56 protein-coding genes and 2 pseudogenes are annotated in these 55,915 nt (G+C 71.9%); 35 read left to right on the top strand and 23 right to left on the bottom strand.

The window, feature by feature from the left end; genetic code table 11:
- The first annotated feature begins 73 nt into the window (after window positions 1-73).
- The 5 genes from BFF77_RS15125 (at window position 74) to amaP (ending at window position 2,489) form a co-directional block, all read left to right on the top strand.
- The gene (locus tag BFF77_RS15125) at window positions 74-565 is read left to right on the top strand and encodes an Asp23/Gls24 family envelope stress response protein (protein ID WP_066949182.1); all 492 of its coding nucleotides are present in this window, start codon (window positions 74-76) and stop codon (window positions 563-565) included.
- Window positions 566-632: 67 nt separating this feature from the next.
- A complete protein-coding gene (locus BFF77_RS15120; RefSeq protein ID WP_066949179.1) occupies window positions 633-824 on the top strand; it encodes a hypothetical protein in 192 nt (63 codons plus the stop codon).
- 6 nt (window positions 825-830) lie between these two features.
- Complete coding sequence (locus BFF77_RS15115; RefSeq protein WP_066949176.1) at window positions 831-1,181, top strand: Asp23/Gls24 family envelope stress response protein; 351 nt, start codon at window positions 831-833, stop codon at window positions 1,179-1,181.
- Complete coding sequence (locus BFF77_RS15110; protein WP_066949173.1) at window positions 1,178-1,906, top strand: DUF6286 domain-containing protein; 729 nt, start codon at window positions 1,178-1,180, stop codon at window positions 1,904-1,906. Before BFF77_RS15115 ends, BFF77_RS15110 begins: the two co-directional genes overlap by 4 nt.
- A 4-nt stretch (window positions 1,907-1,910) precedes the next feature.
- Window positions 1,911-2,489 carry an alkaline shock response membrane anchor protein AmaP gene (gene amaP / locus BFF77_RS15105; protein WP_066949170.1) on the top strand — a complete coding sequence of 193 codons (579 nt, stop codon included), beginning with the start codon at window positions 1,911-1,913 and terminating at the stop codon, window positions 2,487-2,489.
- A 56-nt stretch (window positions 2,490-2,545) separates the two neighbouring features.
- Here amaP and BFF77_RS15100 read toward each other — a convergent pair whose 3' ends face one another.
- The 5 genes from BFF77_RS15100 to BFF77_RS15080 all read right to left on the bottom strand — a co-directional run bounded on the left by BFF77_RS15100 (window position 2,546) and on the right by BFF77_RS15080 (window position 9,215).
- Entirely contained in the window at window positions 2,546-3,301 is a 756-nt protein-coding gene (locus BFF77_RS15100; protein WP_066949167.1) for an SDR family oxidoreductase, read from the bottom strand.
- A gap of 4 nt (window positions 3,302-3,305) precedes the next feature.
- Window positions 3,306-5,087: a glycoside hydrolase family 15 protein gene (locus tag BFF77_RS15095; RefSeq protein ID WP_066949165.1), complete on the bottom strand. Its 1,782-nt coding sequence runs from the start codon at window positions 5,085-5,087 to the stop codon at window positions 3,306-3,308.
- A gap of 194 nt (window positions 5,088-5,281) precedes the next feature.
- The gene (locus tag BFF77_RS15090; RefSeq protein WP_066949161.1) at window positions 5,282-6,082 is read right to left on the bottom strand and encodes an SURF1 family cytochrome oxidase biogenesis protein; all 801 of its coding nucleotides are present in this window, start codon (window positions 6,080-6,082) and stop codon (window positions 5,282-5,284) included.
- Window positions 6,083-6,236: 154 nt separating this feature from the next.
- Window positions 6,237-7,277, bottom strand: coding sequence for a DEDDh family exonuclease (locus tag BFF77_RS15085; RefSeq protein WP_066949159.1), 1,041 nt, complete (start codon window positions 7,275-7,277; stop codon window positions 6,237-6,239).
- A gap of 372 nt (window positions 7,278-7,649) precedes the next feature.
- Window positions 7,650-9,215 carry a S8 family peptidase gene (locus tag BFF77_RS15080; protein WP_066949153.1) on the bottom strand — a complete coding sequence of 522 codons (1,566 nt, stop codon included), beginning with the start codon at window positions 9,213-9,215 and terminating at the stop codon, window positions 7,650-7,652.
- Window positions 9,216-9,460: 245 nt separating this feature from the next.
- Here BFF77_RS15080 and BFF77_RS15075 point away from each other — a divergent pair, with 245 nt between their 5' ends.
- From BFF77_RS15075 to moaA, 3 genes are all read left to right on the top strand, one after another.
- Complete coding sequence (locus tag BFF77_RS15075) at window positions 9,461-9,856, top strand: DUF485 domain-containing protein (RefSeq protein WP_066949150.1); 396 nt, start codon at window positions 9,461-9,463, stop codon at window positions 9,854-9,856.
- The gene (locus BFF77_RS15070) at window positions 9,853-11,505 is read left to right on the top strand and encodes a solute symporter family protein (protein ID WP_425424375.1); all 1,653 of its coding nucleotides are present in this window, start codon (window positions 9,853-9,855) and stop codon (window positions 11,503-11,505) included. Before BFF77_RS15075 ends, BFF77_RS15070 begins: the two co-directional genes overlap by 4 nt.
- A gap of 216 nt (window positions 11,506-11,721) precedes the next feature.
- Window positions 11,722-12,711, top strand: a complete 990-nt coding sequence (gene moaA / locus BFF77_RS15065) for a GTP 3',8-cyclase MoaA (RefSeq protein WP_066949147.1) — start codon at window positions 11,722-11,724, stop codon at window positions 12,709-12,711.
- A 19-nt stretch (window positions 12,712-12,730) separates the two neighbouring features.
- Here the strand turns inward: moaA and BFF77_RS15060 are convergent, their stop codons facing one another.
- Complete coding sequence (locus BFF77_RS15060; protein ID WP_066949144.1) at window positions 12,731-12,982, bottom strand: hypothetical protein; 252 nt, start codon at window positions 12,980-12,982, stop codon at window positions 12,731-12,733.
- Between the two features lie 229 nt (window positions 12,983-13,211).
- Window positions 13,212-13,571, bottom strand: a complete 360-nt coding sequence (locus BFF77_RS15055; protein ID WP_066949141.1) for a DUF3099 domain-containing protein — start codon at window positions 13,569-13,571, stop codon at window positions 13,212-13,214.
- Window positions 13,572-13,784: 213 nt separating this feature from the next.
- Here BFF77_RS15055 and BFF77_RS15050 point away from each other — a divergent pair, with 213 nt between their 5' ends.
- Entirely contained in the window at window positions 13,785-14,075 is a 291-nt protein-coding gene (locus BFF77_RS15050; RefSeq protein WP_066949211.1) for a GlsB/YeaQ/YmgE family stress response membrane protein, read from the top strand.
- A 136-nt stretch (window positions 14,076-14,211) separates the two neighbouring features.
- Here the strand turns inward: BFF77_RS15050 and tyrS are convergent, their stop codons facing one another.
- The 3 genes from tyrS to BFF77_RS15035 form a co-directional block, all read right to left on the bottom strand.
- Window positions 14,212-15,480: a tyrosine--tRNA ligase gene (tyrS, locus tag BFF77_RS15045; protein ID WP_066949138.1), complete on the bottom strand. Its 1,269-nt coding sequence runs from the start codon at window positions 15,478-15,480 to the stop codon at window positions 14,212-14,214.
- Window positions 15,481-15,565: 85 nt separating this feature from the next.
- Window positions 15,566-16,972 (bottom strand): metallopeptidase TldD-related protein, encoded by a 1,407-nt coding sequence (locus BFF77_RS15040; RefSeq protein ID WP_066949136.1) that lies wholly within the window; start codon window positions 16,970-16,972, stop codon window positions 15,566-15,568.
- 82 nt (window positions 16,973-17,054) lie between these two features.
- Window positions 17,055-18,578: a TldD/PmbA family protein gene (locus BFF77_RS15035; protein ID WP_066949134.1), complete on the bottom strand. Its 1,524-nt coding sequence runs from the start codon at window positions 18,576-18,578 to the stop codon at window positions 17,055-17,057.
- Window positions 18,579-18,792: 214 nt separating this feature from the next.
- Between BFF77_RS15035 and BFF77_RS15030 the strand changes: the two are divergent.
- The 4 genes and pseudogenes from BFF77_RS15030 to BFF77_RS15015 all read left to right on the top strand — a co-directional run bounded on the left by BFF77_RS15030 (window position 18,793) and on the right by BFF77_RS15015 (window position 22,847).
- Window positions 18,793-20,527: pseudogene (locus BFF77_RS15030) on the top strand (GTP-binding protein).
- Between the two features lie 147 nt (window positions 20,528-20,674).
- On the top strand, window positions 20,675-21,394 hold the full coding sequence (gene fabG / locus BFF77_RS15025; protein WP_066949132.1) for a 3-oxoacyl-[acyl-carrier-protein] reductase: 720 nt from the start codon (window positions 20,675-20,677) through the stop codon (window positions 21,392-21,394).
- A 4-nt stretch (window positions 21,395-21,398) separates the two neighbouring features.
- Entirely contained in the window at window positions 21,399-22,172 is a 774-nt protein-coding gene (fabI, locus tag BFF77_RS15020) for an enoyl-ACP reductase FabI (RefSeq protein ID WP_066949125.1), read from the top strand.
- Between the two features lie 273 nt (window positions 22,173-22,445).
- A complete protein-coding gene (locus tag BFF77_RS15015) occupies window positions 22,446-22,847 on the top strand; it encodes a hypothetical protein (protein WP_107422163.1) in 402 nt (133 codons plus the stop codon).
- 136 nt (window positions 22,848-22,983) lie between these two features.
- On the opposite strand, the gene BFF77_RS15010 is transcribed toward BFF77_RS15015, so the two are convergent.
- Window positions 22,984-23,658 carry a FadR/GntR family transcriptional regulator gene (locus BFF77_RS15010; protein ID WP_066949123.1) on the bottom strand — a complete coding sequence of 225 codons (675 nt, stop codon included), beginning with the start codon at window positions 23,656-23,658 and terminating at the stop codon, window positions 22,984-22,986.
- Window positions 23,659-23,715: 57 nt separating this feature from the next.
- On the opposite strand from BFF77_RS15010, the gene BFF77_RS15005 reads away from it, so the two are divergent.
- Window positions 23,716-25,071, top strand: coding sequence for a CynX/NimT family MFS transporter (locus BFF77_RS15005; protein WP_066949121.1), 1,356 nt, complete (start codon window positions 23,716-23,718; stop codon window positions 25,069-25,071).
- A gap of 4 nt (window positions 25,072-25,075) precedes the next feature.
- Complete coding sequence (locus BFF77_RS37765; protein ID WP_281196470.1) at window positions 25,076-25,192, top strand: SGM_5486 family transporter-associated protein; 117 nt, start codon at window positions 25,076-25,078, stop codon at window positions 25,190-25,192.
- A 541-nt stretch (window positions 25,193-25,733) separates the two neighbouring features.
- Here BFF77_RS37765 and ybaK read toward each other — a convergent pair.
- From ybaK to BFF77_RS14985, 4 genes are all read right to left on the bottom strand, one after another.
- Window positions 25,734-26,243, bottom strand: a complete 510-nt coding sequence (gene ybaK / locus BFF77_RS15000; protein WP_066949205.1) for a Cys-tRNA(Pro) deacylase — start codon at window positions 26,241-26,243, stop codon at window positions 25,734-25,736.
- 17 nt (window positions 26,244-26,260) lie between these two features.
- The gene (locus BFF77_RS14995; RefSeq protein ID WP_066949119.1) at window positions 26,261-27,001 is read right to left on the bottom strand and encodes an LON peptidase substrate-binding domain-containing protein; all 741 of its coding nucleotides are present in this window, start codon (window positions 26,999-27,001) and stop codon (window positions 26,261-26,263) included.
- 5 nt (window positions 27,002-27,006) lie between these two features.
- Window positions 27,007-28,035 (bottom strand): hypothetical protein, encoded by a 1,029-nt coding sequence (locus BFF77_RS14990; protein ID WP_066949116.1) that lies wholly within the window; start codon window positions 28,033-28,035, stop codon window positions 27,007-27,009.
- 350 nt (window positions 28,036-28,385) lie between these two features.
- Entirely contained in the window at window positions 28,386-29,987 is a 1,602-nt protein-coding gene (locus tag BFF77_RS14985) for an oxidoreductase (protein ID WP_066949113.1), read from the bottom strand.
- Window positions 29,988-30,172: 185 nt separating this feature from the next.
- On the opposite strand from BFF77_RS14985, the gene hisD reads away from it, so the two are divergent.
- The 9 genes from hisD to BFF77_RS14945 all read left to right on the top strand — a co-directional run bounded on the left by hisD (window position 30,173) and on the right by BFF77_RS14945 (window position 37,105).
- On the top strand, window positions 30,173-31,504 hold the full coding sequence (gene hisD / locus BFF77_RS14980; protein ID WP_066949110.1) for a histidinol dehydrogenase: 1,332 nt from the start codon (window positions 30,173-30,175) through the stop codon (window positions 31,502-31,504).
- Complete coding sequence (locus tag BFF77_RS14975; RefSeq protein ID WP_245703500.1) at window positions 31,501-32,619, top strand: histidinol-phosphate transaminase; 1,119 nt, start codon at window positions 31,501-31,503, stop codon at window positions 32,617-32,619. Before hisD ends, BFF77_RS14975 begins: the two co-directional genes overlap by 4 nt.
- A complete protein-coding gene (gene hisB, locus BFF77_RS14970; RefSeq protein ID WP_066949103.1) occupies window positions 32,616-33,209 on the top strand; it encodes an imidazoleglycerol-phosphate dehydratase HisB in 594 nt (197 codons plus the stop codon). The genes BFF77_RS14975 and hisB overlap by 4 nt, the downstream gene beginning before the upstream one ends.
- The gene (locus BFF77_RS35630; RefSeq protein WP_169922667.1) at window positions 33,206-33,373 is read left to right on the top strand and encodes a hypothetical protein; all 168 of its coding nucleotides are present in this window, start codon (window positions 33,206-33,208) and stop codon (window positions 33,371-33,373) included. The genes hisB and BFF77_RS35630 overlap by 4 nt, the downstream gene beginning before the upstream one ends.
- Window positions 33,370-34,005, top strand: coding sequence for an imidazole glycerol phosphate synthase subunit HisH (hisH, locus tag BFF77_RS14965; RefSeq protein ID WP_066949100.1), 636 nt, complete (start codon window positions 33,370-33,372; stop codon window positions 34,003-34,005). The genes BFF77_RS35630 and hisH overlap by 4 nt, the downstream gene beginning before the upstream one ends.
- Window positions 34,006-34,023: 18 nt before the next feature.
- On the top strand, window positions 34,024-34,749 hold the full coding sequence (gene priA / locus BFF77_RS14960; protein ID WP_066949202.1) for a bifunctional 1-(5-phosphoribosyl)-5-((5-phosphoribosylamino)methylideneamino)imidazole-4-carboxamide isomerase/phosphoribosylanthranilate isomerase PriA: 726 nt from the start codon (window positions 34,024-34,026) through the stop codon (window positions 34,747-34,749).
- Window positions 34,746-35,150, top strand: a complete 405-nt coding sequence (locus BFF77_RS14955) for a RidA family protein (protein ID WP_066949096.1) — start codon at window positions 34,746-34,748, stop codon at window positions 35,148-35,150. Before priA ends, BFF77_RS14955 begins: the two co-directional genes overlap by 4 nt.
- Window positions 35,147-35,902, top strand: coding sequence for an imidazole glycerol phosphate synthase subunit HisF (gene hisF / locus BFF77_RS14950; RefSeq protein WP_066949094.1), 756 nt, complete (start codon window positions 35,147-35,149; stop codon window positions 35,900-35,902). The genes BFF77_RS14955 and hisF overlap by 4 nt, the downstream gene beginning before the upstream one ends.
- A 240-nt stretch (window positions 35,903-36,142) precedes the next feature.
- The gene (locus BFF77_RS14945; RefSeq protein ID WP_066949092.1) at window positions 36,143-37,105 is read left to right on the top strand and encodes a poly(ethylene terephthalate) hydrolase family protein; all 963 of its coding nucleotides are present in this window, start codon (window positions 36,143-36,145) and stop codon (window positions 37,103-37,105) included.
- 60 nt (window positions 37,106-37,165) lie between these two features.
- Here the strand turns inward: BFF77_RS14945 and BFF77_RS14940 are convergent, their stop codons facing one another.
- The gene (locus BFF77_RS14940; RefSeq protein WP_066949082.1) at window positions 37,166-37,798 is read right to left on the bottom strand and encodes a TIGR03085 family metal-binding protein; all 633 of its coding nucleotides are present in this window, start codon (window positions 37,796-37,798) and stop codon (window positions 37,166-37,168) included.
- Between the two features lie 85 nt (window positions 37,799-37,883).
- Here BFF77_RS14940 and hisI point away from each other — a divergent pair, with 85 nt between their 5' ends.
- From hisI to lgt, 11 genes and pseudogenes are all read left to right on the top strand, one after another.
- Window positions 37,884-38,303 (top strand): phosphoribosyl-AMP cyclohydrolase, encoded by a 420-nt coding sequence (hisI, locus tag BFF77_RS14935; RefSeq protein WP_066949079.1) that lies wholly within the window; start codon window positions 37,884-37,886, stop codon window positions 38,301-38,303.
- Window positions 38,304-38,340: 37 nt separating this feature from the next.
- The gene (locus BFF77_RS14930) at window positions 38,341-39,843 is read left to right on the top strand and encodes an anthranilate synthase component I (RefSeq protein WP_066949076.1); all 1,503 of its coding nucleotides are present in this window, start codon (window positions 38,341-38,343) and stop codon (window positions 39,841-39,843) included.
- 14 nt (window positions 39,844-39,857) lie between these two features.
- The gene (locus tag BFF77_RS14925) at window positions 39,858-40,565 is read left to right on the top strand and encodes a TIGR02234 family membrane protein (RefSeq protein WP_066949073.1); all 708 of its coding nucleotides are present in this window, start codon (window positions 39,858-39,860) and stop codon (window positions 40,563-40,565) included.
- A gap of 143 nt (window positions 40,566-40,708) precedes the next feature.
- Window positions 40,709-40,957: pseudogene (locus BFF77_RS14920) on the top strand (HGxxPAAW family protein); the annotation flags it as partial.
- 178 nt (window positions 40,958-41,135) lie between these two features.
- A complete protein-coding gene (locus BFF77_RS14915; RefSeq protein ID WP_079125171.1) occupies window positions 41,136-41,621 on the top strand; it encodes a DUF2752 domain-containing protein in 486 nt (161 codons plus the stop codon).
- Window positions 41,622-41,757: 136 nt separating this feature from the next.
- The gene (gene trpC / locus BFF77_RS14910) at window positions 41,758-42,567 is read left to right on the top strand and encodes an indole-3-glycerol phosphate synthase TrpC (protein WP_066949070.1); all 810 of its coding nucleotides are present in this window, start codon (window positions 41,758-41,760) and stop codon (window positions 42,565-42,567) included.
- 193 nt (window positions 42,568-42,760) lie between these two features.
- Complete coding sequence (gene trpM / locus BFF77_RS33295) at window positions 42,761-42,937, top strand: tryptophan biosynthesis modulator TrpM (protein ID WP_079125170.1); 177 nt, start codon at window positions 42,761-42,763, stop codon at window positions 42,935-42,937.
- A gap of 117 nt (window positions 42,938-43,054) precedes the next feature.
- Complete coding sequence (trpB, locus tag BFF77_RS14905) at window positions 43,055-44,293, top strand: tryptophan synthase subunit beta (RefSeq protein WP_066949068.1); 1,239 nt, start codon at window positions 43,055-43,057, stop codon at window positions 44,291-44,293.
- The gene (trpA, locus tag BFF77_RS14900) at window positions 44,290-45,111 is read left to right on the top strand and encodes a tryptophan synthase subunit alpha (protein ID WP_066949067.1); all 822 of its coding nucleotides are present in this window, start codon (window positions 44,290-44,292) and stop codon (window positions 45,109-45,111) included. Before trpB ends, trpA begins: the two co-directional genes overlap by 4 nt.
- A gap of 76 nt (window positions 45,112-45,187) precedes the next feature.
- Window positions 45,188-46,186 (top strand): DsbA family protein, encoded by a 999-nt coding sequence (locus tag BFF77_RS14895; protein ID WP_079125177.1) that lies wholly within the window; start codon window positions 45,188-45,190, stop codon window positions 46,184-46,186.
- Between the two features lie 69 nt (window positions 46,187-46,255).
- Complete coding sequence (gene lgt, locus BFF77_RS14890; RefSeq protein WP_066949064.1) at window positions 46,256-47,149, top strand: prolipoprotein diacylglyceryl transferase; 894 nt, start codon at window positions 46,256-46,258, stop codon at window positions 47,147-47,149.
- A gap of 272 nt (window positions 47,150-47,421) precedes the next feature.
- On the opposite strand, the gene BFF77_RS14885 is transcribed toward lgt, so the two are convergent.
- The 7 genes from BFF77_RS14885 to BFF77_RS14855 are packed head-to-tail and all read right to left on the bottom strand — an operon-like array spanning window position 47,422 to window position 55,797.
- Complete coding sequence (locus BFF77_RS14885) at window positions 47,422-48,231, bottom strand: HpcH/HpaI aldolase/citrate lyase family protein (RefSeq protein ID WP_079125169.1); 810 nt, start codon at window positions 48,229-48,231, stop codon at window positions 47,422-47,424.
- Window positions 48,228-49,454, bottom strand: a complete 1,227-nt coding sequence (locus BFF77_RS14880) for a CaiB/BaiF CoA transferase family protein (protein ID WP_066949196.1) — start codon at window positions 49,452-49,454, stop codon at window positions 48,228-48,230. Before BFF77_RS14880 ends, BFF77_RS14885 begins: the two co-directional genes overlap by 4 nt.
- Before the next feature lie 6 nt (window positions 49,455-49,460).
- A complete protein-coding gene (gene rbsK / locus BFF77_RS14875; protein ID WP_066949063.1) occupies window positions 49,461-50,342 on the bottom strand; it encodes a ribokinase in 882 nt (293 codons plus the stop codon).
- Window positions 50,339-51,883, bottom strand: a complete 1,545-nt coding sequence (locus BFF77_RS14870) for an ADP-ribosylglycohydrolase family protein (protein ID WP_066949062.1) — start codon at window positions 51,881-51,883, stop codon at window positions 50,339-50,341. Before BFF77_RS14870 ends, rbsK begins: the two co-directional genes overlap by 4 nt.
- Window positions 51,880-53,091 carry an ADP-ribosylglycohydrolase family protein gene (locus BFF77_RS14865; protein WP_245703502.1) on the bottom strand — a complete coding sequence of 404 codons (1,212 nt, stop codon included), beginning with the start codon at window positions 53,089-53,091 and terminating at the stop codon, window positions 51,880-51,882. Before BFF77_RS14865 ends, BFF77_RS14870 begins: the two co-directional genes overlap by 4 nt.
- Window positions 53,072-54,640 carry an ADP-ribosylglycohydrolase family protein gene (locus BFF77_RS14860; RefSeq protein ID WP_245703492.1) on the bottom strand — a complete coding sequence of 523 codons (1,569 nt, stop codon included), beginning with the start codon at window positions 54,638-54,640 and terminating at the stop codon, window positions 53,072-53,074. The genes BFF77_RS14865 and BFF77_RS14860 overlap by 20 nt, the downstream gene beginning before the upstream one ends.
- On the bottom strand, window positions 54,637-55,797 hold the full coding sequence (locus BFF77_RS14855) for an ADP-ribosylglycohydrolase family protein (protein ID WP_245703491.1): 1,161 nt from the start codon (window positions 55,795-55,797) through the stop codon (window positions 54,637-54,639). Before BFF77_RS14855 ends, BFF77_RS14860 begins: the two co-directional genes overlap by 4 nt.
- Window positions 55,798-55,915 lie beyond the last annotated feature (118 nt).

Here is a 55,915-nt window from a genome sequence, read left to right as displayed (position 1 = left end):
GGAAAGCGGACCTAGTCTGAGGAGCGGAGTCTCCTGCCGCCTGGACCCCACCGCCCGGAAAGGACGAACGGCGATGTCGGACAGCACACCGCGCAACCAGTCAGGGCCTTCCGCCACAGATCTCTCGGGCGAGGAGGGCAGGAAGCCGTCCGTCACCAAGCGCGGCGGCGGCCCGCCCGCCACCCGTGGACGTACCACCATCGCCGACGGCGTGGTGGAGAAGATCGCCGGGCTCGCGGCCCGTGACGTGCTCGGTGTGCACGCCCTGGGCAGCGGAATGGCCCGTACCTTCGGCGCGGTCCGCGAGCGGGTCCCCGGCACCACCAGATCCGTCAGCCGCGGAGTGAAGGCGGAGGTGGGGGAGGTGCAGACGGCGCTCGATCTGGAGATCGTCGTCGACTACGGCGTCTCCATCACCGAGGTCGCCGCCGCCGTACGGGAGAACGTCATCGCCGCGGTCGAGCGGATGACGGGCCTGGAGGTGGTCGAGGTCAACATCGCGGTCAGTGACGTCAAGCTGCCCGACGAGGAAGATGAAGAGGACCAGGACAGCCGGGTCCAGTAGGTCCCAGTAGACCGCGGCCGGCCCGAGGGCGCGGGAGCGGCGGCAGATCAGCGGAAGGGTGCGAACGATGAGCATGGCGGTGGTCGGCCTGTTGGCCGGTATGGCGCTCGGTTTCGCCGGATACTTCGGTGGCTTCGGTGCCTTTCTGCTGGTGGCCGCGTTGGGTGCGATCGGCTTCGTGGCAGGGCGGTTCGTCGACGGCGATCTCGAACCCGGCGACTTCTTCCGCACCCGCGACCGCGACGACCGGCGGCGGTGATCGCGCGTGGCCGGTGACGGGGTGGTGGTGGCCGCCGGGCGCGGGGCGACCACGATCGCCGACCGGGTCGTCGCGAAGATCGCCGCGCAGGCGGCGCGCGAGGCGCTGCCCGGCGTGCCGGAAGGCGGCTCGGCGCCGCACGCCACGGTCACGGTGCACCGTGACATCGCACGGGTACGGGTCGGCGTGGAGCTGGGCTATCCCTCCGACATCGGTACGCAGTGCGGCGCGGTACGGCTCCGGGTCGCCCAGCGGGTCAGGGCCTTGGCGGGCATCGAGGTGCCCGAGGTGGTGGTGCGCGTCGAGCGGCTGCACTCCGTCCGGTCGTGTCCGACAGCACAGGGGAGGGTCCGGTGAGCGATCCGGCGAAGGAGCCGGCCGAGGGTTCCGCGAACGGTCCCGCGGATGGGGGACCGGCCGAGGGAGCGGGAAGGGAAGCGGCACCGGGCGACGGGCCGGGCGGCCTGCCCGGCCTCGACCAGTCGGCCTCCGCCACCCGGTACGAGCCACGGCCGACACTCACCGGCGAGGCGGACCACAGGGCCGGGCGCTTCTGGTCCACGCGGCGGGTCCCGGCCGCGCTGACCGCCCTGGTCGTCCTCGGCGCCACCGGACTGCTGCTGTACGACGTCGCGGCGGTACGGGCCGGCCACCGCGCGATGGCGTGGCGCCGCGAGCTCGCCGGTGAACTCGCCCGGCAGCCGCTGGACGAGACCTGGATGCTGGTCGCCGCCTGTGTCGCGATGGCGCTCGGGCTGTGGCTGATCGCGCTCGCCCTCACTCCGGGGCTGCGGCGCGTGCTCGCGATGCGACGGGACGTCGCGGACGTACGGGCCGGGCTCGACCGGGAGGCCGCCGCGCTGGTGCTGCGCGACCGGGCCATGGAGGTCTCCGGGGTGCGGTCCGCGCGGGTACGGGTCGGCCGCTCCCGGGTGACGGCGCGCGCCCTCTCCCACTTCCGTGAACTCGACGCGGTACGGGCCGATCTGGACGAGGTGCTCGCCACCGGCATCGGCGAACTGGGCCTCGCGAGGCCGCCCTCGCTGACGGTCCGCGTGCGCAGGCCGGTGAAGAAGAGGTGACGGGATGATCCGGGTGGTCAACCGGGTGCTGCTGGCGCTGATCGGCCTGGCGTTGCTGTGTGCGGGAGGTCTGGTGCTGGCCCGGGGACTGGGCTGGTCGGTGCCGTCCTGGTGGCCCTACACCGGGCCGCACGATGTCCTGCTCAGCCGTGCGAACCGGGAGCGCCACCGCTCCGACGGCTGGTGGTGGCCGGCCGTCATCGCGGGGCTCGCGGTCGTGGCGCTCCTGGCGCTGTGGTGGCTGCTGGCCCAACTGCGCCGCGCGCGCCTGGCGGAGGTGCTGGTCGACAGCGGCGACGGACAGGGCGCGCTGCTGCGCGGGCGCGCGCTGGAGCGTGTACTGGCGGACGACGCGGAGTCCCTCGACGGTGTGGCGCGCGCCAACGTCCGTCTCCGGGGCCGCCGCTCGGGCCCGTCGGCCCGGATCCGGCTGCTCCTGGAACCGCACGCGTCGCCGCGCCGGTCGGTGAACCGCCTCACGGACGAGGCACTGGCGCATGCCCGCGACTCGACGGGCCTGGCCGCGCTCCCGGCGGAGGTCCGCCTGCGCGCGGCCAGGCACGGCGCGGAACGAGTCATCTGATCCGTGCCGTCCGGCCCTGTCCGTACCCGACCCGGGGCCGAGACCGTGGCGCGCGCTCAGAAGCCGTGGCGCGCGCCGCCGTCCACCGGGAGCATGACGCCCGTCAGATACGACGCCGCCGGCGAGAGCAGGAACGCGGCCGTCCTGCCGAACTCCTCCGGAGTGCCGTAGCGCCGCAGTGGTATGCGGGACTCGTTGGCCGCCTTCCGTGCCTCCGCGTCGCCCGACAGCGCGTCCAGCTCGCGGAGACGGTCCGTGTCGATACGCGACGGCAGCAGCCCCAGCACCCGGATCCCGCGCGGACCGAGTTCGTGCGCCAGGGACTTCGCGAAGCCCGCGAGGCCGGGACGGAGGCCGTTCGAGATCGCCAGGCCCGGGATCGGCTCATGGACCGAGGCCGACAGGACGAAGCCGATGACACCCCCCTCACCCAGCTCCGCCGCCGCCTCGCGCGCCAGCCGTACCGCGCCGAGGAAGACCGACTCGAACGACGACCGCCACTGTTCGTCCGTATGGTCCGTGGGCGATCCCGGCGGCGGGCCGCCGACACTGATCAGAATGCCGTCGAAACCGCCGAACTCCCTGCGCGCCGCCCCGATCAGCCGCTCCGCCACGGCCGGATCCGCGTTGTCCCCGGCCATCCCGTACGCGCTCCGGCCGATCGCCGTCGCGGTCGCGGTGACCCTCTTCTCGTCCCGTCCGGAGAGGACGACCTTCGCACCGTCCGCCGCCAGCGCCTCCGCGGCGGCCCGGCCCAGCCCACGTGAGGCACCCGTCACCACATAGACACGGTCTTTCAGCCCAAGATCCATGGCCCTATCCTGCCGTGTGCTCCCCGGCGAGCGTCAGGGCGGTCACCACCAGACCGATATGACTGAATGCCTGCGGAAAGTTGCCGAGCTGACGCCGTGCCACCGGGTCGTACTCCTCCGAGAGCAGCCCGACGTCGTTGCGGAGCGAGAGCAGCCGCTCGAACAGCTCCTTCGCCTCCTCCGTACGGCCTGTCAGATGCAGCGCGTCGGCCAGCCAGAACGAGCAGACCAGGAACGCTCCTTCCTCGCCCGGCAGCCCGTCCACGCCCGGCCCCGCGCTGTAGCGGCGCAGCAGACCGTCCTGGCCCAGCTCCGCCCGTACCGCCTCGATCGTGCCGATCACCCGCGGATCGTCCGCCGGCAGGAACCCGACACGCGGGATGAGCAGCGTCGCCGCGTCCAGCTCGGTGGAGCCGTACGACTGCGTGAAGGTGTTCCGCTCCGGGTCGTACCCCCGCTCGCACACGTCCCGGTGCACCTCGTCCCGCATCGCCCGCCAGCGGTCCGCCTTCCCGCCGAGGCGCGGATCGCGCTCCAGCGTCCGTACGGCCCGGTCGGCGGCGACCCACGCCATCACCTTGGAGTGGACGAAGTGCCGGCGCGGCCCCCGTACCTCCCACAGCCCCTCGTCCGGTTCACGCCACTTCGACTCCAGGAAGGCGAGCAGGGTCATCTCCACACTCCAGGCGTGCGGCTTCGGCGGCAGTCCCGAGGTCCGGGCCACATGGAAGGAGTCGATGACCTCCCCGTACACGTCGAGCTGGAGCTGATCGACCGCGCTGTTGCCCGTACGCACCGGCGAGGAGCCCGCGTATCCGCGCAGCCAGAGCAACTCGCTCTCCGGCAGCCGCCGCTCACCGGCCAGGCCGTACATGATCTGAAGATCGGCCGGATCGCCCGCCACCGCGCGCAGCAGCCAGTCCCGCCAGGCCGCCGCCTCCTCCAGATAGCCGACCGACAGCAGCGCGCCCAGCGTCAGGGTCGAGTCGCGCAGCCAGCAGTAGCGGTAGTCCCAGTTGCGCACGCCGCCCAGATCCTCCGGCAGAGAGGTGGTCGGCGCGGCGACGATGCCACCCGTCGGGCCGTACGTCAGCGCCTTGAGCGTGATCAGCGAGCGCATGACGGCGGCGCGGTTCGCGCCCCGGTAACGGCAGCGCGCCGACCAGATCGCCCAGTCCTCCAGACACTGCGCCAGCGCCTCGAACGGATCGGTGAGCGGCGGGCGCTCCTCGTGCGAGGGATGCCAGGTGAGGACGAACGCCACGCGCTCGCCCGCGCCGACGGTGAACGACGAGCGGGTGCTGTAGTGCTGTCCCCAGGTCCTGACGGCGGGCTCGCTGCGCAGCCAGACGGAGTCGGGGCCCGCGATGCCGAGCCGGTGGCCCTCTTCGCGCCGCATCCAGGGCACGACGGAACCGAAGTCGAAGCGCAGCCGGAGTGTGGCGTCCATCTCCACCGAGCCGCTGACGCCCTCGACGATCCGCACGATGTCGGGCGCCACATCGCGCTGCGGCATGAAGTCGATGACCTTGACCGTGCCGGCGGGCGTCTCCCAGACGGATTCAAGCACCAGCGTCTCACCCAGATAGCCACGCCGGGTGCAGTCGCCCGCGCCCGCGGGAGCGATCCGCCAGTGGCCGTTCTCCTCGTCGCCGAGCAGCGCGGCGAAGCAGGCCGCCGAGTCGAAGCGAGGAAGGCACAGCCAGTCGATGGAGCCGTTCCTGCCGACCAGGGCGGCGGTCTGGAGATCGCCGATGAGTGCGTAGTCCTCGATGCGTTGGGTCACGCAAAGGGCTGTTCCCGGAGCGCGGAAGGGCTAAGCAGGCTCGCTGGCCGTACGGCGGGCCGGCGTGCGGGAGGGCCGTGGCGGATGCGCGGGGGCGTACGGGAGGGGCGAGCGGGCGGACCGTACGGCCGCGCAGGGCGCCGGTGGCGTGGGCCCCGGGGCGGCACCGGGGTGTCGGCCCCGGCGCCGTACGGTCAGGCCGTCGCGGGCGCGCGCTCCGGCTCCGGCCGCGCCGCCGCCCGCCCGGCCGCCGCCGCGCGGTCACGCAGCTCACGGCGGACGAGAATCACCCAGCCGACGGGTACGGCGGCGGCGAACAGCCACCACTGGACCGCGTACGCCATGTGCGGCCCGATCGAACTGTCGTCCGGCGTCGGGATCTGCTCGGGAGAGCCACCGGCCGGCACGGGCGCGGTCTGCTCGATGTAGCCGCCGAGGACGGTGCGTCCGAGGGCCTTCTGCTGCCGCTCGCTGTTGATCAGCATGACCTGGCGGGGCGGCAGGTCCTGTACGTCCCTGATCCCGGTGACCGCCGCCGTCTCGTCGGCCTTCAGCCGGCCGGTGACGGTGACCTCGCCCTTCGGCGGGGCCGGGATGTCGGGGAAGGCCCGCTGGTCACCGGGGGACGGGACCCAGCCCCGATTGACGATGACGGCCCGGCCGTCGCCCAGGAGGAGGGGGGTGAGGACGTGGTAGCCGACCTGGTCGTCGGCGGAGGTCCTGCGGCGTACGACGACCTCGTCGGCGGTGTCGAAGCGGCCGGTGGCGGTGACCGTGCGCCAGTAGTCGGCGCGCGGGACGGTGTGCCCCGGCGAGGTCAGCTCCTCGACCGGGACGGGCCTCGCCTTGAGGTTGTCCGAGATCAGTGCGTTCTGGGCGACCCGGTGCTCATGCCGGTGGAGCTGCCAGAAACCCAGCTCGACCATCGCGGGGATGAGGGCGAGGGCGAGCAGGGTGAGGATCACCCACTGCCGGGACAACAGGAAGCGGTACACACCATCGACCGTACCCGCCGGCCGGCCGATGCCGGACGGCGGGTGGGCGGCGGGCGGGCCCGCGCGCGCGTTCGCGCGTTTCCGTGTGCGGGATTCCGTCCCGGTCCGGGCGCGGGGCGCGGGCGGACCCGTCCGCGGCTCACCCGTCCGCGGCTCACCCGTCCGCGGCGACGGGATCCGCGACGGACTCGGCGGCGGAACCGGTGGCGGGCGCGGGGACGGAACCGCGCGCCGGTGCCACGTCCCGGAGGAGCTGGGTGAAGGCCGCCTCGTCGATCACCGGCGTGCCGTACGACGCCGCCTTGACGGTCTTGGACGTGGAGGACTCCGGGTCGTTGGTCACCAGCAGACTCGTCAGCCGGGACACGCTCGTCGCCACATGCAGCCCCGCCTCCACGGCCCGGTCCTCCAGCAGCTCGCGGTCGACCGAGGTGTCGCCCGAGAACGCCACCCGCATCCCCTGCACCAGCGCGCCGCCCGGCTCGTACCGCCCGGGGTTCGGATACGGACAGGCGGGCCGTCTGCGCGAGGGCCGCCAGCTCGTCTGCCGATAGGCGGGCTGATATCCGACCCGGGGCCGCGCCGGCGCGTCCGACCACTCGGTGAGCGGCAGGCACTCCAGCAGCGGCAGCCGTACGCCTCCGTGCGCGGCGGCGTGCAGACTCGGACGGAACGCCTCGGCCAGTACGCGCGCGTCGTCGAGCGCGTGGTGCGCGCGCTGCTGCACGACCCCGAAGTGCGCGGCGAGCGACTCCAGTTTGTGGTTGGGCAGCGGCAGGCCCAGCTCCTTGGAGAGCGCGATGGTGCACAGCCGCTGCCGGGTGGGCGCGGTCCGCGCCGCGCGCGCGTACTCCCGGGCGATCATCGACCAGTCGAAGATCGCGTTGTGCGCCACGAGCACCCGGCCGTCGAGCCGCTCGGCCAGCTCACCGGCGACCTCGGGGAAGAGCGGGGCGTCGTCGAGCACCTCGCTCGTCAGACCGTGGATCCACACCGGCCCCGGGTCGCGCTCCGGGTTGACCAGCGTGTACCAGTGGTCCTCGACATCGCCCCGCGCGTCCAGGCGGTAGACGGCAGCGGACACTATCCGGTCGTCGCGTGCGAGTCCGGTGGTCTCCACGTCGACGACCGCGTACCCGTCGGGGTAGGCGGCCGGCCACATCGCTGAAGTCGTATGGTCGTCGAGCATGGTCACAGAGAATACGGGCCGGGACCGACAGACCTGACGCCCGGTCGACCGGTTTCCGCCTCACCGGGCGACGGCCCGCCGGACCGTCAAGGGCCTTGATGAGGACGGCTGCTGTATGAACGCCAGGCGTACGCGGCTGCCCGTGAGACCCGTGAGACCTCCGCGCGAGGGGTTACGCGGGGGACCTGGCGACCGCGCCCAGGACCGTACCCGCGAGAGGCGGCACCACAACTTCCGGGCTCACCGGGGTCGTTCCCTCCCGGCGGACATGAGGACGGCGCGACGGACAGGATCCCGTGGCGCGGCTCGCGAACTGTCCGCCGACGACGAACGCGGGCCGCCCCGGAGGGCGGCCCGCGCGGTGATGCTCGGCGGTGGTTACTTGCGCACCGCGTCCAGGGCGTCGACCAGACCGGCGCCGTAGAAGCCGTTGTAGCGCTCGCCGCCCTCACAGACGGCGTCGATCTCTCCGTCGCCGTCGATGTCGTACGCCGGCGGGCAGGCCACATCGTCGGCCTGCGCCGTCAGGAGCGCCTTGATGGCGTTCGCCGAGGCGCGCGGGTGCGTCGACTTCAGCAGCGCCGCGACACCGGCGACATGCGGGGAGGCCATCGACGTACCGGCCATGTAGGACCAGTTGCCGCCCGGCACCGGGCCGAGGATCAGACCGCTGGTGGCCGGCGGAGCCGGCGTCTGGAAGCGGGTGGAGTCGCCGCCCGGAGCCGCGATGTCGATGATGCCGAGACCGTGGTTGGAGAACGAGGACTTCAGGCCCTTGGCGCCGGTGGAGGCGACGGTGACGACGCCCGGCAGCTGGGTCGGGATGTCCAGGCACACCGACGGGTCGATGACACGGTCGACGGGGGTGCCGTCGTCCGGGCTGGTCGGGTCGGTGATCGAGTCGGACGAGAGGTCGTAGTTCTCGTTGCCCGCCGCGGCCACATTGACCGTGCCCTTGCTCTCGGCGTACCGCGTGGCGCGGGTGATCGCCTCGACCAGGGCCTTCTGGTCCGGGTCGGTCTTGCAGTTGAAGTACCACGGGTCGGTGTAGTAGCTGTTGTTCGTCACATCGACGCCGTGCTCGGCGGCCCAGATGAAGCCGCAGACGACGGCCTCGGTGTAGAAGAGCCCGGCCGGCGTGGAGACCTTGATGCCGGCCACCTTCACACCCGGCGCGACACCCGTGATGCCCACACCGTTCTTGGCTCCCGCTATCTCGCCCGCGACATGCGTGCCGTGCGGGCTCTCCCCGGCGTTCGGACGCCAGGCGCCGTCCGCCGTGTCGGGCTTGCCGGTCACACAGTTGACCGACGCCGCGCGGTCGAAGTTGGGCGCGATGTCCGGGTGCGTGTCATCGACACCGGTGTCGATGACGGCGACAGTGACGTTCCTGCTGCCGAGGTTCTTCTCGTGTGCCTTGTCCGCCTTGATGGCGGGCAGGTCCCACTGCAACGGCTCCAGCGGGTCCTGGGGGAGGGCGGTGCCGCCGCCCTTCGACGCGTTGGACTTCTTCGTCGCCGCCGTCGCGACGGCGACCTCCTCGGCGGTCAGCGCGCGAGGCGTACCGATGTCCGTTGTCGACTGCGCGGGCAGCGGCGCGGTGCGGGTGGCACCGGCCGACTCGACGCCCCTGACCTTGCGTACGGTCTGGGCGAAGGCCGGGTTCTGCGAGGTGACGACGATGACACCTATCTGGTCATAGCTGGTGACCACAGTGCCGCCGGCCCGGTCGATCGCCTTCTTGACCGACTTGACGGTGGAGTGTCCACCGCGGGTGTTGACGACGTACGACAGCTTCGGGCCGTCCGTGGCGACCGCTTCGGTGCCGCCGCCCGCCGGTACGGCCGTAGCCGTGGCGGCAGGCAGGAAACCGAGCGAGACGGTGAGCGCCAGACCTACGGGCAGCGCGAGTGCGCGCTGCCGTCTGGATCCCAGATGAGCCATGGGTTCTCCACATCATCCGTGAGACCGCTCCTGCGCAGGCTGCGCGTGAACGGGTACATGACGAGCGAAGTTATCGCTGATCAACGCTGTTCTTCAATCGTTCCTGAAGCATTTCCGGAAGAAAAAGACCGGTGTTGAACCGCTTCGCCACGCCTCCCGTGCCGTTGTCAGGGGGACGAGCAACATTCCGTCCCCGAGAGGTCCCCATGACCAACCACACCGCACCCGCGTCACGAGGAGATTCCGTGGCTACCGACGCACCGCCGCCCGAGGGCGGTACGGACACCAGCCCAGCCCCGTCCACACCGGACCGGTCCACGACGGCCCAGCCCACGACGGCGCAGTTCGTCGAGGTGCAGGAGAGCGCGGAATTCGGCGAACTGCGCCGTACCTACCGCTCCTTCGCCTTCCCGCTGACCGTCGCCTTCATCGCCTGGTACCTGCTGTACGTCCTGCTGTCCAACTACGCGGGCGGTCTCATGGGCACCAAGCTCTTCGGCAACATCAATGTCGCACTCGTCCTCGGTCTGGCGCAGTTCGCCACCACGTTCCTCATCGCCTGGTACTACGCCCGGCACGCCGCCCGCAAGCTCGACCCGAAGGCGGACGTCATCAAGTCCCGTATGGAGGCGGACGCGTGAGCCACTCGATCCAGCTCGTCGGCCCGCAGTCGCCGCTCCAGCTCGCCGCCGCCTCCGACGCCGGCGAGCACCGGCCGCTGATCATCACACTCTTCGGACTCTTCGTCGTCGCGACCCTGGTGATCACCGTCTGGGCCGGCCGGCAGACCAAGAGCGCGTCCGACTTCTACGCGGGCGGACGGCAGTTCTCCGGCTTCCAGAACGGACTCGCCGTCTCCGGCGACTACATGTCCGCCGCGTCCTTCCTCGGGATCGCCGGCGCCATCGCCCTCTTCGGCTACGACGGCTTCCTGTACTCCATCGGATTCCTGGTCGCCTGGCTGGTGGCGCTGCTGCTCGTGGCCGAACCGCTGCGCAACTCGGGCCGTTACACCATGGGTGACGTCCTCGCGTACCGGATGCGTCAGCGCCCGGTCCGTACCGCGGCGGGCACCTCCACCATCGTCGTCTCGATCTTCTACCTCCTCGCGCAGATGGCCGGCGCCGGTGTGCTGGTCTCGCTGCTCCTCGGCATCACCACCGACGCCGGGAAGATCGCCATCGTCGCGCTGGTCGGCCTGCTGATGATCGTGTACGTGACCATCGGCGGAATGAAGGGCACCACCTGGGTGCAGATGGTCAAGGCCGTGCTCCTGATCGCGGGCACCCTGCTCATCACCTTCCTCATCCTGCTGAAGTTCAACTTCAACCTCTCCGACCTGCTGGGCGCGGCGGCGAGCAACAGCGGCAAGGGAGCGTCCTTCCTGGAGCCCGGCCTCAAGTACGGGGCCACCGCGACCTCGAAGCTGGACTTCATCTCGCTCGGGATCGCGCTGGTGCTCGGTACGGCGGGACTGCCGCACATCCTCATCCGCTTCTACACCGTGCCCACCGCCAAGGCCGCCCGCAAGTCGGTGATCTGGGCCATCGGGATCATCGGCGCGTTCTATCTGATGACGATCGTGCTCGGTTTCGGCGCAGCCGCGCTGCTCAAGCCCGACGACATCACCACCTCCAACAAGGCGGGCAACACGGCGGCTCCGCTGGCCGCCCTGGAAATCGGCGGCGGCGCCGGTTCCACCGGAGGAGCGATCCTGCTCGCCGTGATCTCGGCCGTCGCCTTCGCCACCATTCTCGCGGTGGTCGCCGGGCTGACGCTCGCGTCGTCGTCGTCGTTCGCCCACGACATCTACGCCAATGTCATCCGCAGGGGTGAGGCGACCGAGAAGGAGGAGGTCCGCGCGGCCCGCTGGGCGACCGTCGCCATCGGTGTCGTCTCCATCGCGCTCGGGGCGCTCGCCCGCGATCTGAATGTGGCCGGCCTGGTCGCGCTCGCCTTCGCCGTCGCCGCCTCGGCCAATCTGCCGACCATCCTCTACAGCCTGTTCTGGAAGCGGTTCACCACCCAGGGCGCCCTGTGGTCGATCTACGGCGGACTGGCCTCGTCGGTGCTGCTGGTGCTGTTCTCACCGGTCGTCTCCGGGAAGCCCACCTCGATGTTCCCCGGCGCCGACTTCCACTTCTTCCCGCTGGAGAACCCGGGCCTGATCTCCATCCCGCTGGGCTTCCTGCTCGGCTGGCTGGGCACCGTGCTGTCCAAGGACCAGCCGGACCAGGGCAAGTACGCCGAGCTCGAGGTCAAGTCCCTGACGGGCACCGGAGCCCACTGAGCCACCGGACCACCGGACCACCGCGTCACCGAACCGCCGCGTCACCGAATCACCGGGTCACCGAATCACCGGGTGACCGATCCGCCGTCCGTGGCCGCGTCGTGGAGACCCGCGACGCGGCCACGCCGCCGCCTGCCGCAAATGTCCCTCTGGCGTTGTCAGTGGTCTGACGTAGTCTCGACGGTGTCGGATCCGATCACAGGGAGGGGGCCCGCGGTGCTCATCGACACTTACGGCCGTGTGGCCACTGACCTGCGCGTTTCGCTCACGGACCGGTGCAATCTGCGGTGCACGTACTGCATGCCGGAAGAAGGGCTCCAGTGGCTCGGCAGGTCGGATCTGCTCAGCGACGACGAAATCGTCCGGCTGGTCCGTGTCGCCGTCACCCGGCTGGGGATCACCGAGGTCCGCTTCACCGGCGGAGAGCCGCTGATCAGGCCCGGTCTCGTCGGGATCGTCGAGCGGTGCGCCGCGCTGGAGCCGCGTCCCAGGATGTCGGTGACCACCAACGGCCTCGGGCTCGCGCGCATCGCCACCGCGCTCGGGGCCGCGGGCCTCGACCGGGTCAATGTCTCGCTGGACACGCTGCGGCCCGAGGTCTTCCGGGCCCTCACCCGGCGTGACCGGCACGCGGATGTGATCAGCGGGCTGCGCGCCGCGCATGAGGCCGGACTCAGCCCCGTCAAGATCAACGCGGTGCTGATGCCGGGCCTCAACGAGGACGAGGCCCCCGAGCTGCTCGCCTGGGCCATCCAGCGGGGCTACGAGCTGCGCTTCATCGAACAGATGCCGCTGGACGCCCAGCACGGCTGGAAGCGGGACGGCATGATCACGGCCGGTGAGATCCTGGACTCGCTGGGTACGCGCTTCCGGCTGGCACCCGAGGGCGAGAGGGTCCGCGGCTCGGCGCCCGCCGAGCGCTGGATCGTGGACGGCGGACCGCACCGCGTGGGTGTGATCGCCTCCGTCACGCGCCCGTTCTGCCATGCCTGCGACCGCACCCGGCTCACCGCCGACGGACAGGTGCGCACCTGTCTGTTCGCCCGGGAGGAGACGGATCTGCGGGGCGCCCTGCGCTCCGGCGCGTCCGACGAGGAGATCGCCACGATGTGGAAGCTGGCGATGTGGGGCAAGAGGGCCGGTTCCGGGCTGGACGATCCGTCGTTCCTCCAGCCGGACCGCCCGATGTCGGCGATCGGCGGCTGACGCCGCCGAGGCCGCCCGGTCAGTGATCGCCGGCCGACCGGCGCTCCCACTCCGCCAGTTCGACCACATCCTTGAGGAAGCCGCGCACATCGAGGAACGAGGAGAGATGCTCACGGTGCTCGCCGCACGCCAGCCAGGTCTTGCGCCGCTCGGGCGTGTGCAGCTTGGGATTGTTCCAGGCGAGGACCCAGACGGCGGGCTTGCGGCAGCCCTTCGCGGAGCAGATCGGCGCGGCGTCGGAAGCGGAATCGGAGGTGTCGGGGGAGTTCACCCGACGACCCTAGAACAAACCCGCCGAGCCCGGGGACAGGCGCCGGGAGACATCCGGTGACCCGAAAAGGCGACGCCGAGCAGCCACGGGGGGAGCTGCCCGGCGTCGGTCTGTCGCTCCGACGGGGGATGCGGAGCGCCTACAAAGTATGTCACGGGCAGTGGGGTGCCCGGCACCGGAACTTCACGATTGATCTGAGCTTTCCTTGAGCTTTGCGGACCGTCCGGGGTCAGCCCTCCCGCGCCTCGCGGCCCGCCGTCCCGGCTCCGGATTCCGTCGTCGGCGCGCCCGGGGGCGGCGCGATCATCGGGGGCGTCGGCGCGGTCACAAAGGTCGTGGGCAGCGAAGGAGCGTTCTCCCGGCCCGCGTTGGCGATCACCACGGCGACGTACGGCAGCAGCGTACCGATGACGAGAGTCACGATCGCCACCGGCCGTTCCACGTTCCACAGGGCCACGGTGGCGACCACCGCGAGGGTCCGTACGGACATCGAGATCACATAGCGGCGCTGCCGGCCGCGCACATCCTCGGCGAGCCCCTGCCGCGCTCCCGTGATCCGGAAGACCTCGGTCCCGCTCCGCTTCCGCATCACGTTCCACCACCCGTTTCTGTGCCGGACTCGCCCGGACCGGACCGCCAACCACGGTACGCCGGAGCTCCCGCCGCCACGAGTGCGGGTCACCGTCCATCCTGACCGATGGTTCTGGTCGCGCCACGTACGGAGCCGTCCGACATGCGCCGTATGGGCGACCGGCACAGACTGGGCCCACACGCGCGGACCGCGCCGCTCCGGGAGGCGACGATGAACTGGTTGTGGGCGATCATTGTGGGGCTGGTGCTGGGTCTGATCGCCAGAGCGGTCATCCCGGGCAAACAGCACATCCCCATCTGGCTGACCGCTCTGTGCGGCATCCTCGGCGGCATGCTGGGCAACGGGGCCGCGGGCTGGCTGGGCGTCGCCGACACCAGAGGCATCGACTGGACGCGCCATGTGCTCCAGCTGATCGGGGCGGTTCTGGTGGTCCTCGTGGCCGACCGGGTCTGGAACACGATGCGGGGCAGACGCGCCAGGAGCGCCAGACAGCGCATGTGAGGCGGGTGAGGCAGGCGAACGGGCCGGCCCGGGGCACCCGCGACGACTCGCGTGCCCCGGACCGGCCCGTTCCCGTACGTACCCCGGACCGGCCGTTCCCGTACGCGCCCCGGACCGGCCCACTCGGGCCGGCCGGTCAGCCGGCCGTGACCTCGACCGCGGCCAGGTTCTTCTTGCCCCGGCGCAGCACCAGCCAGCGGCCGTGCAGCAGCTCCTCACGGCCCGGTACGGACTCCGCGTCGGTGACCTTGACGTTGTTCACATACGCTCCGCCCTCCTTGACCGTGCGCCGCGCCGCCGACTTGCTCGGCGCGAGACCGGTCCCGGCGAGGAGATCCGCCACCGGTCCCAGCTCGGCGACCTCGGCGCGCGGCACCTCGGAGAGCGCCGCGCTCAGGGTGGCCTCGTCCAGCTCCGCCAGCTCGCCCTGGCCGAACAGCGCCCGGGAGGCCGCGACGACCGCCGCGCACTGCTCCTCGCCGTGCACGAGCGTCGTCAGCTCCTCCGCCAGCGCCCGCTGCGCCGCACGGGCCTGCGGGCGCTCCTCGGTGCCGCGCTCCAGCTCCGTCAGCTCCTCGCGGCTCCGGAAACTGAGGATGCGGCTGTACGAGGAGATGTCACGGTCGTCCACATTCAGCCAGAACTGGTAGAACGCGTACGGCGTGGTCATCTCCGGGTCGAGCCAGACCGCGCCGCTCTCCGACTTGCCGAACTTGGTCCCGTCCGCCTTGGTCATCAGCGGCGTGGCCAGCGCGTGCACGGTGGCCCCCGGCTCCAGCCGGTGGATCAGATCGAGACCGGCGGTGAGATTGCCCCACTGGTCGCTGCCGCCCTGCTGGAGGACACAGCCGTACCGCCGGTACAGCTCGAGGAAGTCCATGCTCTGGAGGAGCTGGTAGCTGAACTCGGTGTAGCTGATGCCCTCGTCCGACTCCAGCCTGCGGGCGATGGATTCCTTGGTGAGCATCTTGTTGACCCGGAAGTGCTTGCCGACGTCCCGCAGGAACTCGATCGCGGACAGGCCCGCGGTCCAGTCCAGATTGTTGACCACGGTCGCCGCGTTCGGGCCCTCGAAGGAGAGGAATGGCTCGATCTGGGCCCGCAGCCGCCGCACCCAGCCCGCGACCGTCTCCGGGTCGTTCAGCGTCCGCTCGGCCGTGGGCCGCGGGTCGCCGATCTGGCCGGTGGCCCCGCCCACCAGCGCCAGCGGCCGGTGTCCGGCCCGCTGGAGCCGGCGTACGGTCAGCACCTGCACGAGATGTCCCACGTGCAGACTGGGCGCGGTGGGATCGAAGCCGCAATAGAACGTCACGGGACCGTCCGCGAGCGCCTTGCGCAAAGCGTTCTCGTCGGTGGACAGGGCGAACAGCCCGCGCCACTTCAGCTCGTCGACGATATCCGTCACGGTCGTGTCTCTCCTCGGTGGTCAACTGGTTGGCCACCAGTCTATGGGCGTCGTCCAGGCGTCCCGCGCGCGTGCCGGGCGCCGGCTACACGCCCCGGCTGACCGAGCTCATGTTGAAGTCGGGCACGCGCAGCGCGGGCATCGCCGCCCGGGTGAACCAGTCGCCCCACTCGCGCGGCAGCGTCTTCTCCGTACGTCCGGCCTCGGCGGCGCGCGAGAGCAGATCGACGGGCGACTCGTTGAACCGGAAGTTGTTCACCTCGCCGACGACCTCGCCGTTCTCCACCAGATAGACCCCGTCCCTGGTCAGCCCGGTGAGCAGCAGCGTCGCCGGATCGACCTCACGGATGTACCAGAGGCAGGTCAGCAGCAGCCCGCGCGCGGTGGCGGAGACCATGTCCTCCAGCGACCGGTCGCCGCCGCCCTCCAGCATCAGATTGCCGGTGCCCGGCGCGACCGGGAGCCCGGTCAGGGCGGCGCTGTGCCGGGTGGTGATCAGATGGGCCAGCTCGCCCTCCCGAACCCAGTCCGTGGCGGTCAGCGGCAGACCGTTGTCGAACACGGAGGCGTCGTCGCCGGAGGAGTGCGCGATCACGAACGGCGCGGACTCCAGACCCGGCTCGTTCGGGTCGGTACGGAGCGTCAGCGGCAGCTCCGAGAGCCGCTCGCCGATACGGGTGCCGCCGCCGGGGCGGGAGAAGACCGTACGCCCCTCCGCCGTGTCCCGGGCGGTCGAGGACCAGAGCTGGTAGATCAGCAGATCGGCCACCGCGGTCGGCGGCAGCAGCGTCTCGTACCGTCCCGCGGGCAGATCGATCTTGCGCTCGGCCCAGGCCAGCCGCTGGGCCAGCTCGGCGTCGAGGACCGCCGGGTCCACGTCCTTGAAGTCGCGGGTGGCACGGCCCGCCCAGGCCGAGCGGGTGCGGTCGGGGGACTTGGCGTTCAGCTCCAGCGTGCCGTTGGGCTGGTCGTGGCGGAGCCGTACACCCGTGGACGTACCGAGATACGTCGAGGTCAGCTCGTGGTTGGCGAAACCGTACAGCTCACGGCCGCCGGCCCGGGCACGGGCGAAGGACTCGCCCAGCGCGGGCGCGAAGTCCGCGTAGACGGCGGAGGTCGTCTCGGCGGGCGCGTCCGTGAAGTCCCCCGACGCCGGACCCGCCTGGTCCCGGCCGACCAGCGGCTGCGCGTCCTCGGCGGGACCGGCGCCGCGCGCGGCGGCCTCGGCGGCCCGTACCAGCGGCTCCAGGTCCTCGGCGGTGACGGCGGAGCGCGAGACCACACCGGACGCGGTGCCCCGCGCCCCGTCGACGGTGGCGATGACGGTCAGGGTCCTGCCGCGGGTGACACCGTTGGTGGTGAGCGCGTTGCCGGCCCAGCGCAGATTGGCGGAGGAGTGTTCGTCGGCGATGACCACGCAGCCGTCGGCGGCGGACATCTCCAGCGCGCGCTCGACGATCTCGTGCGGCTTGCTGATGCGGCTGGTGCTCATCGTCCGGCCTCCTGCGTCGTGTTGGGACTGTGCTTTTCCGGGGGGCAACCCCCGGACCCCCGGCCGTGGATGGCGGGCCCGTTCATCGTCCGGCCTCCTGCGTCGTGTTCAGGATGTTGACGCCGCGGAACAGGGCGGAGGGGCAGCCGTGGGAGACCGCCGCCACCTGGCCCGGCTGGGCCTTGCCGCAGTTGAAGGCGCCGCCCAGGACATACGTCTGCGGTCCGCCGACCGCCTCCATCGAGCCCCAGAAGTCCGTCGTCGTCGCCTGGTAGGCGACATCACGGAGCTGGCCCGTCAGTTCGCCGTTCTCGATCCGGAAGAACCGCTGCCCGGTGAACTGGAAGTTGTAGCGCTGCATGTCGATCGACCACGACCGGTCGCCGACCACGTAGATCCCGCGCTCCACCCCGCCGATCAGGTCCTCCGTGCTCAGCCCGCCGGGATCCGGCCGCAGCGACACGTTCGCCATCCGCTGTACGGGCACATGCCCCGGCGAGTCCGCGTAGGCGCAGCCGTTGGAGCGGCCGAGGCCGGTGAGCTTCGCGATCCGGCGGTCGAGCTGGTAGCCGACGAGCGTGCCGTCCCTGACCAGGTCCCACGACTGCGCCTCGACGCCCTCGTCGTCGTAACCGATGGTCGCCAGGCCGTGTTCGGCGGTCCTGTCGCCCGTCACATTCATCACCGAGGAGCCGTACGCCAACTTCCCGAGCTGGTCGAACGTCGCGAACGACGTTCCCGCGTAGGCGGCCTCGTACCCGAGCGCCCGGTCGAGTTCCGTGGCATGGCCGATCGACTCGTGGATGGTCAGCCAGAGATTGGACGGATCGACGACCAGGTCGTACGTGCCCGCCTCGACGCCCGGCGCCCGCATCTTCTCGGCGAGCAGGCCCGGGATGCGCTCCAGCTCCGCGTCCCAGTCCCAGCCGGTCCCCGTGAGGTACTCCCAGCCGCGCCCGGCCGGCGGCGCGATCGTGCGCATCGAGTCGAACTCACCGCTCTCACCGTCGACGGCGGTGGCGGTGAGCTGCGGATGCAGCCTGATCCGCTGCTGGGTGGTGACCGTACCGGCGGTGTCCGCGTAGAACTTGTTCTCGTGCACGGTGAGCAGCGACGCGTCCACATGCGCGACGCCCTCCGCGCGCAGCAGCCGCCCGCTCCACTCCGCGAGCAGCCCGCTCTTGTCCTCGTCGGGCACGTCGAACGGATCGATCTCGTACGACGACACCCAGGTCTTCTCCGCGTGCACCGGCTCCTCGGCCAGCTCGACCCGCTCGTCCGAGCCGGCGGCCGAGATCACCTTCGCGGAGAGCCTCGCCATCGCCACCGCCTGTCCCGCCACCCGCGCCGCGGCGTCCATGGACAGATCGACGCCGGACGCGAAGCCCCAGGCACCGCCGTGCACCACCCGGACCGCGTACCCGAGATCCGTGGTGTCCGACGACCCGGCCGGCTTCCCGTCCCGCAGCCGCCACGACGCGCCGCGCACCCGCTCGAACCGGAAATCCGCGTGTTCCGCGCCGAGCGCCCGCGCCCGCGCGAGCGCGGCGTCGGCGAGCGCCCGCAGCGGCAGTGCCAGGAACGACTGATCTACCTCATGGGGCACGTCGGCCTCCCCTTCTCACACCTGTGTGTCATGTGTCCGCAGTGAATCATGCGGGCGCCGGGCGCCGCCTCGTGCCGGACAAATCGGTTGCGACCGGTTCGGCGCTCCGCTGTACTCGCCCCCGACATCGGATCGATCAAGGAGTTCGTCGTGCGAGGAACGTCTGTGTCCTGCCGGCGGGAAATCGCCGTCCACACAGAGGACCTGACACTTCGTGCGAACGCTGAACCTTGGAATCCTGGCGCATGTCGACGCCGGTAGGACGAGCCTGACCGAGCGGCTGCTGTACGCGGCCGGAGTCATCGACCGGATCGGCCGGGTCGATGACGGAAGTACCCGGACCGATTCCCTGGCGCTGGAGCGGCAGCGCGGGATCACGATCAAGTCGGCCGTCGTGTCGTTCCTGATCGACGACATCACCGTGAATCTGATCGATACGCCGGGACACCAGGATTTCATCGCCGAGGTCGAGCGTTCCCTGAACCTGCTCGACGGCGCCGTCCTGGTGATCTCCGCCGTCGAAGGCGTGCAGGCGCGGACACGTGTACTGATGCGGACGTTGCGGCGGCTCCGTATTCCCACGCTCCTTTTCGTGAACAAGATCGACCGCCGTGGCGCGCACGACGGGCGTGTGCTCCGGGCGGTGGCCGAGCGGCTGAGCCGCGCGGTCGTTCCGATGGGCGCGGCATACGGTCTCGGCACGCCCCGCGCCGGTTTCACGCCGTATCGACCGCGGTCCGGCGGGTGAGAAGGCGGCGTATGTCCGCATGCTCTCGGGGACCGTACGGACGCGGGACCGGCTGCCGTTCGGCCGGGACGGCGCGGGGAAGGTCACCGCGATCAGCGTGTTCGACCAGGGATCGGCCGTTCCGCGCGAGTCGGCCGGGGCCGGGCGGATCGCCGTCCTGGGCGGGCTCGCCGGTGTCCGGATCAAAGACACGGTCGGCGACCCCGGCGCCATCGCGTCCACGGCCGGCTCCCTTTCCCCGGACCGGCACTTCGCGCCGCCGTCGCTGAAGAGCGTCGTGGTCCCCCGCCGCTCGGCGGACCGCGGCGCGCTGCACGCGGCACTCGCCCGACTCGCCGAACAGGACCCGCTGATCAACCTCCGGCAGGACGAACTCCGCCAGGAGATTTCCGTATCGCTCCACGGAGAGGTGCAGAAAGAGGTCATCCGGGCGACGCCGGTGAATGACCTCGGAGTCGAGGCCGGCTTCCGGGAGACGACCACCATCTGTGTGGAACGGCTGACCGGATCCGGCTCGGCCGTCGAGATCATGGGAAAGGATCCCAATCCCTTTCCGGCCACACTCGGACTGCGTGTCGATCCGGCGCCGGTCGATTCCGGTGCGGAATTCCGGCTGGAGGTCGAACTCCGTTCCATGCCCCTCGCGTTCATGAAAGCCGTCGAGGACACCGTGCGGGAGACACTGCTCCAGGGCATTCACGGATGGCGGATCCCCGACTGCGCGGTCACCCTCACCCACTCCGGTTACGCGGCACGGCAGAGCCATTCCCGCGGCGTCTTCGACAAGAGCATGTCGAGCACCGGCGGCGATTTCCGCCATCTCACCCCGCTGGTCCTGATGAGCGCGATCGAGCAGGCCGGCACCACGGTCCACGAGCCGGTGCACCGCTTCCGTCTGGAACTCCCGGCGGATGTGTACGGATCGCTCCTGCCCGTTCCGGCCCGATTGCGCGCCGTACCGCGAACACCGTCCACACAGGGTGACTCATAAGTTCTGGAGGGTGAGATCCCGGCCGCGCAGGCGCATGAACTCCAACAGCGGCTGCCGACGCCGACGCGCGGCGAGGGCGTACTGGAATCCGCCTTCGACCACTACCGCCCGGTCACCGGCACCGTCCCGTCCCGGCCCCGCACGGACCACGGTCCACTCCACCGAAAGGAGTACCTGCTGCGTGTCGTACGAAGGACCGCCGGAGGTTAGTCCGACCGCTTCCCGCCCGCCCGTTCGCGGGTATCTGTAGGAATCCAACAGGGACCGTACCGAGGCGCTGTCAGGGGTCGATTCTCCGTCGGCGGGACCGTACCGATAGGTTTTCGGTGTACCAGACCGCTACGAAAGGCTGATCCGTTGAGCCGCTCGGTTCTCGTCACCGGAGGAAACCGGGGCATCGGCCTCGCCATCGCCCGGATCTTCGCCGAAGCCGGCGACAAGGTCGCCATCACCTACCGCTCCGGCGAGCCGCCGGCGGCGCTGCTGGAGCTGGGCTGCCTGGCGGTCCGCTGCGACATCACCGACACCGAGCAGGTGGAGCAGGCCTACAAGGAGATCGAGGAGAAGCACGGTCCCGTGGAGGTGCTGGTGGCCAACGCCGGTGTCACCAAGGACCAGTTGCTGATGCGGATGTCCGAGGACGACTTCACCTCCGTCCTCGACACCAACCTGACCGGCACCTTCCGTGTCGTCAAGCGCGCCAACCGCGCGATGCTGCGGGCCAAGAAGGGCCGGGTCGTCCTGATCTCCTCGGTGGTCGGGCTGCTCGGCTCGGCGGGACAGGCGAACTACGCCGCGTCCAAGGCCGGTCTCGTCGGCTTCGCGCGCTCCCTCGCCCGTGAACTGGGCTCGCGGAACATCACCTTCAACGTCGTCGCACCGGGCTTCGTCGACACCGACATGACCAAGGTGCTCACGGACGAGCAGCGCGCGGGCATCGTCTCGCAGGTGCCGCTCGGCCGCTACGCGCAGCCGGAGGAGATCGCCGCCGCGGTGCGGTTCCTCGCCTCCGACGACGCCTCGTACATCACTGGAGCCGTCATTCCCGTTGACGGCGGATTGGGCATGGGTCACTGATCACATGAGTGGAATCCTCGCCGGCAAGCGCGTTCTCGTGACAGGTGTCCTCACCGAGGGCTCCATCGCCTTCCATGCCGCCAAGGTGGCGCAGGAGGAGGGCGCCGATGTCATCCTCACCGGCTTCGGCCGGCTCACGCTGGTCGAGCGCATCGCCAAGCGGCTGCCCAAGCCCGCCCCGGTCATCGAGCTGGATGTCACCGACCAGGAGCATCTGGACCGGCTCGCCGGCCGGATCCGGGAGCTCCAGGGCGACGCCGGTGCCGGACTCGACGGTGTCGTGCACTCGATCGCCTTCGGCCCGCAGGGCGCGTTCAACTTCCTGGAGGGAAGCTGGGACGACGTCTCGACCGCCGTGCATGTCTCCGCGTACTCGCTGAAGTCCCTCACGACGGCCTGTCTGCCGCTGATGGAGCGCGGCGGCTCGGTGGTCGGTCTCACCTTCGACGCACAGGTCGCCTGGCCCAAGTACGACTGGATGGGCGTGGCCAAGGCGGCGCTGGAGTCCACCAACCGCTATCTCGCCCGTGACCTGGGCGCGCGGAACATCCGCTGCAATCTGGTCTCGGCCGGTCCGATCAAGTCCATGGCCGCCAAGTCCATCCCGGGCTTCGAGGAACTGGCGGACGTGTGGAACCACCGCGCGCCCATCGGCTGGGACCTGTCCGACCCGGACCCGGCCGGCCGGGGCGTCGTCGGTCTGCTGTCGGACTTCTTCCCGAAGACCACCGGCGAGATCGTGCATGTCGACGGCGGCGTGCACATGATGGGCGCCTGACCTCTCCCGCTCACCACCCCGCGCACGCCGGTTTCCGGAAGCCGCGCACCGTCCAGGCCGACGGTGCGCGGCTTCCGTTCGTCGTGGCGTCCTGCCGCGGCGTCGGCGGGGGCGGTGTCAGGGCGGTGCCGGGGCGCTGTCGGGGCGCGAAGGCCCGGTGATCGGGCGGAGTGACGGACCGTGTCCCTTCGATTCGAAAAGAGGGACAAGTGGCCCCACACTGAGCGCATCGGGGCATTCCGGTCGCCGTGCATGGGGGGAGGAGGTGCGGTCATGCGTCCGTCGCACCGCCGTACGGCCGCCGCTCTCGTCACGGCCCTGCTGATCGCGACCGGTTTCGCCGTCTCCTCGGAGCTGCGGGACGTACCCGTACCCGCCGCCGCCGATCTGTCAGTACCGGCGAGCGGCGCGGGCAGGGAGGAACGCGGCCGTCCCGACCGCTTCGGAGCCACCTGCCGTACGAAGATCGAGGGCTCCCGCGCCACCGCCTCCTGTCACAATCCGTACCCGGAGACCGACCGGGTGCGACTGCATGTCGAGTGCGAGCGCTGGTGGGACATCGACGCCGACAGCGCCGCGGTGGAGCTGGCCGCTGCCGGGTACGCGGAGCTCGCCGAGCGGTGCTGGATGGAGATCCGCCAGGTGTGGATCAGCCATGAGCGCGTGGCCTCCTGAGCGCCGCCCCACGGTCCGGGCGCTCCTTTGCGGACCGGGCGCGGCGGGACGGCCGGGCCGCGAGAGGGTTCGGGCGCGGCGGAACGGCCGGGTGCTCCCCGTGACGTGCCGCCGCTCCTGACCGTACGCCGTTCGCTCAGACCCGTTCGCCCGGGCAGTGGCGGGTGTAACCGGCAGCCTCCGTGCCCGCCGTCTCCACATCGCCCGCCCGGATCGCGGCCACCAGCCGCGCGTGGTCCATGTGGTTCTCGGGGCGCAGCTCCTGTCCCACGTCGTCACGGAGCCAGTCGCGCAGCAGGTGGTTGAGGTCCGCGTAGAGCGCGGTCAGGACATCATTGTGCGAGGCCGAGACGACCGCCATGTGCAAGGTGGCGTCCGCCGCGACGAACAGGTCCCGGTCGCCCGCGGCCCAGGCCTCCTCACGGTGGGCGAGCAGCCGGTCCAACTGCCGCAGATCCCGCTCCGTGCGCCGCTCGGCGGCCATCCTGGCGGCCGAGGACTCCAGCGTGGAGCGCACCTCCGCGATGTCGCGCGGGTCGGCGCCGGCGAAGCGCCGGTGCATCACACCGGCCAGCTCGCTGGTCGCCACGACATACGTTCCCGAGCCCTGCCGGATGTCCAGAAGCCCGTTGTGCGCGAGCGCGCGGACCGCCTCACGGACGGTGTTACGGGCCACTCCGAGCTGCGCCACCAGCTCGGGCTCGGTCGGGATACGGGATCCCACCGGCCATTCGCCCGAGGTGATCTGGCTCCGCAGCTCGGTGATCACCTGATCCGAGAGCGCGGAACGCCGGGGAGAGGTCAGCGCCATGGTGCTCCAAGTCGTGTGGCTGGACAGTCAATCATCCCATGATTCTATGATGGCACCATGCATGACGAGCCGCAGTCCCAGATACCCACGGAGACCCCGACCCGGATCCTGAACCGGCCGACCACGTCCACCACCACGTCCGGCGATTCCCCTGTACCGGCCGTGCCGGCCGCGGCGGGACCGGCCGGGACGGTCTGGTTCACCCGGCTTCTTGTCGTCGGGCTCGTTCTCGCCGCGCTCAATCTCCGCCCTGCCATCACCAGCCTCGGCGCGCTGCTCGAAGAGGTACGGGACGGGCTGCACATGAGCGGCACCGTCGCCGGTGTCCTCACCTCCGTACCGCCGCTCTGCTTCGCGGTCTTCGGCTTCACCGCGCCGCGCCTGGCCCGGCGGTACGGTCCGGGCGCCATCGTCTGCGCGGGCATGGTGGCCATCACGGCGGGACTGCTGATCCGACCGTTCGTGAGTGGTACGGCCGCCTTCCTCGCGGCGAGCGCGTTCGCGCTCATGGGTATCGCGGTCAGCAACGTACTGATGCCGGTGATCGTCAAGCGGTACTTCCCCGGCCGTGTCGGCACCATGACCGGGCTGTACTCGATGGCCCTGGCGCTCGGCACGGCCGTGGCCGCCGCCGCGACCGTTCCCATGACCGAGGCGCTCGGCGGTGGTTGGCGTACGGGGCTCGGTGTCTGGGCGGTGCTCGCCGCGGTGGCGGTACTGCCCTGGCTCGGCCTGGCACGTGACCGCGGCGCGGCGTCACACGCCGTGGCCGGGCCGACGGCCGGGCCGGCCGGACCTGCCACGGCGGCCCCCGTCCCCGGGCTCCGGCTCGGGCGCAGCCGTACCGCCTGGGCGCTGGCCTGCTTCTTCGGCCTCCAGGCCACCGGCGCTTACATCACCATGGGCTGGATGCCCCAGGTCTTCCGCGACGCGGGGGTTCCCGCCGGCACGGCGGGGCTGCTGCTCGCCGTGACCATGGTGATGGGGGTGCCACTTGCCTTTGTGATCCCGGGCCTGGCGGCGCGGATGAGGAACCAGGGCCCGATCGTGGTCGGTCTGGGCGTCTGCGGACTGACCGCCTACTCGGGCCTGTACTTCGCACCTGCCGAGGGCGCCTGGGTCTGGGTGGTCCTGCTGGGCATCTCGAACTGCTCGTTCCCGCTCGCCCTCACCATGATCGGCATGCGGTCGAGGTCCGGCGCGGGAGTCGTACGGCTCTCCGCGTTCGCCCAGAGCACCGGCTATCTGATCTCGATCCCCGGCCCGCTGCTGGTGGGCGTGCTGTACCAGCACACGGGCGGCTGGGGGCTGCCGATCGCGCTGATGGCGGGGTTCCTGGTGCCGCAGATGGTGGCGGGGGTGATCGCGGGGCGGGACCGGACGATCGAGGACGAGGCGCGGATGCGAGACTGAGGGCATGCCAGTCCTTGACCCGAATCCCCAGAACGGCCAGCAGAAGCTGCTCCTCGTGTTCGGCACGATCGTCGGCATCCTGGTGCTGATCGGCATCATCGCGTCGATCGCGTCGCCCTGACGGTGCGGTGCGCCTCCCGGCGGGGGGCCGTGGGTGCGGTGCGCGGTGCGCCTGGCGGGGCGGTTCGCGCCTGCGGCGGTGCGGTGTGCGCCCGCGGCGGTGCGCCTCCCGGCGCGGGCGCGGTGTGTAGGTGGTGCGGGGGGCGGGGCACTCCGGAGGTGCATGTCCGGACGGCATGATTTTTGCCGCGTGCGGGTTTCGTTGGTGGGTGCGGGTTGGTGTGCGGCACAAATCACGCTTTAGTGTCCGGACACGCACCTCCTGCGACCCCGCCCCCCTCCCGTCGGATCCCGGCTGCGGCTCGCCTGGGATGTCCGTTGGTGTGCCGGTTCCGCTCGGCCGCCTCGGGGTGTGGAGTGGTTCCGGCCGCGCACGGCCGCCGGCGAGTGAGCCGAAGGGCGCGCCGCTGTCGAAAGGGAGAGCGCGCGGAGGCCCTGAGGAACGAGGGGTCGAGCACGGTCGACCGTCGACAGGGGCATGGAGCGCCCGGAGGCGAACCGAGCCCCAAAAAGAAGGGGCGCCCGGAGGCGAACCGAGCCTCTTAAGAAGATGGGCCTCGGGCGATGGGGGCCAGGGTGGCGGCCGTGAGGGTTGCCAGGTCCTTGGGGGAGAGTTCCACCTCCAGGCCGCGGCGGCCCGCCGAGACGCAGATGGTGGTGTGGGACTCCGCCGAGGCGTCAAGCACCGTGCGGAGGCGTTTGCGCTGGCCCAGGGGGGAGATCCCGCCGCGTACATAGCCCGTCGTGCGTTCCGCCGCCGCCGGGTCCGCCATCGCCGCGCGTTTGCCGCCGACCGCCGCCGCGAGGGCCTTGAGGTCCAGTGAACCGGCGACCGGGACGACGGCCACGGTCAGTTCGCCGTCGACGTCCGCGACCAGGGTCTTGAAGACACGGTCCGGGGAGACGCCCAGCGCCTCGGCCGCCTCCTCACCGTAGGAGGCGGACGCCGGGTCGTGCTCGTACGCGTGCAGGGTGTACGCCGTGCCCGCCGCGGTCAGGGCGACCGTGGCCGGAGTGCCGCCGGACTGCTGCTTCTTGGACTTCTTCGCCAAGGTGTCCATTCCTCAGGTCAGTTGGGGCTGGGCGGAGTGTGCGTCAGCGTCACCCCGGGCAGGGAGGGCAGATGGCGGATCACCGCCGTCTCCGAGCGCAGCAGCTTCAGTTCCTCGCGCAGCCGTGCCGCGGTGTCCGGTGCCTCCAGCAGCCGCTGCTTCGCCGGGGTGTCGAGTACGGCCGCCGCGGCGACCAGATAGGACACCACCGAGGGCTCGTCGGGGAGTTCGTCGCTGGTGGACAGTGAGCGCTCGCGCGCGCCCGCCAGCCGTTTCTGGTAGCCGCGGAACGCCCGCAGCACACCTTCGGCGAGCGCGCGTGCGCCGTCGCCCGCCTCTTCGGTGAGCTCCTCCAGTTCGGCCGTCAGGAACGGGCCGCTCGCGTCGACCGAGAGCAGCCGGACCCGGGTGGTGCCGGTGGCCACCACCTCGAAGCTGCCGTCGGGGCGTTCACGGATCGTCGCCGCGTCCGCGACGCATCCCACCGGGTGGAAGGCGTCGAGCGGTTCGGGGCCGAAATCGGCGGCCGGGCCGCGCTGGGGCGCCGACGTCGCGTCCGGCATGCCCTGCGCGGTCGGTGCGACCTGGTGCCCGTCGCGGATGGCGACCACGGCGAAGCGGCGCGGCTCGGACTCGTCGGTCTTGAGCAGCTCACGCATCATCGCGCGATAGCGCTCCTCGAAGACGTTCAGGGGCAGGACGAGGCCCGGGAACAGCACCGCGTTCAGCGGGAAGAGAGGGAGGCGTGCGGTGGTCACAACGGTCAAGCGTAATGGCCGCGGGGCGGTCTCCGTTCTGCCCTGTTCCGCAAAGGCGTCGCCGAGGCCACCTGGATCCGGGCGCGGTCACGCGTTTCCAGGAACTGGCCCAGCGGATCGTCGGTGAAACAGGTCCACGGGAAGGACGTCGCGTACGGTCCGATCAGCCGGAACTGCTCCAGCGCCGCGGCCCAGCGGCCCCGCTCCATCAGCACGTACACCAGCAGATTGCGTACCTCGGCCGGCCAGGGATCGCATGCCGCGTACTCGGCGGAGACCGTGATCGCGAGATCCGCGGCGGCGTCGACACGGTCCGCCTGTACGGAGGTGAGCTGTCCGTCGAGCAGTTGTGTGAAGGCGGCCCGTACCGGCAGCGCGCGCACCAGCGAACCGGGCAGCGCGTCGTACGCCGCCTGCTCGGCGAAGTCGAAGCACTCGCGGTGCGAGCCGTACCACTGGGCCGAGAGGTACTGGAGCGCCGCGACATGGCAGCCGTAGTGGTGCGAGGAGCGGCGTACGGCCTGCGCCCACAGCGTCTCGAAGGCCGAGTGCGTGGCGTGGGTGCCGCGGGCGTGGTCCAGCGCGACGCGCCAGGGCACCGGATCGCGCGGATCGCCGTCGGCCGCGGCGTCGATCAGCGGGCCCGTCTCACGCAGCCGTTCGGCGCGGGCCGGTGACTCCCAGGCTCTGCGGATGGCGAGTTCGGCCTTGACGAGCAGGGCGTCGGGATCGCGGGGCGCGGCGCGCAGCCAGTCGGTGAGCCAGGCGTCGCGGCCGTGGGCGAAGGCCGCCAGCCGCATCACATAGCGGTCGCGGTTCTCCCACTCGGCCGACTCCCGTGTGGTCGCCAGCAGTTTCGCGGCCGGTTCGTACTCGCCGAGCGCGGCGGAGACCAGCGCGGGGCCGAGCCGGTCGTCCGGTGCGTCGAGCAGCACCGCGTCGTCCGGCGGCAGCCCGGCGCTGAGCTGCGGGGTGTGCCGGACCGTACGCGCGGTGCTGATCAGGGCGCGAAGCAATGACATGGTGCGGACCATTGAAAACCGCAGGTGGCGGCGGCGCCAGGGGGCGGCTGTGAAGCTTTGGTGGCGGGTGGAAGGTTGTCCTGTCGGCGGTCAAGGGACGGCAAAGAATCGCCTCAGGTGGTGCGCCTGGTGGCGGTGCGGTGCGCGCCTGCGGCCCGTGCCAGGTACGCACGGACGCCGATTTGTGAGGGGTGGTGAAGGGAGTGTGTCCGGGACGGTGGAGCGTGATCCTGCGAACCGCTCTGGGCGCCGTAAATCATGCTGTCCCGGACATGCCCCCGGAACGGCCCCCGGCGACAACCCGCGCACAACCACCGGCGCGAGCTCGCAACGCAGCTCGAACCACGGCCCCCGCCGGGAGGCTAAAGGCGGCGGAGGAGTCGTGACGCGCCCGTTGCCACCGTCGTGGCCAGGATCCAGCCCAGTATCACCAGCGTCGCCGCCGCCCATTGCCAGCCGCCCGTCAGCAGCCAGTAGCCGTCCTGGCCCAGGTTGATCACCGGGACCAGCAGGTCCAGCGCGTACAGCGCCGGGTTCCACTCCGGGTGTTCCGTGGCCTTGATCGACGGCGGCGCGTGGTGTGCGAAGCCGAGCGTGCCCGCGCCCCACAGCACTGCCATCCAGAGGGCCGCGCGGCCCGGGCGGTAGCCGTAGGCGACCGTCCAGTCCTGGAGGTAGCCCCAGAGCTTCCCGGCGAGCGGCAGCGTCTCGCGGCGGCGGCGCTGCTTGGCGAGCAGCACTTCGCGCGCGTCCTGGTCCTCGCCGCTGCCGCGCAGCACCTGGGCCAGTCGCTCGTACGGCTCGGGGGAGTACTCGGGTGTCGCCGCCGCCACCCACTCCAGCCGCCGCGGCAGCGGGAAGTGGCCGAACGGGACGAGGTTCTCGTAGACGAAGCCGGCCATCGCCAGACCGCCGGGCCCCGGCCAGCTCGTCGACATGTCGACCAGTGTGACGATCTTCGCGCCGCTCAGGACGACACGGCCCTCCTCCGGGCGCTCGCACTTGAACCGCAGCTCCGGCGTGACGATCCTGCGCAGCGAGAACTCGTCCGTGGCCGCCAGGAAGAAGCGCGCCTGGTCCACGTCGACCGCGTCGCCGAACCGCCCGTCGTCCAGCCGTACTCCGCCCCGGCATTCGAACGGCTGCAACCGTGTGCCGTGCAGCGGTGTGGAGACGCGTCCGACGCCGTGCGGCGGAGTGGCGCCGGGTGCGCCGGTCTCCTCGCTCACCCACGCGCCGGTCATGTACAGCGACCGCTCCACCGTGAGCTGCGGCGCGTTGAGCGCGCGCCGTTCCGCCGCCGCGCGCAGCCGGCTGCCCCGCAGGCTCAGGGACACACCGACCTTCGCGCCCCGCAGACTGACCTCGCCATATGTCTCGATCTGATCGGCCTGGAGGTCCTGGGCGACGGACATCCCGTCGGCCGTGATCGCCCGGCCGTGCCGGTCGGGCCGTACATCGATCTGGCTGATCAGCAGATCCGTACCGATCTGCGCGTCGGTCAGCCGTATGCCCCGGTCGACCCGGCAGCGCGGCAGATGCAGATCGCCCTCCGTGCGCAGCCGGGCCGCCTCCAGCCGCGGAATCGCACAGCCCACCATCCGCAGTGTGGTGAAGTGCGACTCGGGCAGCACCACCTCGTTCTCGAAGCGGCAGTGGTTCAGCTCGACGTACGGCGCGATCGTGCCGCCCGCGAGATTCAGCGTGCCGGTGATCTGGACCCCGCGCAGCTTCAGCGCCGCGACCCTGCCGGGGAGCGCCGCCGGGCCGCTGAGCAGCAGCAGGGCGATGACACGGGCGCGCACACTGCGCTCGGTGCCCCAGGGGAGCGGTGAGAAGGGATCGTTCAGCAGCGGGTCCGAGGTGCTCAGGTCGTAGGTGCTGCCGTTGCGGAACGACTGCCACATGCCCAGTTCCGCCGCGCTGAGCCAGTCGGGAGATTCGTCGTCCTGCGGCTCGGTCACTGCCGCCTCCGCTTCCCCTGATGATGTACGGATGGTCACGGACGGTGTATTTGGCTGGTCCGTACAACGGTTGTGCCCGCTGAGTGACCCGCTGAACGCTAGTGGTGAGGCGTGGCGTCCGGGACATGTATCAGCCAGTGATACGCGCGTCCGGCGGCCTGATCCGGTCTGCGAGAATTGACCCCGTGATCTCACGAATCGATCTGCGTGGCGAGGCCCTTCCCGAGGGTGGAGCCCTGCGCGACCTGCTGCCCCGAGCCGAGTTCGATGTGGAAGCCGCCCTGGAGAAGGTGCGGCCCCTCTGCGAGGACGTGCGCCATCGGGGCACCGCGGCACTGATCGAGTACGCCGAGAGATTCGACGGTGTGACGCTGGAGCGGATCCGGGTGCCCGTGGCCGCCCTGCACGCCGCGCTGGAAGAGCTCGACCCTGCCGTACGGGCCGCTCTGGAGGAGTCGATCCGGCGCGCCGAGCTGGTCCACCGCGCTCAGCGGCGCGGCTCGCACACCACCCAGGTCGTCCCCGGCGGCACGGTCACCGAGAAGTGGGTGCCCGTCGGGCGTGTGGGCCTCTACGCGCCGGGCGGCCGGTCGGTCTATCCGTCCTCCGTCGTCATGAACGTGGTGCCCGCGCAGGTGGCGGGTGTGGAGTCCATCGCGCTGGCCTCGCCCGCCCAGCGGGAGTTCGGCGGTCTGCCGCACCCGACGATCCTGGCCGCGTGCGCGCTGCTCGGGATCGACGAGGTGTACGCGGCGGGCGGCGCCACGGCCGTCGCGATGTTCGCGTACGGCACCTCAGGACCCGACGGCTGCGCTCCCGTGAACATGGTCACCGGCCCCGGCAATGTCTGGGTCGCCGCCGCCAAGCGCTACTTCACCGGCCGGATCGGTATCGACGCCGAGGCCGGCCCGACCGAGATCGCGATCCTCGCCGACGCGACCGCCGATCCCGTCCATGTCGCCGCCGACCTGATCAGCCAGGCCGAGCACGACCCGCTCGCCGCGGCCGTCCTCGTCACGGACTCGGTGGAGCTGGCCGACGCGGTGGACAAGGAGCTGGTGCCGCAGGTCGCCGCGACCAGGCACATCGAGGACCGGGTGGTGCCCGCGCTCTCCGGCCGGCAGTCGGCGGTCGTGCTGGTCGACTCCGTCGAGGACGGTCTGCGGGTCGTGGACGCGTACGGTGCCGAGCACCTGGAGATCCAGACCGCCCGCGCCGCCGAGGTGGCCGGACAGGTCCGCAACGCCGGCGCGATCTTCGTCGGCCCTTACTCGCCGGTCTCGCTCGGCGACTACTGCGCGGGCTCCAACCATGTGCTGCCGACCGGCGGTTGCGCCTGTCACTCCTCGGGGCTCTCCGTCCAGTCGTTCCTGCGCGGTATCCACATCGTGGACTACAGCGAGCACGCGCTCGCCGAGGTCGCCCACCATGTGGTCACCCTCGCGGAGGCGGAGGACCTGCCCGCCCACGGCGCGGCCGTGACGTCGAGGTTCGGATGGCAGGTGCCCGGCAAGTGACCAGCTCCGCCTTCGGCATCGACGATCTGCCCGTACGGGACGAGCTGCGCGGGAAGTTCCCCTACGGCGCGCCCCAGCTCGACGTCCCCGTACAGCTCAACACCAACGAGAACCCCTATCCCCTGCCCGAGCCGCTGGTCGAGCGGATCACCGAGCGCGTCCGCGAGGCCGCGCGCGGGCTCAACCGCTATCCCGACCGGGACGCGGTCGAGCTGCGCACCGAGCTGGCCGCGTATCTCACCCGTACCGGCAAGCACCCGCTGACGGCCGCGAACGTCTGGGCCGCCAACGGCTCCAACGAGGTCATCCAGCAACTGCTCCAGACCTTCGGCGGCCCGGGACGCACCGCCATCGGCTTCGAGCCCTCGTACTCGATGCACGCGCTCATCGCGCGCGGCACCGGCACCGGCTGGATCTCCGGGCCGCGCGGCGAGGACTTCACCATCGACGTGGACGCGGCGTGCGCGGTGCTCGCCGAGCGCCGGCCCGAGGTCGTCTTCATCACCTCGCCCAACAACCCCACGGGCACGGCCGTCGCCGCCGAGACGGTCCTCGCGCTGTACGAGGCCGCCCAGTCGGCGCGCGCGTCGCTCGTCGTGGTGGACGAGGCCTATGTCGAGTTCAGCCACCGGGCCTCCCTGCTGCCGCTGCTGGCGGACCGGCCGTGTCTGGTCGTGTGCCGCACGATGTCCAAGGCCTTCGGCGCGGCCGGACTGCGGCTCGGCTATCTCGCCGCGCATCCCGCCGTGGTCGACGCCGTCCAGCTGGTACGGCTGCCCTACCACCTCTCCGCCGTCACCCAGGCCACCGCGCTCGCCGCGCTGGAGCACACCGATACGCTGCTCGGGTACGTCGAGACGCTGAAGGCCGAGCGGGACCGGCTGGTCGGGGAGTTGCGGGCGATCGGTTACGAGGTCACCGAGTCGGACGCGAACTTCGTCCAGTTCGGCCGCTTCGAGGACTCCCACGCGGCCTGGCAGCGGATTCTCGACCGCGGTGTCCTGATCCGTGACAACGGCGTACCGGGCCGGCTGCGGGTCACCGCGGGCACTCCCGCCGAGAACGACGCGTTCCTCGACGCGGTACGTGATCTGAAGAAGGAGCAGAGCGCATGAGCCGCATCGGCCGTGTGGAACGCAGTACGAAGGAGACCTCCGTGGTCGTCGAGATCGATCTCGACGGCAGGGGCGAGGTCGATGTGTCGACGGGCGTCGGCTTCTACGACCACATGCTCGACCAGCTCGGTCGGCACGGTCTGTTCGATCTCACGGTGAAGACCGAGGGCGATCTGCACATCGACTCGCACCACACCATCGAGGACACCTCGCTCGCCCTCGGCGCCGCCTTCCGGCAGGCCCTCGGCGACAAGGTCGGCATCCACCGCTTCGGCAACTGCACCGTCCCGCTGGACGAGGCGCTCGCCCAGGTGACGGTGGACCTCTCGGGCCGCCCGTATCTGGTGCACACCGAGCCGGAGAACATGGCGCCGATGATCGGCGAGTACGACACGACCATGACGCGGCACATCCTGGAGTCCTTCGTGGCCCAGGCCCAGATCGCGCTGCACGTCCATGTCCCGTACGGGCGCAACGCCCACCACATCGTGGAGTGCCAGTTCAAGGCCCTCGCGCGCGCCCTGCGGTACGCCTCCGAGCGCGACCCGCGCGCGGTCGGCATCCTTCCTTCGACCAAGGGCGCCCTGTGACCGGTCTGTCGACCATTCTGATCGTCGTGGGGCTCTTTCTGGCCGGAGGCGTCTACTCCTTTGCCAAGCAGAAGCTGCCCAAGGGCGTGATCGTGCTGCTCGCGCTCTGCTCCGCGCTCTGTCTGATCGCCGGGGTCCTGCGTATCCAGGGGATCTGGGAATGACCAGGAACGTGGTTGTCTTCGACTACGGATTCGGCAATGTCCGTTCCGCGGAACGGGCCCTCGCCCGCGCCGGCGCGGAGGTGGAGATCACCCGTGATTTCGACCGCGCCATGAACGCCGACGGGCTGCTCGTCCCCGGTGTCGGCGCCTTTTCCGCCTGTATGAAGGGGCTCACCGCCGCGCGCGGCGACTGGATCATCGGCCGCAGGCTCGCGGGCGGCCGTCCCGTGATGGGCATCTGCGTCGGTATGCAGATCCTCTTCGAGCGGGGCATCGAGCACGGTGTGGAGACCGAGGGACTCGACGAGTGGCCCGGTACGGTGGCGCCGCTGACCGCGCCGATCGTGCCCCACATGGGATGGAACACGGTGCGGGCGCCGCGGGACAGCGAGCTGTTCGCCGGTCTCGACGCCGATGCCCGGTTCTACTTCGTCCACTCGTACGCGGTCCACGACTGGAACCTGGACGTCACCAACCCCAGGATCCGGGCCCCCAGGGTCACCTGGTCCACGCACGGCGAGCCGTTCGTGGCCGCGGTGGAGAACGGGGCACTGTGGGCGACCCAGTTCCACCCCGAGAAGTCCGGCGACGCCGGCGCCACGCTGCTGACCAACTGGATCGGAACCCTCTGAATGTCACCCGAGGCTCTTGTGCCGAAGCTCGAACTCCTTCCCGCCGTCGACGTCCGTGACGGCCAGGCCGTACGGCTCGTCCACGGCGAGTCCGGTACGGAGACGTCCTACGGCTCCCCGCTCGAAGCCGCCCTCGCCTGGCAGCGCTCCGGCGCCGAGTGGCTGCATCTGGTCGATCTCGACGCCGCGTTCGGCACCGGCGACAACCGCGAACTGATCGCCGAGGTCACCGCGGCCATGGACATCAAGGTCGAACTCTCCGGCGGCATCCGCGACGACGCCTCGCTCGCCGCGGCCCTCGCCACCGGCTGTACCCGGGTCAATCTCGGTACGGCCGCGCTGGAGAGCCCCGAGTGGGTCGCCCGGATCATCGCCGGGCACGGCGAGCGGATCGCGGTCGGTCTCGACGTCCGCGGCACCACGCTGCGCGGCCGTGGCTGGACCCGGGACGGCGGCGATCTCTACGAGACGCTGGCCCGGCTGGACTCCGAGGGCTGCGCCCGTTATGTCGTCACCGACATCGCCAAGGACGGCACTCTCCAGGGCCCCAATCTGGAGCTGCTGAAGAACGTCTGCGCGGCCACCGACAAGCCGGTCGTGGCCTCCGGCGGTGTCTCCTCGCTGGACGATCTGCGCGCCATCGCCTCGCTCGTGCCCGTGGGCGTCGAGGGCGCGATCGTCGGCAAGGCGCTCTACGCCGAGGCGTTCACCCTGGAAGAGGCGCTGACGGCGGTGCGCGGATGACCGACACCGCGGGCGTGCGGAGGATCTCCTCCGGCGGGCCCTGGGAGGAGTCCTTCGGCTACTCCCGCGCGGTCGAACTGCCCAACGGCCTGGTCCTGGTGTCCGGCTGCACCTCGGTGGTCGACGGCAGGATCGCGGAGGGCGGTCCCTACGAGCAGGCGAAGACCGCCTTCGGGGTGGCCGTCAAGGCGCTGGCGGAACTCGGTCTCGGCGCCGGGCACGTGGTCCGTACGCGGATGTACCTCACCCATGTCCGCGACGCCGAGGAGGTCGGCCGCGCCCACAAGGAGCTCTTCGACGCCGTGCGGCCGGCCGCCTCGATGATCGTCGTCGCCGGGCTGATCGATCCGAGTCTCTTCGTCGAGGTCGAGGTCGAGGCCTACCGGGGAGGTGCCGGATGAGCCTCGCCGTACGGGTCATCCCCTGCCTGGACGTGGACGGCGGCCGGGTCGTGAAGGGCGTCAACTTCCGGAATCTGCGCGACGCCGGCGATCCCGTCGAGATGGCCAAGCTGTACGACGCGGAGGGCGCCGACGAGTTGACGTTCCTCGACATCACCGCGTCGTCCGGTGACCGGGAGACGACCTACGACGTGGTGCGCCGCACCGCCGAGCAGGTCTTCATCCCGCTCACCGTCGGCGGCGGCGTCCGTACCACCGAGGATGTCGACAGACTGCTGCGGGCCGGCGCGGACAAGGTCGGCGTCAACACCGCGGCCATCGCGCGGCCCGAGCTGATCCGGGAGATCGCCGAGCGCTTCGGGCGGCAGGTGCTGGTGCTGTCGGTCGACGCGCGGCGCACCGCGTCCGGCTCGTTCGAGGTCACCACCCATGGCGGACGGAAGGGCACCGGCATCGACGCCGTCGAATGGGCCCACCGGGCAGCCGAGTTGGGCGCCGGGGAGATCCTGCTCAACTCGATGGACGCGGACGGCACGAAGGACGGCTACGACACCGAGATGATCGCGGCCGTGCGCCGGCGGGTGACCGTGCCCGTGATCGCGTCCGGCGGCGCGGGCCGGCTCGCGGACTTCCCGCCCGCCATCGACGCGGGCGCGGACGCCGTGCTCGCGGCCTCCGTCTTCCACTTCGGTGATCTGCGGATCGCGGAGGTCAAGCAGGCGCTGCGCGAGGCGGGCCATCCGGTGCGCTGAGCAGGGCTGGTGGCCCGGATCCGGGCCAACACCCGGAGCGCGCGGGTCCGTTTGTGCGGGATGGTGGAATCGGGTGAAATCCGGGGAAGACTGACGAGAACTGGTGAAGACCGGTGAACTCGCCGGTGCTTTCCGGGCGAATGCGCCGTGAGAGTGGAACCGCCAGTGACAATCGCGGTTCCACTCCGGTGCGTCCGACGGCTTCCGGTGTGGCTCCGTCACGACCGAGAGGCCCCCACCGTGCAGCAGCAGCACGCCCAGCCGCCCACCCCCACTCGCACCCGAACCGCACGAAGGACATGGACCGTCCGGAACCCGGCGGCCCTGGCGGTCGCGACCGCCGGGCTCTTCGCCGCGCTGGTCTCCGGCACCGCCACGGCCACGCCGGCCGCCACCGCCGCCCACCCCGTCCGGGCCGCGGCCAATCCGTACGAGCGCGGTCCCGCGCCGACCGTGGCTTCCGTCGAGGCACCCCTCGGCCCGTACGCCGTCTCGCGGATCACCGTCGCGCGATCGAGCGTCAGCGGCTTCGGCGGCGGCACGGTCCACTACCCGACCTCCACCGCGGACGGCACCTTCGGCGCGGTGGCCGTCTCGCCGGGCTTCACCGGCACCCAGTCCAGCATCGCCTGGTACGGACCGCGTCTCGCCTCCCAGGGCTTCGTCGTCCTCACCATCGACACCCTCACCGGGCTCGACCAGCCCGCCAGCCGCGGCCGTCAACTCCTCGCCGCACTGGACTATCTGACGGGTGAATCGGCGGTCAGAGGGCGGATCGACCGCACCCGGCTCGGTGTCATGGGCCACTCGATGGGCGGCGGCGGCTCCCTGGAGGCCGCCAAGAGCCGTACGTCACTGAAGGCGGCCATCCCGCTGACCGGCTGGAACCTGGACACCACCTGGCCCGAGGTCCGTACACCCACCCTGGTGGTCGGTGCCGACGGCGACACGGTCGCGCCGGTCGCCGCGCACTCGGAGCCGTTCTACGCGTCACTGCCCGGCACGCTCGACAAGGCGTATCTGGAGCTGAAGGGCGCCGTCCACCGGACACCGATCACGGCGAACACCACCATCGCCAAGTACAGCGTGTCCTGGCTGAAGCGGTTCATCGACAACGACACCCGCTACGAGCGGTTCCTCTGCCCCCTGCCGGCGCCGGGCCCGACGATCGCGGAGTACCGGGGGAACTGCCCGCACACCTGACGTCCTTCGGCGGGCTCCCGCCGCCCGTCGGCGAGAGCGCCCGGACACAGGACCGACCGCTCAGATACCGAGCTTCGCCTCCTGGAGCCGGGCGATCGCGTCCTTGTCGCCGTCCAGCTCCGCGTCCGTGACGCCCTGCCGCCCGAACACGAAGAGCGTCAGCTCACCCGGCTCACCGGTGACCGTCACCACCGGTGTGCCGCGGTGGGCCACGGCCGTCTGGCCGTCCGGGCGGCGCAGCACCAGACCCACCGGCGACTTGCGGCCCAGCATCCGGCCGCCCTTCTCCAGCCGCGACCAGAGCGCGTCCGCGAAGACACGGTCGATCTCACGCGGCGTCCAGTCGGGCTGCGCCCGCCGCACATCCTCGGCGTGCACATAGAACTCGATCGCGTTCGCCGCCTCGTCGATCTGCTTGATGCCGTACGGCGACAGCCGCGGCGGTCCCGTACGGATGAGCTGGACCAGCTCCTCGTACGGCTTCGCCGCGTACTCGGCCTGCACCCGCTCCAGCCGGTTCCTGAGCGCGGGCACCAGCACGCCGCCCGCCGCGTCCGGGCGGCGCTCGCGCACCACGACATGGGCCGCGAGGTCCCGGGTCAGCCAGCCGTCGCAGAGCGTCGGCGCCTCCGGGCCCGCGGCTTCCAACAGATCGGCGAGCAGAAGCCGTTCACGCTTGGCATGGGTCGACATGGCCCCCAGCGTACGGCGGCACCGCCCCGTCCGCCCAGTGGACGGCGGGCCCGGTGAACGGCGCGGGCGCGGCACAATGGGACCCATGAGCGGCACGTCCAGCACACCCAGCACGCCGTCCGGCACCACCGGCACACCCGGCGACGCGGCCGGTCCGGGCCAGGGACTCGATCCCGCCATCGCGGACCGGCTCAAGCGCACACCCGACGGACTGCTCCCGGCCATCGCCCAGCAGTACGACACCGGCGAGGTGCTGATGCTGGGCTGGATGGACGACGAGGCCCTGCACCGCACCCTGACCACCGGCCGCTGCACCTACTGGTCCCGCAGCCGCCGCGAGTACTGGGTCAAGGGCGACACCTCCGGCCATGTCCAGCACGTCAAGTCCGTCGCCCTGGACTGCGACGCCGACACCGTGCTGGTCCAGGTCGACCAGGTGGGAGCCGCCTGCCACACCGGCGCGCGCACCTGCTTCGACGCGGACGTCCTGCCGCTCGGACGGTGAACGGACCGGTCCGTCCCACCGAGTAGGGTCAGCCGCCATGGACCTTGAGACCTTCCGCAAGCTGGCGGTGGACCGCCGTGTCATCCCCGTCAGCCGGCGCCTCCTCGCGGACGGCGACACCCCGGTCGGCCTGTACCGCAAGCTCGCCGCCGAGCGTCCCGGGACCTTCCTGCTGGAGTCCGCGGAGAACGGCCGCTCCTGGTCCCGCTACTCCTTCATCGGCGTACGGTCCGCCGCCACGCTCACCGAACGCGAGGGCCGCACCCACTGGCTCGGCACGCCGCCCGTCGGCGTCCCCGTGGACGGCGATCCGCTGGCCGCCCTGCGCGCCACCGTGGAGGCCCTGCACACCCCGCGCGACCTCTCCTCCGGTATGCCGCCCTTCACCGGCGGCATGGTCGGCTATCTCGGCTACGACATCGTCCGCAGGCTGGAGCGGATCGGCGAGCACGCGCGCGACGACCTGCGCATCCCCGAGCTGACCATGCTGCTCACCTCCGACCTCGCCGTGCTCGACCACTGGGACGGCACGGTCCTGCTGATCGCCAACGCGATCAACCACAACGACCTGGACACCGGTGTGGACGAGGCGTACGCGGACGCCGTCGCCCGGCTCGACGCCATGGCCGCCGATCTCGCCGAGCCGCTCCACTCCGCGCCCGCCGCGCTGCCCGCCTCCGAACTGCCCGAGTACACCGCGCTCTGGGGCGGCCCGGACTACCGGGCCGCCGTCGAGGACATCAAGGAGCGGATCAGGGCGGGCGAGGCCTTCCAGGTCGTTCCCTCACAGCGCTTCGAGACGCCCGTCACCGCGAGCGCCCTGGACGTCTACCGGGTGCTGCGGGCCACCAACCCCTCGCCGTACATGTATCTCTTCCGTCTCCCGCACGAGGACGGCAGGACCTTCGACGTCGTGGGCTCCAGCCCCGAGGCCCTGGTCAAGGTCGAGGACGGGCGCGCGATGGTGCATCCGATCGCCGGGACCCGCCACCGCGGCGCCACCCCGCGGGAGGACCAGGCCCTCGCCGAGGAACTGCTCGCCGACCCCAAGGAGCGCGCCGAGCACCTCATGCTCGTCGACCTCGGCCGCAACGACCTGGGCCGGGTCTGCGCGCCGGGCAGCGTCGAGGTCGTGGACTTCATGTCGGTCGAGCGGTACTCGCACGTCATGCACATCGTGTCCACGGTGACCGGGCGGGTCGCCGAGGGCCGTACCGCCTTCGACGTACTGACCGCCTGTTTTCCGGCGGGCACGCTCTCCGGAGCGCCCAAGCCGCGCGCCATGCAGATCATCGACGAGCTGGAGCCCACCCGGCGCGGGCTCTACGGCGGCTGCGTCGGCTATCTCGACTTCGCCGGGGACTCCGACACGGCCATCGCCATCCGCACCGCCCTGCTGCGCGACGGCACGGCGTACGTCCAGGCGGGAGCGGGAGTCGTCGCCGACTCCGACCCGCTCTCCGAGGACATCGAGTGCCGTAACAAGGCGGCGGCCGTGCTCCGCGCCGTGCATACCGCCAACCGGCTGAACGGCGGGTGACACGGTAGGGGATAGTGGGGTACGTGAGCGCCGTACCCGTACCCCAGCCCCATGCCGCCCGTCCGGCGGCCACCGCGTCGAGCGGCGGTCGCCGTGGTCTCGCGGCGGCCCTGTTCCTCGGCGCCGCGGGCGCCGCCGTGGCGCTGATCGCCTCCGGCCAGACCTGGGCCGAGGGCACGGCGGCCGTCGGCGGCGGCTCCCTGCCGCTCGACGCCAACGGCCGTGATGTGACGGGCGTGCCCGCCGCGCTCGCCGTCGTCGGTCTCGCGGCGCTCGTCGCCGTCTTCGCCGTCCGCAGGGCCGGGCGGCTGCTGGTCTCCGCCCTGCTGGCGCTGAGCGGCGCCGGGGCGGCCCTCGCGGCGTTCCTCGGCGCGTCGGACAGCTCGGCACTGGACGAACTGGCCGCCAGGACCACCGGGGACACCGCCGCGACGGTGGACGCGCTGAGCCACACCGCCTGGCCCTATGTGACCACGGCCGGCGGTGTGCTGATCCTGCTCGCCGGGGCGCTCGCGGTGCTGTACGGCAGCCAGTGGCCCGCGATGTCCGGGCGCTACGAACGGTCCGGCACGGCGGACTCCGGCGGCTCCGGCACGGGCGCGGGCCCCGGACGCGCCGGTCGGCGTGCGCCCGCCGTGGACCCGGACCGTCCCGAGGACCTGTGGAAGGCACTGGACCGCGGCGAGGACCCGACACGCGAGGACACCGGGCGCGAGAGCTGAGCCACACCGCCCGACCCCCGGGACCGGACGGGAATCCGATGCGGGACAATGTCCGGTGAGCGTCCGGCTCACCCAGCGCAGACCCACACAGCCGGCGCGGACCCCACACAGCGCGACAGGGCAACAGGAACGAGGAGCAACTCATGGCGGGCAGCAGCCAGCACGGACACGGACACACCCCGGCGGCCTGGACCGGTTCCATCATCTCCTTCGTCGGCTTCTGCGTCGCGGGAGTCTTCACGGTGGCGGCGAACACGCCCGGTTTCTGGGCCGGTACGGGTCTCATCCTGCTCGGCGGCGTCGTCGGTCTGGCGATGAAGGCCGCGGGTCTGGGCACGCCCAAGGAGTCCGAGGAACTGGTGCGGGCCAGGCAGCTCGCCGGGAAGCCGCAGGCGCGGGTACCGGCGCAGACGGCCGGCGCGAGCGTGAGGACCGGGGCGAAGGCCGAGGCCACGAGCGAGCCCCAGACGCAGACCGCCTGACCGGTCCGGCGCTCCGCACCCCGACGCAGTCCGGCAGGGCCGGGCTGCGTCCCTCCGTACGAGCGGCGACAATCACCGGGTGGACGCGATGCCGACCTCCGCACACGACCCGTCCCGGGCACCTTCCGGCGTGCCCGCTCCCGCGCCGCGACGGCCCCCGGCACTCTTCGTGCGGCGCTCGTTCGCACGGCGGGTCCTTCCGCCGCTCGGCGTCCTCGCCGGGATCGCCTCGGCCTGGACCTATGTCGCCCTCGTGGACCCGAACGAAACCGGCCACTACCCGGTCTGCCCGCTCTACCGGCTGACCGGGCTCCACTGCCCGGCCTGCGGCGGACTGCGCAGTGCCTACGCCGTCGCGCACGGTGATCCCGTCACCGCCCTCGGCTCCAACGCGCTCGCGGTCGTCGGCTACGCGGTCTTCGCCGCGGTGTGGACGGTCTGGGTGGTACGGGCGGGCAGAGGGATGCCGGTACGGATCACTCTCGGGCCCGTCTGGTGGTGGGCGCTCGGCGCGCTGATCCTGGTCTTCACCGTGATCAGAAATCTGCCCTTCGGCTCGTCGCTCGCACCATGAACGCCCAGGCGGTGGCATGCTCGGCCAACCGGATGCGAAGCCTTCGGTCACTTCCGGATAGCATCGATATGGCTGATCCTGATCCCAAAGCCAGCCCAGAGCAGTCCAGACCCGTCCAGGAAAGGGGGCCCCTCGCGTGAGTGTGCTCGACGAGATCATCGAAGGCGTCCGCGCCGACCTCGCAGAGCGGCAGGCGCGCGTCGGCCTCGATGAGCTGAAGCAGCGCGCGGCCAGGGCACCCGAGGCCAGGGACGGGGTGGCCGCGCTGCGCGGCGAGTCCGTCCAGGTGATCTGCGAGGTCAAGCGCTCCAGCCCGTCCAAGGGCGCGCTGGCCGCGATCGCGGATCCGGCGGGGCTCGCCGCCGACTACGAGGCGGGCGGCGCGGCCGTCATCTCCGTACTGACCGAGCAGCGGCGCTTCGGCGGCTCGCTGGCCGATCTGGAGGCCGTACGCGCCAAGGTCGACATCCCGGTCCTGCGCAAGGACTTCATCGTCACCTCCTACCAGCTCTGGGAGGCGCGGGCGTACGGCGCCGATCTGGTGCTGCTGATCGTCGCCGCGCTCGACCAGCCGGCGCTGGTCTCGCTGATCGAGCGGGCCGAGTCGATCGGGCTCACCCCGCTCGTCGAGGTGCACGACGAGGAGGAGGTCGAGCGGGCCGTGGACGCGGGCGCGCGGATCATCGGTGTCAACGCGCGCGATCTGCGGACACTGACGGTCGACCGCGGCACGTTCGAGCGGGTCGCCCCGGAGATTCCGGCCGGCGTCGTGAAGATCGCCGAGTCCGGGGTGCGCGGGCCGCACGATCTGATCGCGTACGCCAACGCCGGGGCCGACGCCGTACTGGTCGGCGAGTCGCTGGTGACCGGGCGTGACCCGAAGTCCGCGGTCGCCGATCTCGTCGCGGCGGGCGCCCACCCGGCGCTGCGGCACGGGAGGGACTGACCCAGGGTCTTTCGTTTGGATCTTGCCGGGCTCGCGTGCCCCGGCACCGCGCCTCGCCGCGTTGTCGTCAGTCGCCCACGCTCCGCGTGGGCTCCCTCCTCCGCCTTGCGATCCACGGCACCAACGCCGACATGAGCCGCTGCTGCGGCGGGCGCTCCCTGATCCAGCCAGACCCGAACGAAAGACCCTAGCCGTGAACACCGTCGCCGTTCCCGTACCGCACACGCCGCACGCGGCGCTGGCGCGGGGCTGCCGCCCGCGCGGGTGCCGTGCGCCGGCACGGCGGGTGCACGGACGGCGCGTGCGCTATGTGATCGGTGACGAGCCCGGCCAGGTCAACGGCATGCGATGGCGCGGGGCCGCGCGTTAGGCGTGGCCGGACCGGGGGTGCGGTGACCGTGCGTCGTGCGTGCGGTGCCGTGCTCAGGACTGCCTCGCCTCGACGCGTACGGTGCGTCCCGTCCGTTGCTTCCAGAGGAGTTCTCGCGTGTCATCCGAGTTCTTTGTTCCCGACCCCGACGGTCATGTCCCCAGCGCCGAGGGCTATTTCGGCGCCTTCGGCGGCAAGTTCATCCCCGAGGCACTCGTCGCCGCCGTCGACGAGGTCGCCGTCGAGTACGAGAAGGCCAAGGGCGATCCCGCCTTCGCCGCAGAGCTGAACCAGCTGCTGGTCGACTACACCGGCCGGCCCAGTGCCCTGACCGAGGTGCCGCGCTTCGCCGAGCACGCCGGCGGTGTCCGGATGTTCCTCAAGCGCGAGGATCTCAACCACACCGGATCCCACAAGATCAACAATGTGCTCGGCCAGGCGCTGCTGACCAGGCGCATGGGCAAGACCCGGGTCATCGCCGAGACCGGCGCGGGACAGCACGGTGTCGCGACCGCCACCGCGTGCGCGCTGTTCGGGCTGGAATGCACCATCTACATGGGCGAGATCGACACCCGGCGCCAGGCCCTGAACGTCGCCAGGATGCGGATGCTCGGCGCCGAGGTCGTACCGGTCTCCTCCGGGAGCAGGACCCTCAAGGACGCCATCAACGAGGCGTTCCGCGACTGGGTCGCCAATGTGGACCGTACGCACTATCTCTTCGGCACGGTCGCCGGACCGCATCCCTTCCCCGCGATGGTGCGCGACTTCCACCGGATCATCGGGGTGGAGGCCAGAAGGCAGATCCTGGAGCGCGCCGGGCGGCTGCCCGACGCCGCCGTCGCGTGTGTGGGCGGCGGTTCCAACGCGATCGGGCTCTTCCACGCGTTCATCCCCGACGAGGGCGTACGGCTGGTGGGCTGCGAGCCCGCCGGGCACGGGATCGAGACCGGCGAGCACGCCGCGACGCTGACCGCGGGCGAGCCGGGCATCCTGCACGGCTCGCGGTCGTACGTACTCCAGGACGAGGAGGGCCAGATCACCGAGCCGTACTCGATCTCGGCCGGGCTCGACTACCCGGGCATCGGTCCCGAGCACGCGTATCTCAAGGACAGCGGGCGCGGTGAGTACCGCGCGGTGACCGACGACGACGCGATGCGGGCGCTGCTGCTGCTGTCGCGCAGCGAGGGGATCATCCCGGCGATCGAGAGCGCGCACGCGCTCGCCGGCGCGCTGGAGCTGGGCCGGGAGCTCGGGAAGGACGGGCTGATCGTGGTCAATCTCTCGGGGCGCGGCGACAAGGACATGGACACGGCCGCCCGCTACTTCGGGCTGTACGACGGGGAGAGCGCCAAGTGAGCGGGCACAGCGGAAACATCGGACTGCTGAGCGAGACGCTCGCGACGGCGAAGGCCGAGGACCGGGCCGCGCTGATCGCCTATCTGCCCGCCGGATTCCCGACCGTGGACGGCGGGATCGAGGCCGTCAAGGCGGTCCTCGACGGCGGCGCGGACGTGGTCGAGGTGGGGCTGCCGCACAGCGACCCGGTGCTCGACGGGCCGGTCATCCAGACCGCCGACGACATCGCGCTGCGCGGCGGGGTGAAGATCGCCGATGTGATGCGTACGGTCCGTGAGGCGTACGAGGCGACCGGCAAGCCGGTCCTGGTGATGACGTACTGGAATCCGATCGACCGGTACGGGATCGAGCGCTTCACCGCCGAACTGGCCGGGGCGGGCGGCGCCGGGTGCATCCTGCCGGACCTGCCGGTCCAGGAGTCGGCGCTGTGGCGCGAGCACGCCGAGAAGCACGGGCTGGCGACGGTCTTCGTGGTGGCGCCAAGCAGCAAGGACGAGCGGCTCGCCAGGATCACCGCCGCGGGCAGCGGCTTCGTCTACGCGGCCTCGCTGATGGGAGTCACCGGTACGCGTGAGTCGGTGGGCCTGGAGGCCCGGGACCTGGTGCTGCGCACCCGTGCCACCACCGGGATGCCGGTGTGTGTCGGGCTCGGCGTGTCCGACGCGGCGCAGGCGGCCGAGGTCGCCGGCTTCGCGGACGGCGTCATCGTGGGCTCGGCGTTCGTGAAGCGGATGCTGGACGCGCCCGACGCGGCGGCCGGACTGGTGGCGGTACGGGAGCTGGCGGCCGACCTGGCCGAGGGCGTTCGCAAGCGCTGACGGTTCGTCTCACCCGTACGGGTGGACCTGGGACCGGGGAGGTGCGCAGGCACCTCCCCGGTTCGTTGCTGTGGGCGTGAGCGAGAAGAACCGTGAGGCAAAACGGACCGCGAGAGAGCGGCTCCAGCAGGAACGTGAAGCGGACAAGGTGCGGGAGAGGCGCAGGCGCACCGTGGTCATGTCCGTGGCGGTCGTCGGTGTGCTCGGCGCCGTCGGGGTGATCGGCGTGGTCGCCTCGGAGGTCGGCAAGGACAAGGACGACAACGCGGCGGGATCGGTGAGCGCGCCGTCCGGCGTCAGGGGCACGGACGATCTGGCGATCCCGGTCGGAGCACCGGACGCGCCGTCCACGCTCACGGTGTGGGAGGACTTCCGCTGTCCGGCGTGCGCCCAGTTCGAGAACGCCTTCCGGGACACGGTCCATGAGCTGGAGAGAGCCGGACAGCTCAAGACCGAGTACCACCTCGCCACGATCATCGACGGCAACATGGGCGGCAGCGGTTCGCTGCACGCGGCCAATGCCGCGGCGTGCGCCCAGGACGTCGGCGAGTTCTCCCCGTACCACGACGTGCTGTACCAGCACCAGCCGCCGGAGACGAACGACGCCTTCGCCAAGAACAGCCATCTGCTGGACCTGGCGCGCAAGGTCGAAGGGCTGGAGTCGGCGCCGGGCTTCCGCCGGTGCGTGGAGGAGGGCAAGCACGACGACTGGGTGAAGAAGTCCGCGGCGAAGTTCAGGACGGGCGGTTTCTCCGGGACCCCGACCGTGCTGCTCAACGGGGAGTCGGTGTTCCCGAAGAAGGGCAGCGAGAACCTCACCCCGGACCATCTGAAGAAGTGGGTCGCGGAGGCGAACAAGGGCAGGAGGCCGGGGACACGGATGCCCTCGGCCCCGGAACCGGCCGCGGGTCCGGGAGCGGCCTCGGAACCGGCCGCGGGTCCGGAACCGGCCGCGGGAGCGGGCTCCGGTCCGGCGGCCGGCGCCCCGGGGCCCGGTTCGGCTCCCGCACCGGGCCCCGCCGTGTCCTCCGGCGCGGATCCCGCCGCGGCCATCCCTCCGTCGCCCGCCGTCTGACCTCGTTATCCAGAAGTTGCCGGGCGGGTCGCCTCAGATCCCGCCCGGCACTGTACGGTCGGTTCTGCCATGGACCTTGCCTACATTCCCAGCCCGTCGACCGGAGTGCTCCATCTCGGACCGCTTCCGCTGCGCGGCTACGCGTTCTGCATCATCATCGGTGTCTTCGTCGCCGTCTGGTACGGCGGCAAGCGCTGGGTCGCCCGCGGCGGCAAACCCGGCACCGTGGCCGACATCGCCGTCTGGGCGGTGCCCTTCGGGCTGGTCGGCGGGCGGCTCTACCATGTGATCACCGACTACCAGCTCTATTTCCGCGACGGCGAGGACTGGGTCGACGCCTTCAAGATCTGGGAGGGCGGGCTCGGTATCTGGGGCGCGATCGCGCTGGGCGCGGTCGGCGCCTGGATCGGCTGCCGCCGCCGTGGGATCCCGCTGCCGGCGTACGCGGACGCCATCGCGCCCGGCATCGTCATCGCGCAGGCCATCGGGCGCTGGGGCAACTGGTTCAACCAGGAGCTGTACGGAAAGCCGACGGATGTGCCGTGGGCGCTGGAGATCTCGGCGGGCCCGAATCGTGAGGGCGGTCTCTACCACCCCACGTTCCTGTACGAGTCGCTGTGGTGCCTGGCCGTCGCGCTGGTGATCGTCTGGGCCGACCGCCGCTTCAAGCTGGGACACGGCCGGGTGTTCGCCCTCTACGCCGCGGCGTACTGCGTGGGCCGGGCCTGGATCGAGTACCTGCGGGTGGACGATGCGCACCATGTCCTCGGCGTCCGGCTGAACGTCTGGACGGCGGTCGTCGTCTTCGTCCTGGCGGTCGTCTACCTCGTGGTGTCGGCGCGGGTGCGTCCCGGCCGCGAGGAGATCGTGGAGCCGGAGCGCGAGACGGCGGAGAAGAAGCCGGAGCCCACGGAGGAGGACGCCGCCGCCACGGTGCCGTCCGAACCGGCCGACAAAACCTGACGCCCTGTTCCGCCCTCAATCGCCGGGCGGGCTGGATACACGGCCCGCACCGGACTTGCGGCGGGAGGGGGTCGGGGGCGCAGGAGGTGCGTGTCCGGACACTGAAGCGTGATGTGTGCCGCACACGAGACCCGCACCCGACAACACACCCTCACACGGCGTACGGGGTCCGGGGTGTCCCCGGGAAAGCACAGCGTGCCGTCCGGACACGCACCTCCGGATTGCCCCGGCACCCGCACCCACCACGGCCCCTCGCCGGGAGGCGCACCGCGTCAGCCGCAGCGTGTCCCCTCCCGGCGCGCCAGCGCGAGCGTCCTCCTCGCCGCCGCCACGATCGCCGCGTCGACGAAGCGGCCGTCCGGAAGGGCGTGCGCGCCCGCCTCGGCCGCCGCCGCCGCGACGATCTCCTCGGCCTCGGCGACCTCCCGCGGCGTGGGCAGATAGGCCCGCTCGATGACCGGGAGCTGGCGCGGGTGGATGGCCGCGCGGCCCAGCAGGCCCAGGGCCCGGCCATGGCGGCAGGAGGCCGCCAGCCCGTCCATGTCACGGACGTCCGGGAACACCGACTGGACCGGTGGCGACAGGCCCGCCGCGCGGGCCGCCACCACGGCCCGGCTGCGGGCCCAGTCCAGGCCGGAGTCCTCACGTACCCCCAGATCGGCGCGCAGGTCCGCCTCGCCCAGCGAGATGCCCCGTACCGCCGGATGCGCGCCCGCGATGGCGTGGGCGTTCTCCAGGGCGAGCGCCGATTCGAGCAGGGCGTACAGCGCGATGTCCGGGGCCCGTGCCGCGACGCGGTGGATGTCGGAGGCATGGGTCACCTTCGGGAGGCGGAGCCCGGACAGCCCCGGCAGGCCGACCAGCGACGGCAGGTCGTGCTCGTCGGCGATCCGGACATGGACCGGGACCGGATGCGGCGAGGACAGCAGCGCGGCGATGGCGTCGCGCGCGTACTCCTTGCGGTCCGGAGCCACCGCGTCCTCCAGATCCACGATCACGACATCCGCGCCGCACGAGAGCGCCTTCGCCATCACCTCCGGACGGTCCCCGGGGACGTACAGCCAGGTGAGCGGAGTGGTCACAGCGCTCCGTCCGCCCGGAGCGCGCCGATCTCGGACGCGGTCAGGCCCAGCTCGGCCAGGACCGTGTCGGTGTCCGCGCCATGGGGCCGGCCCGCCCAGCGGATGGCGCCCGGCGTCTCGGAGAGCCGGAAGAGGACGTTCTGCATCCGCAGGGTGCCCAGCTCCGGATCGGCGACCTCGGTGACGCTGTCCAGCGCGATGTACTGCGGGTCGGCCATGACGTCGCCGATGTCGTAGACGGGCGCGATCGCCGCCTCGGCCTCCTCGAACGCGGCCATCGCCTCGGCGCGGGTGTGCCGGGCGATCCAGCCGCCGACGGCCTCGTCCAGGACGTCCGCGTGCCGGGCCCGCCCGCCGCCGGTGGTGAACCACGGCTCGGCGATCAGCTCGGGCCGGCCCACCAGCCGCATCACCCGCTCCGCGACCGACTGGGCCGAGGTGGAGACCGCCAGCCAGGAACCGTCGGCGGCGCGGTACGTGTTGCGTGGCGCGTTGTTGGTGGAGCGGTTGCCGGTACGGGGCTGGACCAGGCCGAGCTGGTCGTACCAGAGCGGCTGCGGTCCGAGCACGGTCAGGATCGGCTCGATGATCGCCAGATCGACCACCTGACCGCGGCCCGTCAGCGCCCGGCCGCCGAGCGCGGTCATCACCGCGTACGCCGTGGCCAGCGCGGCGATGGAGTCGGCGAGACCGAAGGGCGGCAGCGTGGGCGGTCCGTCGGGCTCACCGGTGACGGCCGCGAAGCCGCTCATGGCCTCGGCGAGGGTGCCGAATCCGGGGCGGCGGGCGTACGGCCCGAACTGGCCGAAGCCCGTCACCCGGGTCAGTACGAGCCGGGGATTGGCCAGGGAGAGCTCGGTCCAGCCGAGACCCCACTTCTCCAGGGTGCCCGGCCGGAAGTTCTCGATGACCACATCCGCGCCGGCGGCGAGCCGGAGCAGGACGTCGCGTCCGCCCGGAGTGGAGAGATCGAGGGTGATCGCCCGTTTGTTGCGGCCGAGCAGCTTCCACCACAGGCCCACACCGTCCTTGGCCGGACCGTGGCCGCGCGAGGGATCGGGACGGGTGGGGTGCTCGACCTTGATGACGTCGGCGCCGAAGTCGCCGAGCAGGGTGGCGGCGAGCGGACCGGCGAAGAGCGTCGCGAGATCGAGCACCCGAAGGCCGGAGAGCGGGGTGGGCGCGGGGGCGTCGTCCGGTGTGTTCGCGGTGGTGGCTGACATGGTCATTCAGACCTCGATCTCGGTGCGGTACGGCATGGAGGTGGACGCCCCGTGGCGCTGGACGCAGAGCGCGGCGGCGGCCGAGGCCCAGCGCATCGCCTCGGGCATCGGTCTGCCCTCGCCGAGCGCGACGGTGAGCGCGCCCACATAGGTGTCACCGGCGCCCGTGGTGTCCACGGCCTCGACCCGGGGTGCGGGCACGGTGACGGTCCCGGCGCCCCGGGCCGCGTACAGACTGCCCGCGGCCCCGAGAGTGATCACGACCTCGGGGACCTGCCGCAGCAGGGCCCGCGCCGCGGCGCGGGCGTCGGCGATGCCGGTGAGGGTGGCCGCTTCGTGCTCGTTCGGCACCAGCAGATCGACCGTCGCGAGCAGTGCGGGCGGCAGGGGCTGCGCGGGAGCCGGTGTGAGGACGGTCCGTACGCCGTGGCGGCGGGCCGCCTCGGCGCCGGCCAGTACGGCGGAGAGCGGCAGTTCGAGCTGGAGGAGCAGGGCGTCGGCGGCGGCGATGACGCTCTCGTCGCCGGGCACGAGACGGGTGACGGTGCCGTTCGCGCCGGGAATCACCACGATCGCGTTGCCGCCCTCGTCGTCGACGACGACATGGGCCGTGCCGGAGGGACCTTCCACGGTGCGCAGCAGATCCGTGTCGACGGCGGACGCGGCGAGCGTGTGCCGCAGCAGCTCGCCGTACTGGTCCTCACCGACCGCGCCGATCATCGCCACCTCGCCGCCCAGGCGGGCGGCGGCGACGGCCTGGTTGGCGCCCTTGCCGCCGGGGATCGTACGGAACTCCCGGCCGGTGACGGTCTCGCCGAGCTTCGGCGCGCCCGCGACGAACACGACGAGATCCATGTTGGTGCTGCCGAGGACCACGATGCCGGTCATGGGCGGAGCGCCTCCCTGCGGGTGAGTTCTGCGAGCGTGTCGAAGCCGATGCCGTCGAGACCGGCGACGGAGGTCGCCAGCCGGTTCTTGAGCGGGGCCGTCCACCGCTCGGGCAGCCCGGCCGGGTCCCCGGTGAGCAGCCCGGCGACGGAACCGGCCGTGGCCCCGTTCGAATCGGTGTCCCAGCCGCCCGACACGGCACGGCAGATGGAGCCGCCGAAGTCGCCGTCGGCATGGGTGAGCGCCGCGGCGAGCAGCGCGGCGTTGGGCACGGCGTGGACCCAGTGGTAGTGGCCGTAGGCGGAGTGCAGCAGATCGACGACGGCCGCGAAGTCGGCCTGGGCGCGGGCGGATTCGATCCCGAGGCGTACGGCCTCGGCGAGCCGGGAGGCGGGCGGTACGACGGACAGCCCGGCGCGGAGGCAGGCGTGCACATCGGGCGGTCCGGCGGTACGGGCACCGGCCGCGCCGGTCCCTCTGTCCGCGGGGCCGGTCCTGATGTCCGCGGGCCCGGCCGCGGCGGCGACGGTGGCCGCGACGAACATCGCGCTGTAGACGCCGTTCGCCGTGTGCGTGAGCGTCGCCTCCCGGTGCGCCTGCGCGGCGGCGGCCCCGGGATCGCCCGGGTGCGTCCAGCCGTGCGTATCGGCCCGGATCGCCGCGCCGATCCACTCCCGGTACGGATTGCGGTACCGGGCGGTGTGCGGCGGCTCGATCCCGCAGAGCAGATTGCGGTACGCGACGCGCTCGGCGGTGAACGTACGGCCGGCCGGCAGTTCGTCCAGCCACAGCCGGGCGACGTCCGAGGTGGTGAAGTCCCGGCCGTGGCGCTGGAGCAGCAGCAGATTGAGCACGGGGTAGCTGAGATCGTCGTCCTCGGGCATCCCGTCGATGTTCTCGGCGAGCGAGGTCGGCGCGGAACGGCGGTTCCAGGGATAGGCGTCGGCGAGATCCCGAGGCAGTCCCTCGGCGGTGAACCAGGTGTGCAGCGGCCAGTTCCCGGTGGCGCGCGCGATGGCCCGGATCCCCCGGAGGGGCAGCTTCTCGACGGGCTTGCCCAGCAGACACCCGGCCGCCCGGCCGAGCCAGGCGGCATGGAGCCGGGCGACGGCGGGATCAACGGGGGCCCGCCCCGGCGGCGGCCGGTCCGGCGGAACGGACGCGGTGGCGCCGGCCCGAGGGCGAGGCGGGGTGTCCGCCGGCCGCGCACCGGCCGTACGGGGGCCGGGCCCCTCCCGCGCGTCCCGGGCGGCCGGCCAGTCGGGGCACGCCGATCTGATCGCGGCGAGGTCCGTCGGCTCGTCCTGTTCCCGCGCGGACGGCAGCCGCGCCAGTTCGTCCAGCAGCTCCCCGGCCAGCGCCCGCAGACCCGGCGACGGAGGAGCCGGTGAGGCACCCGCGCGAGGCGGGGCCGGGGCGCCGCCCGCCGTGTGCCAGCGGTGGGAGACGGCCGTCGCGTCACGGCCGTCCTCCGAGGCCTGGCGCAGCTCATGACCGATCAGATCCTCGGGCTGCACCCAGGTGACGCGGAGGTCCGTCATCGCGCCGCCGCCGGCCGGGTCTCGGTACGCCGTGCCTCGTGCGGGGCGCCGTGCGGTGCCTCGTACGGGCCGCCGTCGGCCACATCGGCGGGGACGTCGATCAGCCGGGTGTCCGTCATCCGCGCGAACGCGCTCTCGTGCGCGCGCCGCCGTTCCGTGTCGCGGGTGAAGACCTCGTACGCCACCTCGGTCAGCACCCGGGCCGGAGCGTGCAGATCGAGCCGGCTCGCGTCGGCCACGCGCCTCGCCCAGTCCGCCGGGACGGCGGACTCGCCGCCCAGCGCCCCGGCGAGGGCCCCGCTCATCGTGGCGATGGAGTCGCAGTCCCGTCCGTAGTTGACCGAGCCCAGCACCGTACGGTGGTAGTCGCCGCCGCCGATCAGCAACATCCCCAGTGCGATGGGAAGTTCCTCGATGGAGTGCACCCGGGACGGGCGGCGGGCGCCCAGCGCGGGGCTGCGGTAGTGCGGGCCGACCGTGTCGAAGGGCGCGACGGCCTCGCGCAGCCCGCGCAGCGCGGACTCCGTGTCACGGTGCCGGGAGGCGACATCGCGTACCGCCAGGATCGCGGCGCGCGTGCCGTCCTTGGCGAGCGTGAGACAGGTCTCGACGATGGTCGCGGGCGTGGCGTCCGGGAGACACGCGGCGGCGACCGCCGCGGCGAACACGCCCGCCGCCTCCCGCCCGTACGACGACTGGTGCGCGCCCGCCAGATCGATCGCCTCGGCGTACGCGGCGGCCGGATGCGCCGCGTTGACCAGTCCCACCGGTGCCATGTACATCGCCGCGCCGCAGTTGACGATGTTCCCGGCGCCCGCCTCGCGCGGATCGACGTGCCCGTAGTGCAGCCGGGCCACCATCCACTTCTCGGCGAGGAAGATCCGCTGGAGGAGCGGTGCCTCGGTCTCCAGCTCGGGGATCCAGCGGGGGGTGGCCATCAGATCGGGGACGAGATGGTCGGCGACCGCGTACGCGTCGAGATGGTCGCGCACGGTCTCGTACACCCGGATCAGCGCATGGGTCATCAGGGTGTCGTCGGTGACATGGCCGTCGCCCTTGTGGTACGGCGCGATCGGGCGGGCGGTGCGCCAGTTCTCGTTCCAGGGACCGACGATGCCGGAGATCCGGCCGCCGTGGCGTTCGACGATCTGTTCGGGGGAATAGCCCTCGACCGGACCGCCGAGCGCGTCACCGACCGCCGCTCCGATCAGACAGCCGGTGATCCGGTCGGCGAGGGTGCGTGTCGCCGTGTGTGTCCGCGTCGTGCGGGTGCCGGTCGGGTGTGTGTCCTTCGCGGCGGCGGCGGCCGGCGTCGAGTCCGGGTCCGGGTCCGGTTTCGGGGCCGGTGCGGGGGGAGTGCTCAGCGTCGTCATGCCGGAATTGTCCACCCGGAGCGGTCAGTTCCGTGGCTGTCAGCAGCCCGGCGAGTTCCACCAGATCGGTTCTGGCGAGCCGGGGCAGGGCGCAGCCCGCGAGGGTGCGGCAGGCGTCCCGCCAGGTGGCGGGTACGGAGTCGCCGCCGCCGAGCGCGCCGGTCAGCGCGCCGGCGAGCGCGGGGGCGGAGTCGGCGACCCGGGAGAGGCAGGCGGCGGCCGGCACCGCGCCGCTGACCTCGCCCCGCGCGGCGAGGGTGAGGGCGAGCGCGACGGGAACGGTCTCGGCGGCGGCGATGCCGTAGCTGTAGACATGGTCGACGATCTGATGTTCGAGCAGCGGCACGAGCGCGAAGGCGCCGGACGGCTCCCCGGCGAAGTCCCGGGCAAGCTTCAGGGCATGACGGGCGTTCCGGCCGATCTCCGTGGTGCCGGGCAGCTGGGCGAGGGCGGCGTCGACGGCCGTCTCGGCGTCCGCGCCGCCGAGCGCGCCCGCGACGGCGGCGGCCATGGCGCGGGCGCCGTGCACACCGTCCCCGTCCTGGGTGTACCGGGCGTCGAACTCGGCGAGTTCGGCGGCGGCGGACGGATCGCCGGGGTGGACGACGGCGAGTACGGCGGCCCGTACGCAGGCGGCGTCGTCGAAGAAGTGCGGGTTGTCGTGGCCGGTGGCGGGCGGGCGCAGCCCGGTGGCGAGATTGCCGAGACCCGCGCGTACGGAGATCCGCGCCCGCAGCGGCGGTACGGCGGACTCCACCTCGGGCGCGCGGTTGGCGGCGGCGGCGATCTCGCTGGCGAGGGAGTTCCAGGAGAGGGCGATCGCGGCGCGCATCCGGCGGTCGGCGCCGAGACCCTGGAAGTGGTCCCCGGCGGCGACGAGTACGGACTCGGCGGTGAAGGCCGCCCATTCGGCGTCGTCGGAGGGGCCGAGCCGGAGCGGCTCGGGAGGCTGGTTGAGGGCGATGGGGACGGGCAGGGTGGTGGTCGCGTTCTGCTCGGCGAAGGTGTCCAGCTCGCGGGTGAGCCGACGCGTCCACTCGGGCATCCGGGCGGCCCGGTGCCGGGCGGCGGGCCATCCCGCGGCGTCCCCCGCGGCCAGCCCGAGCAGCAGCCCCTCGATCCGCCGCGACGGATCCCGGCCGCTGCCGTCCTGACCGGGTCCGTGCGGTGCTCCGGTCCCGCCGCCGGAGGAAGGGTACGGCGCACCGTGCCCGGCGCGGCCCGGCAGCCCCCTGTCCGTACGGATTTCGCCGCCCGTACCGATACCGGTACCCGTACCGTCCCTGGCGTCCGTACCGTCCCTGGCGTCCGCACCGGCCCTGGCGTCCGTGCGGTCGTCCGTGTCCGCTTCCGCCCGACGGGTGTCGCCGGCCGCCCGTGTCATGGCGTCACCTCGTCCTCGTCGGGCGTGAGCAGGTCGGCGATGTCCAGGACGTGGTAGCCGCGCATCGAGGGCAGACAGCTCCCGCGCGCGGGCCCGATGACCGAGGACCATTCCGGCGGGATCGCACGGGCCCCCGACACCGCTCCGGCCAGGGCGCCCGCCACCGCCGCCGTGGTGTCCGCGTCGCGGCCCATGTTGACGGCGGTCAGCACCGACAGCCGGAAGTCGCCGCGGGCCGCGGCGAACGCGCCGAAGGCCAGGCCCACCGCCTCCGGGGCCAGATCGGTCCAGGGATAGCCGCCGATGACCACCGAGGAGCGGACCGCGCGCTCCAGCGCGAGGGTGTCCGGGTACGCGCGTCGCGCGGCGACGACTCCCCGGCGCAGGGTGCGGGCCGTCCAGGAGTCCATGGGGACGACGGAGAGCGCCGCCGCGATCACCGAGTCGGGTCCGGCGCCGGTCATCGCGGCGGCGACACCGGCCGCCACGGCACGGCCGCCGTAGATGCCCTCGCCCTCGTGGCTGACGCTGCCGTCCACGGCGACCAGCCGCGCAGCCTCGCGCGGGCGGCCCGCCGCGAAGACACCGAAGGGCGCCGCGCGCATCGCGAGACCGTCGCTCCAGGCGTGCCGGTGCTGGGCCGTGATCGGCGCCGCGAGTCCGCGCCGCAGGTTCTCCAGCGTGCCGCGCTCGCTGAAGCCCGCACCGCGGAACGGACCCTCGTCCAGATCGGCGAGCCAGTGGTGCCAGGCCTTCTCGACATGGGCGACGGTCAGCGCAGAGCCGTGTCTGGCCAGCAGCAGCCCGGAGAAGATGGCGTATTCCGTGTCGTCCGTGCCCGCCGGAGTCTCGGACACGAAGCCCTCGATACGGCCCCAGCGGCGGCGGATCTCGGAGGGGCGCATGTTCTCCGCGGGGGCGCCGAGCGCGTCACCGACGGCGAGTCCCAGCAGCGCGCCACGGGCCCGGTCACGGAGTACGGCGAGCGCGCCGCGCGCCTCGCCATCGGGAGAAGCGGCGGAAGCGCCGACGGCGAGGGCGGCGGGAGCGGCGGGAGCAGCGGGAAAAGGGGCGGCGGCGGAGGCGGCGGGGGCATCGGGAGAGCCCGCGGCAGGGACGGCGGCAGCGGCGGCGGCATCGCACGCGGTGGACTCCATGATGTGGCCCTTTCGCGCGAGCCTGTGCTGTGTTCCTGGATCCTGCGTTCCTGGATCTGTGCCACGCCGGGCGCCCCGGGAGTCCGGGAAACGCCGCTGTCACCCGGGTGACACGGGC

It is taken from the genome of Streptomyces lushanensis (assembly GCF_001700515.1).
In the GTDB taxonomy this organism is placed as follows: domain Bacteria; phylum Actinomycetota; class Actinomycetes; order Streptomycetales; family Streptomycetaceae; genus Streptomyces; species Streptomyces lushanensis.
The sequence above is the reverse complement of the archived record's forward strand: the minus strand, read 5'-3'. Positions and strand labels throughout refer to the sequence as shown.

Excerpts from the sequence above, each read along its gene's own strand:
- BFF77_RS15125 (WP_066949182.1), top strand. The coding sequence starts at position 74 with ATGTCGGACAGCACACCGCGCAACCAGTCAGGGCCTTCCGCCACAGAT.
- BFF77_RS15120 (WP_066949179.1), top strand. The coding sequence starts at position 633 with ATGAGCATGGCGGTGGTCGGCCTGTTGGCCGGTATGGCGCTCGGTTTC.
- amaP (WP_066949170.1), top strand. The coding sequence starts at position 1,911 with ATGATCCGGGTGGTCAACCGGGTGCTGCTGGCGCTGATCGGCCTGGCG.
- BFF77_RS15100 (WP_066949167.1), bottom strand. The coding sequence starts at position 3,301 with ATGGATCTTGGGCTGAAAGACCGTGTCTATGTGGTGACGGGTGCCTCA.
- BFF77_RS15080 (WP_066949153.1), bottom strand. The coding sequence starts at position 9,215 with ATGGCTCATCTGGGATCCAGACGGCAGCGCGCACTCGCGCTGCCCGTA.
- BFF77_RS15055 (WP_066949141.1), bottom strand. The coding sequence starts at position 13,571 with ATGCGGAAGCGGAGCGGGACCGAGGTCTTCCGGATCACGGGAGCGCGG.
- BFF77_RS15050 (WP_066949211.1), top strand. The coding sequence starts at position 13,785 with ATGAACTGGTTGTGGGCGATCATTGTGGGGCTGGTGCTGGGTCTGATC.
- BFF77_RS15040 (WP_066949136.1), bottom strand. The coding sequence starts at position 16,972 with ATGAGCACCAGCCGCATCAGCAAGCCGCACGAGATCGTCGAGCGCGCG.
- fabI (WP_066949125.1), top strand. The coding sequence starts at position 21,399 with ATGAGTGGAATCCTCGCCGGCAAGCGCGTTCTCGTGACAGGTGTCCTC.
- BFF77_RS15015 (WP_107422163.1), top strand. The coding sequence starts at position 22,446 with ATGCGTCCGTCGCACCGCCGTACGGCCGCCGCTCTCGTCACGGCCCTG.
- BFF77_RS15010 (WP_066949123.1), bottom strand. The coding sequence starts at position 23,658 with ATGGCGCTGACCTCTCCCCGGCGTTCCGCGCTCTCGGATCAGGTGATC.
- BFF77_RS15005 (WP_066949121.1), top strand. The coding sequence starts at position 23,716 with ATGCATGACGAGCCGCAGTCCCAGATACCCACGGAGACCCCGACCCGG.
- BFF77_RS37765 (WP_281196470.1), top strand. The coding sequence starts at position 25,076 with ATGCCAGTCCTTGACCCGAATCCCCAGAACGGCCAGCAGAAGCTGCTC.
- BFF77_RS14990 (WP_066949116.1), bottom strand. The coding sequence starts at position 28,035 with ATGGTCCGCACCATGTCATTGCTTCGCGCCCTGATCAGCACCGCGCGT.
- hisB (WP_066949103.1), top strand. The coding sequence starts at position 32,616 with ATGAGCCGCATCGGCCGTGTGGAACGCAGTACGAAGGAGACCTCCGTG.
- hisH (WP_066949100.1), top strand. The coding sequence starts at position 33,370 with ATGACCAGGAACGTGGTTGTCTTCGACTACGGATTCGGCAATGTCCGT.
- BFF77_RS14955 (WP_066949096.1), top strand. The coding sequence starts at position 34,746 with ATGACCGACACCGCGGGCGTGCGGAGGATCTCCTCCGGCGGGCCCTGG.
- hisF (WP_066949094.1), top strand. The coding sequence starts at position 35,147 with ATGAGCCTCGCCGTACGGGTCATCCCCTGCCTGGACGTGGACGGCGGC.
- BFF77_RS14940 (WP_066949082.1), bottom strand. The coding sequence starts at position 37,798 with ATGTCGACCCATGCCAAGCGTGAACGGCTTCTGCTCGCCGATCTGTTG.
- hisI (WP_066949079.1), top strand. The coding sequence starts at position 37,884 with ATGAGCGGCACGTCCAGCACACCCAGCACGCCGTCCGGCACCACCGGC.
- BFF77_RS14930 (WP_066949076.1), top strand. The coding sequence starts at position 38,341 with ATGGACCTTGAGACCTTCCGCAAGCTGGCGGTGGACCGCCGTGTCATC.
- BFF77_RS14915 (WP_079125171.1), top strand. The coding sequence starts at position 41,136 with ATGCCGACCTCCGCACACGACCCGTCCCGGGCACCTTCCGGCGTGCCC.
- lgt (WP_066949064.1), top strand. The coding sequence starts at position 46,256 with ATGGACCTTGCCTACATTCCCAGCCCGTCGACCGGAGTGCTCCATCTC.
- BFF77_RS14880 (WP_066949196.1), bottom strand. The coding sequence starts at position 49,454 with ATGTCAGCCACCACCGCGAACACACCGGACGACGCCCCCGCGCCCACC.
- rbsK (WP_066949063.1), bottom strand. The coding sequence starts at position 50,342 with ATGACCGGCATCGTGGTCCTCGGCAGCACCAACATGGATCTCGTCGTG.
- BFF77_RS14870 (WP_066949062.1), bottom strand. The coding sequence starts at position 51,883 with ATGACGGACCTCCGCGTCACCTGGGTGCAGCCCGAGGATCTGATCGGT.
- BFF77_RS14860 (WP_245703492.1), bottom strand. The coding sequence starts at position 54,640 with ATGACACGGGCGGCCGGCGACACCCGTCGGGCGGAAGCGGACACGGAC.
- BFF77_RS14855 (WP_245703491.1), bottom strand. The coding sequence starts at position 55,797 with ATGGAGTCCACCGCGTGCGATGCCGCCGCCGCTGCCGCCGTCCCTGCC.